Annotated in this window: 46 protein-coding genes (2 of these 46 running past the window's edge); 14 read left to right on the top strand and 32 right to left on the bottom strand. The window is 62.6% G+C overall.

Features of this window, described 5'->3' with window-relative positions:
- The 8 genes from tssG to tssA all read right to left on the bottom strand — a co-directional run.
- Positions 1-305, bottom strand: the beginning of a protein-coding gene (gene tssG, locus SB822_RS16020) for a type VI secretion system baseplate subunit TssG (RefSeq protein ID WP_410855171.1). 775 nt of this gene lie to the left of the window's left edge; the window shows 305 of its 1,080 coding nt (coding positions 1-305); the start codon lies at positions 303-305; its stop codon lies beyond the left edge, outside the window.
- On the bottom strand, positions 290-2,167 hold the full coding sequence (tssF, locus tag SB822_RS16015; protein ID WP_007580071.1) for a type VI secretion system baseplate subunit TssF: 1,878 nt from the start codon (positions 2,165-2,167) through the stop codon (positions 290-292). Before tssF ends, tssG begins: the two co-directional genes overlap by 16 nt.
- Before the next feature lie 4 nt (positions 2,168-2,171).
- Complete coding sequence (gene tssE / locus SB822_RS16010) at positions 2,172-2,684, bottom strand: type VI secretion system baseplate subunit TssE (RefSeq protein ID WP_410855170.1); 513 nt, start codon at positions 2,682-2,684, stop codon at positions 2,172-2,174.
- The gene (locus SB822_RS16005; RefSeq protein WP_007580067.1) at positions 2,677-3,516 is read right to left on the bottom strand and encodes a type VI secretion system accessory protein TagJ; all 840 of its coding nucleotides are present in this window, start codon (positions 3,514-3,516) and stop codon (positions 2,677-2,679) included. The genes tssE and SB822_RS16005 overlap by 8 nt, the downstream gene beginning before the upstream one ends.
- 118 nt (positions 3,517-3,634) lie before the next feature.
- Complete coding sequence (locus SB822_RS16000) at positions 3,635-4,129, bottom strand: Hcp family type VI secretion system effector (protein WP_007740151.1); 495 nt, start codon at positions 4,127-4,129, stop codon at positions 3,635-3,637.
- A gap of 45 nt (positions 4,130-4,174) precedes the next feature.
- Positions 4,175-5,671, bottom strand: a complete 1,497-nt coding sequence (tssC, locus tag SB822_RS15995; protein WP_007580064.1) for a type VI secretion system contractile sheath large subunit — start codon at positions 5,669-5,671, stop codon at positions 4,175-4,177.
- 25 nt (positions 5,672-5,696) lie between these two features.
- Positions 5,697-6,197, bottom strand: coding sequence for a type VI secretion system contractile sheath small subunit (gene tssB / locus SB822_RS15990; protein ID WP_007740143.1), 501 nt, complete (start codon positions 6,195-6,197; stop codon positions 5,697-5,699).
- 79 nt (positions 6,198-6,276) lie between these two features.
- Positions 6,277-7,311 (bottom strand): type VI secretion system protein TssA, encoded by a 1,035-nt coding sequence (gene tssA, locus SB822_RS15985; RefSeq protein ID WP_410855169.1) that lies wholly within the window; start codon positions 7,309-7,311, stop codon positions 6,277-6,279.
- Positions 7,312-8,077: 766 nt separating this feature from the next.
- On the opposite strand from tssA, the gene SB822_RS15980 reads away from it, so the two are divergent.
- Positions 8,078-8,809: a hypothetical protein gene (locus SB822_RS15980; protein WP_007580058.1), complete on the top strand. Its 732-nt coding sequence runs from the start codon at positions 8,078-8,080 to the stop codon at positions 8,807-8,809.
- Positions 8,785-9,579, top strand: coding sequence for a PP2C family protein-serine/threonine phosphatase (locus SB822_RS15975; RefSeq protein ID WP_410855168.1), 795 nt, complete (start codon positions 8,785-8,787; stop codon positions 9,577-9,579). Before SB822_RS15980 ends, SB822_RS15975 begins: the two co-directional genes overlap by 25 nt.
- A 33-nt stretch (positions 9,580-9,612) precedes the next feature.
- Here the strand turns inward: SB822_RS15975 and SB822_RS15970 are convergent, their stop codons facing one another.
- The 3 genes from SB822_RS15970 to SB822_RS15960 all read right to left on the bottom strand — a co-directional run bounded on the left by SB822_RS15970 (position 9,613) and on the right by SB822_RS15960 (position 17,932).
- Entirely contained in the window at positions 9,613-13,839 is a 4,227-nt protein-coding gene (locus tag SB822_RS15970) for a filamentous hemagglutinin N-terminal domain-containing protein (RefSeq protein ID WP_410855167.1), read from the bottom strand.
- Between the two features lie 122 nt (positions 13,840-13,961).
- Positions 13,962-15,674, bottom strand: coding sequence for a ShlB/FhaC/HecB family hemolysin secretion/activation protein (locus SB822_RS15965; RefSeq protein WP_086916070.1), 1,713 nt, complete (start codon positions 15,672-15,674; stop codon positions 13,962-13,964).
- Between the two features lie 8 nt (positions 15,675-15,682).
- The gene (locus SB822_RS15960) at positions 15,683-17,932 is read right to left on the bottom strand and encodes a CHAT domain-containing protein (RefSeq protein ID WP_410855166.1); all 2,250 of its coding nucleotides are present in this window, start codon (positions 17,930-17,932) and stop codon (positions 15,683-15,685) included.
- A 224-nt stretch (positions 17,933-18,156) separates the two neighbouring features.
- Between SB822_RS15960 and SB822_RS15955 the strand changes: the two genes are divergently transcribed.
- The gene (locus SB822_RS15955) at positions 18,157-20,238 is read left to right on the top strand and encodes a protein kinase domain-containing protein (protein ID WP_410855165.1); all 2,082 of its coding nucleotides are present in this window, start codon (positions 18,157-18,159) and stop codon (positions 20,236-20,238) included.
- 41 nt (positions 20,239-20,279) lie between these two features.
- The gene (locus tag SB822_RS15950; protein WP_410855164.1) at positions 20,280-22,094 is read left to right on the top strand and encodes a murein transglycosylase A; all 1,815 of its coding nucleotides are present in this window, start codon (positions 20,280-20,282) and stop codon (positions 22,092-22,094) included.
- 273 nt (positions 22,095-22,367) lie between these two features.
- Here the strand turns inward: SB822_RS15950 and SB822_RS15945 are convergent, their stop codons facing one another.
- The 6 genes from SB822_RS15945 to SB822_RS15920 all read right to left on the bottom strand — a co-directional run bounded on the left by SB822_RS15945 (position 22,368) and on the right by SB822_RS15920 (position 30,189).
- A complete protein-coding gene (locus tag SB822_RS15945; protein ID WP_410855163.1) occupies positions 22,368-23,351 on the bottom strand; it encodes a M91 family zinc metallopeptidase in 984 nt (327 codons plus the stop codon).
- Between the two features lie 427 nt (positions 23,352-23,778).
- A complete protein-coding gene (locus SB822_RS15940; RefSeq protein ID WP_410855162.1) occupies positions 23,779-25,170 on the bottom strand; it encodes an ATP-binding protein in 1,392 nt (463 codons plus the stop codon).
- A complete protein-coding gene (locus tag SB822_RS15935) occupies positions 25,167-26,828 on the bottom strand; it encodes an FAD-dependent oxidoreductase (protein ID WP_410855161.1) in 1,662 nt (553 codons plus the stop codon). Before SB822_RS15935 ends, SB822_RS15940 begins: the two co-directional genes overlap by 4 nt.
- Positions 26,829-26,992: 164 nt before the next feature.
- Entirely contained in the window at positions 26,993-28,396 is a 1,404-nt protein-coding gene (locus SB822_RS15930) for an ATP-binding protein (RefSeq protein ID WP_410855160.1), read from the bottom strand.
- A 242-nt stretch (positions 28,397-28,638) separates the two neighbouring features.
- Complete coding sequence (locus SB822_RS15925) at positions 28,639-29,010, bottom strand: hypothetical protein (protein ID WP_238554572.1); 372 nt, start codon at positions 29,008-29,010, stop codon at positions 28,639-28,641.
- Between the two features lie 534 nt (positions 29,011-29,544).
- The gene (locus tag SB822_RS15920; RefSeq protein WP_410855159.1) at positions 29,545-30,189 is read right to left on the bottom strand and encodes a glutathione S-transferase family protein; all 645 of its coding nucleotides are present in this window, start codon (positions 30,187-30,189) and stop codon (positions 29,545-29,547) included.
- Positions 30,190-30,322: 133 nt separating this feature from the next.
- Between SB822_RS15920 and SB822_RS15915 the strand changes: the two genes are divergently transcribed.
- The 3 genes from SB822_RS15915 (at position 30,323) to SB822_RS15905 (ending at position 32,199) form a co-directional block, all read left to right on the top strand.
- Complete coding sequence (locus SB822_RS15915) at positions 30,323-30,901, top strand: TetR/AcrR family transcriptional regulator (RefSeq protein WP_007580031.1); 579 nt, start codon at positions 30,323-30,325, stop codon at positions 30,899-30,901.
- A gap of 238 nt (positions 30,902-31,139) precedes the next feature.
- Positions 31,140-31,532, top strand: a complete 393-nt coding sequence (locus SB822_RS15910) for a helix-turn-helix domain-containing protein (protein WP_410855158.1) — start codon at positions 31,140-31,142, stop codon at positions 31,530-31,532.
- A 100-nt stretch (positions 31,533-31,632) separates the two neighbouring features.
- A complete protein-coding gene (locus tag SB822_RS15905) occupies positions 31,633-32,199 on the top strand; it encodes a carboxymuconolactone decarboxylase family protein (RefSeq protein WP_079502909.1) in 567 nt (188 codons plus the stop codon).
- Positions 32,200-32,487: 288 nt separating this feature from the next.
- Here the strand turns inward: SB822_RS15905 and SB822_RS15900 are convergent, their stop codons facing one another.
- The 10 genes from SB822_RS15900 to SB822_RS15855 form a co-directional block, all read right to left on the bottom strand.
- Positions 32,488-34,560 (bottom strand): family 2A encapsulin nanocompartment cargo protein cysteine desulfurase, encoded by a 2,073-nt coding sequence (locus SB822_RS15900; RefSeq protein WP_410855157.1) that lies wholly within the window; start codon positions 34,558-34,560, stop codon positions 32,488-32,490.
- Positions 34,535-35,467, bottom strand: a complete 933-nt coding sequence (locus tag SB822_RS15895; RefSeq protein WP_007580014.1) for a family 2A encapsulin nanocompartment shell protein — start codon at positions 35,465-35,467, stop codon at positions 34,535-34,537. Before SB822_RS15895 ends, SB822_RS15900 begins: the two co-directional genes overlap by 26 nt.
- Before the next feature lie 179 nt (positions 35,468-35,646).
- Positions 35,647-35,916: a helix-turn-helix domain-containing protein gene (locus SB822_RS15890; RefSeq protein ID WP_086916078.1), complete on the bottom strand. Its 270-nt coding sequence runs from the start codon at positions 35,914-35,916 to the stop codon at positions 35,647-35,649.
- The gene (gene epsC, locus SB822_RS15885; RefSeq protein ID WP_410855156.1) at positions 35,913-36,860 is read right to left on the bottom strand and encodes a serine O-acetyltransferase EpsC; all 948 of its coding nucleotides are present in this window, start codon (positions 36,858-36,860) and stop codon (positions 35,913-35,915) included. The genes SB822_RS15890 and epsC overlap by 4 nt, the downstream gene beginning before the upstream one ends.
- A gap of 98 nt (positions 36,861-36,958) precedes the next feature.
- Positions 36,959-37,426 (bottom strand): rhodanese-like domain-containing protein, encoded by a 468-nt coding sequence (locus SB822_RS15880; RefSeq protein WP_410855155.1) that lies wholly within the window; start codon positions 37,424-37,426, stop codon positions 36,959-36,961.
- A 176-nt stretch (positions 37,427-37,602) separates the two neighbouring features.
- Positions 37,603-38,727, bottom strand: a complete 1,125-nt coding sequence (gene ssuD / locus SB822_RS15875; RefSeq protein WP_410855154.1) for an FMNH2-dependent alkanesulfonate monooxygenase — start codon at positions 38,725-38,727, stop codon at positions 37,603-37,605.
- A gap of 287 nt (positions 38,728-39,014) precedes the next feature.
- On the bottom strand, positions 39,015-39,464 hold the full coding sequence (gene msrA / locus SB822_RS15870; protein ID WP_410855153.1) for a peptide-methionine (S)-S-oxide reductase MsrA: 450 nt from the start codon (positions 39,462-39,464) through the stop codon (positions 39,015-39,017).
- Between the two features lie 12 nt (positions 39,465-39,476).
- Complete coding sequence (locus SB822_RS15865) at positions 39,477-40,526, bottom strand: glycine betaine ABC transporter substrate-binding protein (RefSeq protein ID WP_007580002.1); 1,050 nt, start codon at positions 40,524-40,526, stop codon at positions 39,477-39,479.
- A 5-nt stretch (positions 40,527-40,531) separates the two neighbouring features.
- Positions 40,532-42,658, bottom strand: a complete 2,127-nt coding sequence (locus SB822_RS15860) for an ATP-binding cassette domain-containing protein (protein ID WP_410855152.1) — start codon at positions 42,656-42,658, stop codon at positions 40,532-40,534.
- Between the two features lie 384 nt (positions 42,659-43,042).
- Positions 43,043-44,326: an acyl-CoA dehydrogenase family protein gene (locus SB822_RS15855; protein WP_410855151.1), complete on the bottom strand. Its 1,284-nt coding sequence runs from the start codon at positions 44,324-44,326 to the stop codon at positions 43,043-43,045.
- 274 nt (positions 44,327-44,600) lie between these two features.
- Here SB822_RS15855 and SB822_RS15850 point away from each other — a divergent pair, with 274 nt between their 5' ends.
- Both SB822_RS15850 and groL read left to right on the top strand, forming a co-directional pair.
- A complete protein-coding gene (locus SB822_RS15850) occupies positions 44,601-44,891 on the top strand; it encodes a co-chaperone GroES (RefSeq protein WP_007579996.1) in 291 nt (96 codons plus the stop codon).
- 13 nt (positions 44,892-44,904) lie between these two features.
- Positions 44,905-46,545, top strand: a complete 1,641-nt coding sequence (groL, locus tag SB822_RS15845; protein ID WP_079493093.1) for a chaperonin GroEL — start codon at positions 44,905-44,907, stop codon at positions 46,543-46,545.
- Positions 46,546-46,668: 123 nt separating this feature from the next.
- Here groL and SB822_RS15840 read toward each other — a convergent pair whose 3' ends face one another.
- Genes SB822_RS15840 through SB822_RS15825 form a run of 4 tightly spaced genes read right to left on the bottom strand, consistent with a single transcriptional unit; the run spans position 46,669 to position 50,368 of the window.
- The gene (locus SB822_RS15840) at positions 46,669-47,487 is read right to left on the bottom strand and encodes an ABC transporter permease (RefSeq protein WP_410855150.1); all 819 of its coding nucleotides are present in this window, start codon (positions 47,485-47,487) and stop codon (positions 46,669-46,671) included.
- Positions 47,488-47,511: 24 nt separating this feature from the next.
- Positions 47,512-48,312 carry an ABC transporter ATP-binding protein gene (locus SB822_RS15835; protein ID WP_410855149.1) on the bottom strand — a complete coding sequence of 267 codons (801 nt, stop codon included), beginning with the start codon at positions 48,310-48,312 and terminating at the stop codon, positions 47,512-47,514.
- Between the two features lie 31 nt (positions 48,313-48,343).
- A complete protein-coding gene (locus SB822_RS15830; protein WP_007579987.1) occupies positions 48,344-49,372 on the bottom strand; it encodes an ABC transporter substrate-binding protein in 1,029 nt (342 codons plus the stop codon).
- Positions 49,373-49,426: 54 nt separating this feature from the next.
- A complete protein-coding gene (locus SB822_RS15825) occupies positions 49,427-50,368 on the bottom strand; it encodes a TauD/TfdA dioxygenase family protein (protein WP_007740097.1) in 942 nt (313 codons plus the stop codon).
- Positions 50,369-50,683: 315 nt separating this feature from the next.
- Between SB822_RS15825 and SB822_RS15820 the strand changes: the two genes are divergently transcribed.
- Positions 50,684-51,478, top strand: coding sequence for an N-acyl amino acid synthase FeeM domain-containing protein (locus SB822_RS15820; RefSeq protein ID WP_410855148.1), 795 nt, complete (start codon positions 50,684-50,686; stop codon positions 51,476-51,478).
- Between the two features lie 139 nt (positions 51,479-51,617).
- Positions 51,618-54,563, top strand: coding sequence for a putative bifunctional diguanylate cyclase/phosphodiesterase (locus tag SB822_RS15815; protein WP_410855147.1), 2,946 nt, complete (start codon positions 51,618-51,620; stop codon positions 54,561-54,563).
- 58 nt (positions 54,564-54,621) lie between these two features.
- Here SB822_RS15815 and SB822_RS15810 read toward each other — a convergent pair whose 3' ends face one another.
- Positions 54,622-55,569 (bottom strand): ketopantoate reductase family protein, encoded by a 948-nt coding sequence (locus SB822_RS15810; protein ID WP_410855146.1) that lies wholly within the window; start codon positions 55,567-55,569, stop codon positions 54,622-54,624.
- A 321-nt stretch (positions 55,570-55,890) separates the two neighbouring features.
- Here SB822_RS15810 and SB822_RS15805 point away from each other — a divergent pair, with 321 nt between their 5' ends.
- The 3 genes from SB822_RS15805 to SB822_RS15795 form a co-directional block, all read left to right on the top strand.
- A complete protein-coding gene (locus SB822_RS15805) occupies positions 55,891-56,538 on the top strand; it encodes a nitroreductase (protein WP_410855145.1) in 648 nt (215 codons plus the stop codon).
- 16 nt (positions 56,539-56,554) lie between these two features.
- Positions 56,555-57,034, top strand: coding sequence for a hypothetical protein (locus SB822_RS15800; RefSeq protein WP_007740082.1), 480 nt, complete (start codon positions 56,555-56,557; stop codon positions 57,032-57,034).
- Between the two features lie 175 nt (positions 57,035-57,209).
- A protein-coding gene (locus tag SB822_RS15795) for a MotA/TolQ/ExbB proton channel family protein (protein ID WP_007740081.1) crosses the window boundary here: on the top strand, positions 57,210-57,671 show its 5' portion. It continues 228 nt past the right edge of the window; 462 of the gene's 690 nt are visible here — the first part of the coding sequence; it begins with the start codon at positions 57,210-57,212; its stop codon lies beyond the right edge, outside the window.

Genomic DNA, 57,671 nt, shown 5'->3' with positions numbered 1-57,671 from the left:
CGGTCGCGCACGTACTCGGTCAGGTGCACGGGCATCGGGCCGTGCGGCCCCATGAGGCCAAAAAAATTCACCGCCAGTCGCGCCGGGTGGCCGTCGTGAGACGGCCTCAACTCACCGAGCGTGGTCGGGTGAAAGATCAGCTCCGGTTCCTGCGAAAAACGCACCGCGTCGTCGCGCGGGCGCAGCGATTCGCCGATCCGCGGCTTGTCCCGGTAGGCGTTCTCGATGAGCCTCAGGGCCTGGAAGAAATCGAAGCGGTAGGCGTGCGCTTCGAGCTCGCGCAGCAGGGTCAGAGCGTCCGGCATTGTCCGACCCTCGCTGGCCAGCGCATGATCTCGCCGCGCGACAGTGTTCTGACCACCGTCTCGGCGAACGAATTGATCGACACGTATTGCGCAAAGTAGTGCGACAGCACCGCGCCGAGCAAAAAGGCGCCGGCGCCTTCGAAAGCCGCGTCGTCGAGAGTCAGCGTGATCGCGAGCCCGCGTCCGAACACGATGGGCCCGGCACAGGGCAGACGCCGCGTGACGGGATGCGATTCGATCGAATGCAAGCCTTCGATCATCCGCTGCGCCGCAGGATCGTCGACCGGGCAATAGAGGCTCAGCAGATCGCGCATGGCGCGGGCGCCCTCTTTCGCGTCGCTATCGACGAGCGATGCATAGTTCAGCGACAGGTGACTCAAGAGCCGCCAGGCAACTGCGCCATGCGCATACGACGGCAGCGGCCGGCTCGGGCCGCTCACGCAGCGCACGCTTTCGATGGGCGCCTCCACGTCGAGTGTGAAATCACTCGCGCCAACGCCGATCGACAAGGTGAGCGGCAGGTCGCGATTCGTGCAAAGCACCTGCAACCCAAGCTGGCGCAAATCACCGCGAAACGGCGCGTTCGCCGCGTCCACGAGCGCGATGAAGGTCTCGCTGCCGAGATAGCTGGTGCGCGGTCCACGCTCGGCCTGGCGCGACGAGCGCACGCGCTTGTCGCGCCGCACCTGGTAGTACGCGCCTGCGCCATAGCCGGCGCCCAAGTCACGCGCGTGATAGAACGGCTCGAACTTCTGCTCGGCGGCGGCACCTGCGCCATAGCCCGTGACCTCCTCGATCCGGTAGATCTCGAAGTCCATCGGCCGCGTGCGGTCGGCCACCACGTGGTATTCGAACTGCTCGGCGGACAGCGCGATGCGGTCGGTGCGGCGCGGAAACAGGTTGACCGCGGGCGTGCAGTAGAGCGCGAAATTCGATGCGTCGACCGCCTGCTCCAGCATTGGGTCACCGCGCTTCAACAGCACGATCACTTCGACCTCGTTGTCGCCGCAGCGGCGCAGCGCCTGCTGCAACCCGTCGATCGAGACGAACATGAAACGCGCCGCGAACGCGAAATACTCCTGCAGCAGCCGGTAACCCTGAAACGATTGCTTGCTGATGGGCAATAGCGCTTCGTCTTCCGCGAAGCCCATCGGCGCGACGGCCGTCGCGGGCAATTGCGCGTGCCAGGTCGCGGGCCGCGACACGGGCATTACGACGACGCCCATCGCCGAGCCGACGAGGCGCTCGTAGAGGCGCGTCGGCATCGAGTCGGTGCCGCGCAGGTAGAGCGCCAGTTTGTCGAGCTTCAACTGGTTGATCTTCAGACCGCCCGTCGCGCGCAGGCGCAGCCGCAGGCCCGCTTTGACGCCGGCCGGCAACGCGATATCGGCACCGCCCAGCGACCCCGAATGGGTGAAGAACTTCGCGTCGGCGATTTCGAGCGGCCACAGCGTCAGGTCGTGCGCGCTGCGATATTCGCAACGCGTCGAGCCGTTCTTGTCGAGCAGGCTGCGCAACGCGCTGCCGCGCGCAATCTTTACCCCTTCCGCGAGGCCGGAGTTGCTCAGATCGGGCCGGATCTGCACGACGGCCATCGACGGCGTCGGTGCCAGATAATGCGGGTAGACAAGTTCAGCGAGATGCTGCGTGAAACGTGGAAACTCCGCGTCGATCTTCAGTTGCACACGCGCGGCGAGAAAGCTGAAACCTTCGAGCAGGCGCTCGACATACGGGTCCGCGCATTCGAGGCTTTCGAGCCCGAGCCGCCCGGCGATCTTCGGATATTCTTTGGCGAACTCGCCGCCCATTTCCCGCAGGTGCTGGAGTTCCGCGCTGTAGTATTTGATCAGTTCCGGGTTCATGTGTTCAGCGCGCGCCGCTTTGGTCGATCACTCTGATTTCCCCGGCCTCCAGATCCAGTTCAGTCCTGAAATAGAGTCGCTCCGGGTACGGCTGTGCCCACAGATCTCCCTCGATCAAAAACGACACGGTGTTGTGCTGGGCTGTGGTCTCTTCGACCTGGATCGCCGTCACGCGCACTGTCTCGCGCAAGATGCGCGGCTCGAATGCCCAGATCGCATCGCGCACATGTTTTTCCAGCTTCGCCGGATCGACACCCGAGGCGGTCTTGCCGGCGATGTCGGGAAAGCCGTAGTTCAACACCGACGTGCTGACATACGGATAGCCCGACACATCCTGCACCGACGAAAGGCCGTTCGCATTGAGCAGCCACGCGAGATCGCGCTGCACGCTCTGACGCAGTGCGCGTATCGACAGCACACGGCGTTCGCGCGCCTCCAGCTTGACCTCGGGCTCGTGGTCGGTCAGCCGGTCGAGCAGCGACGGTTGCAGCCGGTCACGCGAGCTCAGTTCAGCCATGATCCGGCGCGGCGCCAGCGCCGCCCTCGCTGCCTGACGGAGCCTCTACCGCCAGTTCGATCGTGCGGATATCGAGCAACGCGTAGTCGTTCGCGTCGGTTGTCAGCATTCGTTGACCGACTGGGCGCGCGTCTGCCGCATCGCTGCCAATCCATTCGGTCAGGTGCGCGAGCCACAACGCATGTTTCTTTTCGGCCAGTGTGCCGGCGTAGCGCGTCGGAATCAGTCCGACCGCCTGGCCATCGTTGGCCCAGGTGAACACCGCCGGCGTCCAGACCCGGTCGCGCAGGTCGACGGGCGCCTCGATCTCGATGCGCTTGATGCGGAAAAACGGCACCCAGTAGTAACGGCCGTTGAGCACCGTTTCGAGCGTCGGTCCGAGCCGTGTGTCGGCATCGGCGATCCACTCGAACGGTTCGCCGTTCACGCTGCCCGAGGTGGCGGGCGCATCGCCGAGCGCCTGCTCGCGTGCGGCCACGGCCGCTGCGTGGTCGCCTGCGGCATCGAGCCGCAACGCTTCGACCAGCAACGCGAGCCAGCTGGTCGGCTCGCCGAAAATCAATGGCGCACGCGCACCGTTGAAGACTGCTTCGCGCAGCGCTTCACATTGCAGCGCCTCGCGATACATTTGAACCATTGGCAATGCCGCGGCGTCGAGATCGCCGGCCACATTGAGTTGTGTCAACGCGCGGTCCCATGCGCCGAGCACTGCGAGCAACTGGAACAGGAACACGCGGTGGGCCGCCTTCGACGGATCGTTGCGAACCTGCATTTGCAACAAGCGCAGGCATTCGTCCAGATTGCCCTCGCGCAAGCTTTCTTCTGCCGTCATGTCAGTTGCTCCGTCAGGCCGGGTCAAGGCTGCCGAACCACACTGCGATACCATCGCCTGTGCCATGGCATCACAGTGCCGCCGCGCCACACGCCCCGGGCACGGCGATACGCTGCCGCTAGCCGTTGGTTGGATCGTTCTTCACGATGTTCCACTTCATCTCGACGACCCCGCCTTCCTTCGCGCCCTTTGCGTTCTGCGGCTGATATTCGACATGGAACTGTTCGAAGTTCAGCGTCACGTTTTCGGTGAAGCGGTCCTCACCACCCGAGCCGCCCGTCGAATACGAGCTGATCAGGCACGCGGTCAGCGTGACCTTGTAGTACTCGAGCGGATTGTCGCCCCCGGCCTTGCGCACGGTGAGAATGACCGAGTCTATGTGCGAGCCCTTTGCGCAGGCCAGCATGATCGTCGGTGTCGACTTGTCGACGTACTTGGTGAACGATATGTCCTGCACGTTCACCTTGCCGGCACCGCCACCCGTTCCCAGGTGCATCGTGCCGCTCTGGCTCAGCCCCCAACTCCACGCGAGCACATCGATCTCATCCTTATGAGACTTGTCCTGAGACTCACCCTTGATGTCGCCCAGCTTAATGAACATATCGACGGCCATGTTCTTCTCCAATCAAATCGGTTCACCACTGATAATGGAATTCCGTCATGCCGCCTTGGCGGACGGAAGCTTCGAGACCAGCCGCAACGACACGGTCAGGCCTTCCAACTGATAATGCGGACGCAGGAAAAACTTCGAGGTGTAGTAACCCGGATTGCCTTCGACTTCTTCGATCACGACTTCCGCTGCGGCAAGCGGCCGGCGCGCTTTCGACTCCTCGGTGGAATGGGCTGGATCGCCGTCGACATATTGCAGAATCCAGTTCTGCAGCCAGCGCTGCATGTCGTCTTTTTCCTTGAAGCTGCCGATCTTGTCGCGCACGATGCACTTCAGGTAATGCGCGAAGCGGCTGCATGCAAACAGATACGGCAGTCGCGCAGCCAGATTCGCGTTCGCGGTCGCGTCGGCATCTTCGTACTCGGCCGGCTTGTGCAATGACTGCGCACCGATAAACGCCGCAAAATCCGAGTTCTTCTTGTGTACGAGCGGCATGAAGCCGTTCTTCGCCAACTCCGCCTCGCGCCGGTCGCTGATCGCGATTTCGGTCGGGCACTTCATGTCGACGCCGCCGTCGTCGGTCGGGAACGAATGCACGGGCAAACCTTCGACCGCGCCGCCCGACTCGATGCCGCGAATCCGCGAGCACCAGCCGTACATCTTGAACGAGCGGTTGATGTTGGTCGCCATCGCATAGGCTGCGTTGGCCCACGTATACTTGCCGCTGTCCGCGCCCGCCGTATCTTCCTCGAAGTCGAATTCTTCGACCGGGTTGGTCTTCGCGCCGTACGGCGCACGCGCGAGAAAGCGCGGCATCGCAAGGCCGATATAGCGTGAGTCTTCCGATTCGCGCAGCGAGCGCCACGCCGCGTGCTCGGGTGTCTGGAAGATCTTCGTCAGGTCGCGCGGGTTCGCCAGCTCCTGCCACGAATCCATCAGCATCACCGACGGGTCCGCGGCAGCGATGAACGGCGCATGCGCGGCAGCGGATATCTTCGCCATCTGCGTCAACAGGTCGACATCCGGCCCGCTGTTGTCGAAGTAGTAATCGGCGACCAGCGATCCATAGGGCTCGCCGCCGAACTGGCCATATTCTTCCTCATAGAGCTTCTTGAAGAACGGGCTCTGGTCCCAGGCGGTGCCTTTGTATTTCTTGAGCGTCTTGTGCAGTTCGCCCTTCGAAATGTTCATCACGCGAATCTTTAGCGTTTCGTCCGTCTCGGTGTTGTTCACCAGATAGTGCAGACCGCGCCACGCGCTCTCCACTTTCTGGAACTCCTCTGAGTGGATGATCAGGTTGATCTGCTCGCTGAGCTTCTTGTCGATCTGGGCGATCAGGCTCTCGATGGTCACCAGCACGTCGTTGGAAATGACGGCGGTGTCGCGCAGCGCCTGTTCCGCTAGCGTGCGCACTGCCGTCTCGACGGCTTCCTTTGCCTTATCGCTTTTCGGCTTGAATTCCTTTTGCAGCAGATTCGCGAAGTCGCTCATCTCGAGCGTGCCCTCGGTCTGCTGGGCTTGTCCTTCAGGGGTGGGTTCGGCCATGGTCAGACTCCACTGTTAGTCGCGCTTATTCCTGTGGTTTCGGCGCGGATGCGAGCGATTGCAGCAAAGCCGGGTCGTTCAGCACCTTCGCGATCAATTCCTCGGCGCCCGTCTTGCCGTCCATGTAAGTCAAGAGGTTCTGCAACTGGCCGCGTGCCTCGAGCAGCTTCGACAGCGCGTCGACCTTGCGTGCGACTGCCGCAGGCGAGAAATCGTCCATGCTCTCGAAGGTCATGTCGACGGCCATATTGCCTTCGCCCGTCAGCATGTTCGGCACCTGGACCGCGACGCGCGGCTTCATCGACTTCAAGCGCTCATCGAAATTGTCGACGTCGATTTCCAGAAACTTGCGGTCCGCAACCGGCGCGAGCGGATCCGCTGGCTGTCCGGAGAGATCGGCCATCACGCCCATCACGAAGGGCAGATTCACCTTCTTCTCCGAGCCGTAAACCTCGACGTCATACTCGATCTGCACGCGCGGCGCGCGATTGCGTGCAATGAATTTCTGACTGCTTTCCTTGGCCACGACAGTTCCCCTGGTTGAAGCTGCACCGTCGAGAGGCGGAGCAGCGTATCAGTTACGATGCTGAGCAACTCCCCGACGACTATTCTTCGATACCGCCAACCTGCCGGGCCTGACCGAGACCTTCCGGCGCGAGGTCCTGCAATATTTCGATGAAGCTCTTATCCACCAGACGGCGCGCCCGTGTCAGCAACAACGGCACCGGACTCGACGGCTCGTGCTTTTCGTAATACGCGCAGATCTTGTCCAGCAGGCGGATGACGTCCTGCCGGCTGTTGACTTCTCCACTGGGCGCCGCACGCGTTGCCGCGCCTGGGGCGGCGGCTGCATCATCCACGCCCTCGCCGACGGGTGCTTCGCCTGCTGTCTGCTCATTGGCGTCGCTGACCCGCTCGCCAAGGAAGCCGGCCGCCTGTTGCAACAGCCGCGACAGCGGCGACAGGTCGATCGCCTGGGCTGCGCCGACGCGTTCCGTCAACAGCGTTTCGATGCGAGTGTTGCTTTGGCGCGCTGCGAGCAACGCGGCGTGCGTAGTCGCCGCTTCGTCTCGCACGTCGGCGATGGCCGCGTCGATCGAGGCGAGCGATGGCGGTTCGACGCCATCGGGTACGGGCGTTTCTCCCGTCGCATATTCGATATCGCGCAGCCTGACGATGCCGTGCGTGCGCGACGCGGCAAGCGCTGTGTCGCGCACATCGAGCAACATTCCCGACTGTTCGACAAGCACGGCGAGCGCATTGATGCGCGCGGTCGGATCGTTATCGTCGTCAGGGTCGAGTTGCGGATAGACGTGATCCCAATGCCGCTCGAGCAGGCCTTCGATCAACGCCATCCCTTCTGCGAGACCAGTGAAGCCCTGGCGGTTCAGGACCGCGCGCGCAAGATGCGCAGCGACGCGCAGGTCGCGGCTTTTGTTGAACAGTTCGAGCGCAAGGGCCTGGGCTGCTTTCCAGTCAGGCGGTGTGGCGGCGACTACGGTGTCGCCATACTGAACTTCCGGTTTGCCATGCACGACCTGTTCGAGTTCGAGAAACATCGGGTCGTACTCGACATCGTCCCCGCAGGGACTGTCAGGCGATATTTCGGCGAGCAGTACCCCGGCATCGAGCGTGGCCATTGTTGTGTCGGCTTCAGTCTGAAACGAATAGTTTTAGCGTGCCCACGCCTCGCGACGCGTCACGCCACGTTAACTTCCGAATCCGGTCTTCCTCAAACCGATTTACAACAAATCAAATTTGGAATCCCGATAAAAATACGCGATGCCGCAGTGTTCCTCTACGAACATTTCACAACAGACCGATATGAGCATAGCACGCAATATTTAAAAGAAAAGGAGCGCCGCCGTGGTCACAAACTTGAAAGGAACGACCCGCAAATCCGATTGAAATAACAGTTTCTAAACACCTGAAAAAAACGCAAGATGTACGCGGCCTGCGGTCTTCTGCTCATCGAACGGAATGCATCATCGTCCATCCATTGATAACAAATTACTCATCAATCAACGTGATTGCCATCAACAAACGTTTCAGCTTTATGAAATTGAAAAAGTCGCGCCAGGGAATGCGACAAGGTAAACCCTCATATAGGTTTTGTTGTCTGATGTGCAATACCTAGAGCATTGCCTTGCGCAGTTTCGCAGTGAATAACTGTCTCTTTGAGTCACGCTCGACAACAGTGAGCTGACAGTCGTATCCGCATTCCGGTTTCCCCTGCTCCAATCGAACAGACGCACATCGGGTACTCAAATCTGCACAGCGTGACGCTGTGCTCATCATGCGGGGTGACATGTGACACACATTGAAAGCGCACGGTCGGCCGATAGCGTCTGCGACAGTGCGTTGTCGGACCTGTGGCAGAGGCGCACCTGCCTGAATCAGGACGAGATGGCTTCGATCTATACAGTCGTGCGCCGCGCATTGCAGGGATATCACCCGTTCGAGTTGCAGGCGCTAGGCGAAGACAAGGAAGAACTCATTTCCCAGTTCATCTACTTCAAGGTCTTCCGGCTCGAAGCCGCGCATGCGCACCCGGAAGCCTTCCCACTGCATAGCGCGCCATCGAACGGTCATGCGGTGTGCGCGTACTTTCGCCGCTATCTGATCGACTGCCTGCGCAATGCCGGTCATCAACGCAACGTCTCGTTCGACGATGACGACGTGCTAGCCGAGGTCGAGCAGCAAGCGGCCGTGCAAAGCGATCCTGTCGGCTCGGTGTTGGCGCAGTACGGTCTGGACGAGCGAACCGTGCGGGAATCCGCGGCGCGTTTCATCGCGGGGATCGACGAGTTCGACCAGTTGCTGCTGGCGGGTAGTCTGGGCTGGCTGTCGAATGAAAAGGGCGGGCTGTCGCGGATCGCCGCACGCTATCGGATTGCGTCGTATCACTATCGCGCCCGCAAGCTCGGCGTAACGCTGAAAAAAAGCTCACTGCCGGCCGATTTCGCGGCGACCAGCATCGGCGAGTGGATCCAGCACACGCTCGGCATCGACATCGCCGCGGAGAATCGCGTCGCGATCCTGTTCGTTCTGGGCATCCTCTCCGAACAGTCGCGCGCCCCGGCAGTTGAACCCGATCCGAGCAGAGGCTTCCTGTGCAACTTGCCACAGCAAGCCTGAGCGACCCAGGCGGCCGAAAGCGCAACGAGGACGCGCTGGGCGACTGGTCGAGCGAGCGCCTTTACTATTGCGTGCTCGCTGACGGTGCGGGCGGACACGGCGGCGGCGATACGGCATCGGCGATCGTCGTCAATAGCGTGCTCGCGGATCTGCGCTACCTGACGGTCGCCGAGTTGCCGCCGACGGGCCAACGCCTCGTCAAAGCGATCGGCCACGCGAACGCAAACATCCTGGAAGAACAGGCACGCGGCGACGCTGCGCTGAAAGATATGCGCTCGACCGTCGTGCTGCTTGCGATCGACTGCGAACTGCGCACGGCAGCGTGGGCCCACTGCGGCGATTCACGGCTCTATTGTTTTCGTGGCGGGCACGTCAGCGTGCAAACGCGCGACCATAGCCTCGTTCAGGAGATGGTCGACGCGCGCCTGATCACGCCTGAGCAGGCGCGCCATCATCCGCGCCGCAACGTATTGATCGCCGCGCTGGGCACAGCTGGCGATCTGGATATCGTCGGCTTCGACGGCACGTTCGGCCTGCTCGATCGCGATGCTTTCCTGCTTTGCAGCGATGGGCTGTGGGAGTACGTCGACGAGACTTACATGGGCGAGACGCTTGGCGAAGCCGCGACCCCCGACGCATGGCTGGGCGCGCTCGCTGCGCGCGTGCGCAAGATCGCGCCCGCCAGCCACGATAACTTCAGCGCACTGGCCGTATGGGTCGACGATCCGGACGACACTCAGTCTACGGTGCTGCAGGTGGCGCCTTCATGAATGCGCCGCCTGCCTGAATCGCGCACGATAACGCTAGAAGTCTCCGCATCCATGTTGACCGTTCAGCAACATGCAGCTGTTCAGGTTGGGTTGCGATCGCACGCGCTTCCATTCGACAGCGAGGATGTCCTGAGTGTCTCCCGGCGGCGCGGTGGTGAAGAGCGGCTGATTCGAACCGATACAGATGTTGGTGCCCTGCAGGTTGTTCTCGTAGACGAAGGTTTGCTCCTGGTTGCTGAAGAACTGCTGCAAGCCGGCTTGCGAAACAGGATCGATCAACTGCGTCACCGTCAGCGTGCCTGGCACCTCGATCACGATATAGCCGACGCTCGACCCGAGGTTTGAAAGGATTGGATACTTCCCAGGCGGTGAATTCTGGTTGGCGGGCGACGTGAGCGTGCCCGTCAGCGCGCCTGCAGCTGTGTCGCCGTTGAGCAGACCGCTGGCGGTAAACGTGAACACCGGATTGGGTGCACCGGCAATACGCGTCTTGCCATCGGCGGTCACCGTCACGGTCGGTCTTGCGATATAGACGTAATGATTGCCCGTGGTCGGCACCGTACCGCCCCAACTGCAACCAGCACCGAATACGCAGCCATAGAAATTGGGCTGCGCGGTATTGGGCTGAACGTTGCCGCGCGTCTCGCCCACCCATGTGCTCGCCCAGATCCGCCAGCCGTTGTCGGCAACGATCGTGCCGGAACCCGCCGCGTTGAACAGACCGCTTTCCATGACCAGATCGATCGTGCCGCCCGCGCTCAGGCTGGTGCCCGGACCGCCCAGCCCGATATTGCCCGTCGTGGCCTGAGCGATGAGGTTGCCCGTCAACGTTGAGTTGGTGCCATCAAGCGTAATCAACTGGCCGGTGTCGGAATTGAAGGTCCGGCTGACCACCGGACCGATGACGAAGCCGTGCGAGTTCGTAAAGTTCACGTTGCCGGCGTTGACCATCGCCAGCACGCCGACGTCGTTTTGCGGATCGGTCAGCGTGAAGGTGCCGGGCCCCGAAAGCAGCAGGCTCGCCGCCTGGATGCCGCCCGGGTCGGTGACGGGACCGCCGGAAACGAGCGTGAGCGTTTGGCCGGGCGTCGAAAGGCCAAATGGAAGCGTAATGCCCTGGCTGCCCGATCCCGGATTGGACAGCGTCAGATTGTTCAAGAGGCCCGGGCGTGTCAGCACGCAGACCGAGCTGTCCGATGCGCAAACGCCGTTCACTGTGATGAGCCCCGTTTGCGTGGTCGAACCCAGCACGATGTTCGGGATCGAAGAGAACGTCGAGAACGTCGCCGCGTCGATGCTCAGACCGCCTGTGCCGAACAGCGTAATCGGTGTCGCGTTCTGCGCGACGATCGCGAACGTGTTCGGATCGACCGTCGCGGGCATGATCGACAACGTGCCGCCGGGCGACGACAACGTCGAGTTACTGATGAACAGACTGCTGGTGGTGCCGTCATTCGACGCGCGCAACACGATGGAGCCAGGGTGCGCCGTCGAGACGGTGGGGTCGGCCAGCAGCGCGGCGCCGACGAGCGCCGTGCCGCCTCCCGAGAATGGCGGCACGCCGATCGCGAGGCCAGGATCGGCCGTGTTGGTCGTACCGGCGATCTGGATCGTGCCCGTTTGCCCCGTTGCCTTGATGTCGCCATTGGCGATCAGCACGCCGACATCGCCCGGCAGGTTCGCGCTGCTGCCGCCCGACGGTCCGCTCACGGTGCCGCGAATATCAATGAGACCGCCATTGTTCGAAACGATCTGCGTTCCGTCAGTGATCTGCACGCCATTGGTCAACGGACCCGTGCCGTTGCCGTAGATGCTCATGGTGCCGCTGCCCGTAGTGACGGACGAGACCGCACCCGTGCATTCGCAAATGCTGTTTTCGAAAATGACGCCAAGCACCGACGCATTGGACGGGACCCCGACACTTTGCCCGATCAACTGGATATTGCCGCTCGTCGACTGGACCGACGTACTGTGCAGGTCGAGCGCGAAGCTGTTGCTGAGCGCCGACGATACCGTGCCCGTGATGCCGATATTGCCGCTGGTCGTGCTTACGTTCGCGTTGAATAGCTGAACGCCGTCGACAAATGTCACGGTATCGCCGGTGACACTGCCGGACAGGTTGATCGAACCTGTCGTGTTCGACACCGACGTGTCGGACACAAAAAGCCCCAGCGCCCCATTCGCGGGTGCGTTGCCCGTAATCCCAATCGCACCGCCCGAGCTGCTGACGGCAGGACCGGCCACGGTGCCGCCGGCAGGTGTGAAGCCGCCCGAGATCCGGACGCCATTGCCGAAGTCGCCGGGCGCGTTCCCGTTGATGCTGATACTGCCCGTCGTGGTAGTGACCGAGCTGTTCGATAGACTAACGCCTTCACTGCCTCCGCCGCCGGTGGCGTTGCCCGTTACCGTCGTCGCACCGGCACCGCTGGTGAGCAGACTGCCGAAGATATTGACGCCCGTGTCTTCCGCCTGCGTCGTCGTACCGATGAGCGTGAGCGCGCCGCCGCCGGTATCGACCGTCGAGTTGTTGATGATGACGGGGCTTGACCCGGCCGCGTTGACTGTGAAGCTGCCGCCATTGGTCGTCACCGTCGTGTTGTTGATCGCGACGGATCTGAAGGTATTCGTTCCGCCCACGTTCCCATTGAGCGCGATACTGAGCGGCCCCAAGGTCGACATGATGGCTTGGCCGTTGTCGACGATCGAACCGAGCGCGTTCAGCGTCAGGGTTGGGATGGTGGTCGGACTTGCCGGTGTCGCCGCAATGATCGGCGCCTGAATGTTGATGTCGCCCAATGAAAAGTTGGTGGGTGTCGAGCCGACCGTCGTGATCGTCACGGAAACGCCCTGATTCAGCTGGTCGGTGATCAGGGAATTGACCACCTCGCTGTCCGTGCCCGCAGGCGTGAAAATGGCCGGTGATCCATTACTCGGCGGCGTCTCGGTCGCCGGTGTTCCCGATGCCGCCGCCACGATGGCGATATTGTCGGGATCGATCTTCCACGTCCCGCCTTTCCCCTTGGGTGCCGAAGCATCGATGGTCGCGCGGGTGACATCGAGATAGTGACCTGATGTTTCGATCAAGCCGCCGTTGCCGCCCTGCGCCCCGCCCCTCGCAGAAAGCGTGCCGTAGATCCGGCTCGCCGTTTCGCTGAACGCGACCACATTTCCGCCATTTCCATTGGTCAGCGCATCGGCATGAATGCTTGCGGTTGGCGCCATCCACAGTGCGTTGGCATTGCGAATGGTCGGGTCCTGCCCGGCCGCACCGCCGCCGAAGCGCACCGTGCCGCCGCCCGCCGCACCGCTCGCATCGACGCGCGCGCCGTCCACGAGCGCAAGGTTGTAGCCTGTCACGTCGATCCGGCCACCTGTCAGGCCCGCGCCACCCGTCGCATCGAGCGTGCCGCCGACCGTCGCGACACCGCTCGTGCCACCATCGAGCACGATGTGCCCGTTACGCTCGGCGACGCTTTGCGCACGTACGATTCCCTGCTGGTTGATCACGGTGCCCGCCAGCGCATCGGCCGTCTGCGCGCTCATCACCACCATCCCGCCATCGGCGGCGAGCGTGCCTGTGTTGCCGATCAGCGCGTTGGCCGCCCCCTGGTTTATTTTCAGCGTGGTGAGCCCGTCGCCCGCAAAGTCCAGCGTGATGTCGTTGCCCGCGCCCAGCGCGACCGTACCGAGGCGTGCGCTCACAGTACCCGAATTGCTCACGCTGCCGCCGAGCAGCGCGATCGTGCCGCCCGTCCCGGCCGTCAGCGTCCCGGCGTTGCTGACGGGCGCGCCGGAGGTGCCGACGAAGCGATAGTTGCCAGCGAGAAAATCGGCGTTCGAAATATTCAGCGTCGACGCGACCATCGAGCCGACATTCACCGATGAACCGGGAGCGAAGATCACGCCAGCAGGGTTGACGAGAAACACCTTGCCGTTGGCCTGCAGCCGCCCAGCGATCACGCTGGGATCGTTGCCCATCACGCGGTTGAGCAGCGCCGCCCCGGCCGACGGCTGGGCAATCGTCACGCCTTCGTTCGCGCCGATCGAGAAGGTGTTCCAGTTGACGATCGCCTTGGGCGTTTTCTGCGTGATATTCATCTGCCCGGCTGCGGGCGCATTGACGCTCACCGTACCCGACACCACCTGCGCCCCCGTCGGGTTCGCAAGCAGCGACGACATGTATGACCCGGCAAGCAGCGTAGCCGCAGCACAAACGATCGTGCCGGCAACCCGCAACGGCACACTGCATGGTTTGTTCATGGCAAACCTCCGCGCCGGACAGAGCCCGGCTCAACCACCACTCAGCCATCCCGCTTGCGCCACCCTTGCTGCTTGCGCAACGTCTGCGAACTGAAGCAGGAAGTCGGGCGTCTTCAGAACAACTAGAACGTCTTGGTCAACTGCACATAAAAACGCGGCACCTTGTCGTCGCCGCTGGTGTCCGAGCCGGTCGTGCGCCAGGCGACCGTGCCTTGCAGCGCGATGCCGCCCGGCGCCACCCAGTACGCGCCAAAGCCGACGCCGCTGCGCGTGATCATGTTCGGCCCCTGCTCCGGCCGCGAGTTGGCGTTGTACCAGCCGGTGCCGAAGTCGACGAAGCCGAACACCGTCGCTTTCGCATTGATGGCGTACCGTCCTTCGACCGTCGCAACGAAGCCCTCGTCGACGAGCCCCTCGGACGGCGAGTAGGCGCGCACCGCATGCGGCCCGCCTAGCAGGAATCGCGACGAGTTGTCGAGTGTCGTGCCGGCCCACTGGCCCGATATGCCCGCGAACATGCTGAAGCGTTCCGTCACCGCATTCAGGCGGTTTGCGAAGAACGTCGCGCGCACCTCGGTGCCATGCGTGTTGCGCCCAAACGCCGACGCATCGAGTTCCTCGGCCGCCGCGTTCCTGAAATGCAGGCTGCCGATCAGGAACTCCACGTCCGCGCTATTGAAGCCGCCGCCCAGAAACGCGTCACGGCTTTCATAGCTGAGACCGACGCTGCCCTCGATCAGCGAGCGCGGATTGTGCAGGTCCACCACGCCGATGTTGTCGATGAGGTCGCGATACTCGAGGTTCGCGCGGGCCAGCAGGTTCTGGTTGCGGGTACGCAGCAGCGGATGGGTCACCGTCAGATCGACGACGGTTGCCTCGCCCTGCGCATCGAGCGACGCGAAATCCTTGCCGAGCGCATAGTTGAGCCGCGACAACGCGACACCCACGCGCGTGCCATATGCATTCACGGGCGCCTCATAGCCGATGCGGCCATACACGGTATCGAGCCGCTCGCTGGCCAGAATCCGCAAGTCGAGGTTGTCGCCGATCATGAACGGCGAATTGAGCCGCGCCAGCGCGCCCAGACGCCAGGTGCCGCTCGAAGGCGCGCCGTAGTTGTCGAGGTCGACGGCAAACGTCCAGCGTTTGGCGGGCGCGACGCTGATGGTCAGATCGACCGTGCCCGGCTCGTCGCCCGTTTCGATTGCCGAGGTCACGACGATGCCCGGCAGGTCCGACAGCAGCAGCATCGTGCGTTCGAGATCGTGCTGCTGCAGCGGCTGGCCCGTCGGAATCTGCGCGACGCGTGCACGCACCACGTCTTCGCGGATCGGCGTGCCCGCCGCGATATCGAGCCGCACATGGCCGACGCGTCCTTCGAGCACGGTGAATTCGACCGTGCCCGCGCTCACGTCCTGCTGCGGAATCACCACCTGGGCGAGCAGATAGCCACGCGCGCGATAGACCTGCGTCACCTTGGCGGCAATCGTTTCGAGATCCGCAAAGCCGATCTGCTTGCCCAACTGGTCACGCACAGGCGCAAGCAGCTCGTCGGACGGAATGGTGTCGTTGCCCTTGAATGTGATGCCCTTGAGCACGAACGTCGGACCGGGTGCTGTGACAGGCGGTGCGCCCGCCTGCGGCACGGCGGGCAACGCTTGCGCACCACCTGGCGGCGCCGGGCGCGTGTCGCGCGGCGCGGTTTGCTGAAGGATGCTGCCGGCATTCGGCAGCGTCTGGCCGCCCGGCAGCGTCTGGCCGCCAGGCAACGTCTGGCCCCACGCGATCGTCCCGCTGCACGCCATCGCCGCGGCAATCAGTCGGAGTTTGTTCATTGTTCTTCTTAGCGCGCAATGCTCAGGCGCCAGCCTCCCATCAGGTCGAATGGTGCCCAGAAGAACGGATGTGCAAATTGTGAGTTCTGCATCACCGCGAGTTGCGCGGTCCGCATCGCGTCGATGGCTTCATGACCGTCGGCGAGCTGCGAGTAAAACGTGCGCATGGTCAGCGCACTCGATTCGTCGGCCACAGGCCACATCGACACGATCAGGCTCGTCGCGCCCGCATAGAAGAAGGCGCGCGTGAAGCCGAGAATCTCGTCGCCGCGCGCGATCCGCCCAAGCCCCGTCTCGCACGCCGACAGCGTGACGAGCGACACGTTGTTCAGCTTCAGGTTGTAGATGTCTTTCGCGAGCAGCGAGTCGGGACCGTCGGCAGGCTGCGTCGCGGGCGCAAGCAGGATGCGCGAATGCAACGGGTCGATCGTGTCGGCCTCCGCGTGGGTGGCGACATGCAGCACCCGGCCCGTAGGCGCATTGTCGCGGAAGCTCACGCGCGTCGCGCTGGATTGCAGAAACACTTCCTGGCGCGCAAACAGCGGCGCGATGCCGCGAACCTCCGCCTCGGCGCCGGGCAGCGCATAGGCGGGCGCGATCGTCGGATTGCCGAATGCGACCAGATTGCTCGCCACCTTCAGCTCCCGCGTGGCGAGCTGCACTGCGACGCTCGCCGAAGGCTCCAGGGCGATTGCGTGGCGCTGGATCAGGAAGCCATCCGGGCCGTGCAACGCCTGGAACGGCAGATAGTGCAGCGCGCCGTGCGGGACGATGATCAGCCGGTCGTCGGCGCGTAATCCGAGGGGCGCGATCAGCAGCGCGTAGAGCTTGTCGCCATAAGTGATCGCGGTTGCCCGGCGGCGCACGATGGCATTGCGGAAATCGGTGACGGCGGCATCCATGTCGGCGCGCGCGATGGGCAGCGTATAACCCTTGAGCCCTTCGTTGCGGATCACCCACACGATGATCGACTTCTCGAGGTTGTGATATTCGACGAGCGTCTCGTTTGGCTTCAATCCGTTACGCACCACGTCGAGACCCGGCACATCGCCGTTCAGTTGACGGTCGTTCACGCCGGCGTCGACGCGGTTGCGCACGACATCGAGCAGCGCGCGCGCCCGGCTGCGCTCGGACAGGCTCCACGCCGATGCATAGTCGCCCACTTCGACCGTCAGCGTGATCGCCATTTCGAACACGGACTGCGTATCGCCGAAGAGGCCCGTCTTGAACTCTTCGCTGCGAAAGCGCGCGCGGATTTTCTCCGAATCGTCCACGGCCTGCAGATAGGCTTCGCGCGCCCTCGCCCTCTGGCCGAGCGCAAGGTCGGCGCGGCCAATGCCTTCGTGTGCCCAAAGGCGGTCGTAGTTCGCGTCGCTGCCGCCGCTTTCTGACAGCAGCGTGGTGAACGCGAGCAGCGCGTCCTGGGGCTTGCCTTCGGCAAGCAGCAGGTTGCCTTCGATGCGCCGGTACTCCGGCGCGAGGTCCGCGCTCGGCGCGGGACTGGCGGCGTCAAAGGTCTTGCGCGCGCCGGCCGTGTCGCCCGCGGCGATCTGCGCGTTCGTGATCGACAGCAGCACCAGCGGACGGTAGCGCGGCGACGCCGTTTCGAGCGCGCGGTTGTAGGCGTCGATGGCATCCTGCGGATGGCCGCGGCGCAGCGCGATGTCGCCCAGCACCTTGTTGGCGGGCGCAAACACCTGTTCGGGCGCTTTCGGGGTCGACGCCAGCGCTTCCTGTGCGTATTTCTCGGCGTCGTCGAGATCGCCGGCGTAGCTGTACGCGATCGCGAGGTCGCGTTTCGACAGCGCGACCAGATCGGCGTTGTCGGTACGCTGCGCCATCACCAGCGCGCGGGCGGCCGCCTCGACGCTGTCGCGGAAGTCACCGCGCTCGGCCGCCGATACCGCCATGCTGCAATAGTCGTACGCGGGCAGCGTGACGCGATCACGCGAGAGCAGCAGACGCCCTTCGGCCGTCAACGACTGCAGCGTTTCGGCATCGCGTTCGCGCTCGGTCGCCTGTCGAAAGCCTTGGGATTCGGGCGCGAGGCCCGGCGCGGCGCCGCTGGCAGGCGTGGCTGGCGCGGCCGCGAACGCGCTGCCCCATACGCCCGATGTTGCACAGACGACGAGCGCAGCGATGCCCATCATGCGCGACCCGGCATGCGCCCTGACACGCAAGCGCGTAGTGCCGCCTTGCACTGCACGCCTCGCGATGCGCGCTACGCAGGACATCGGGATTCTTATGAGTTCGTTCACATCGTCTTCCTGCTGGAAGGTCCATGGACGCGACCGGAGAGCCGTTGTGACTGCGAGGGTGTGCGGGCCAGAGCGAGCGCCGCCAGAAATGCCTGCAACTCTTTCTAAAGAAACGATTGTGTACGCGCATTTTGAAAACGGCCTGGGACGCCGGAGGCCGTCGCTTCAAAAACGGCCGCGTGATTCGTCTTGTAGATACACGCACGTGCGCGTGGGGATGGCGCATGCTCGTTCGCAGCGCCGCGCGACTGGACTTTCCTGTGAATCCCGTCCCGATGAACAGCCCCGATGACAAGACGGTAATCGTGCCACACCCACCCGAGCCCGACAGCCAGCCGGTGGGCGTCGATCCAGCGGGCTCGGATAGCGCGACCATCATGCCGCCGTCGACGTTCGCGGGCGCAGAGTCGCATCACGCGCTGTCCGTCGGCACGCGGGTCGCGGAGTTCGAAATCAAGGGGTTGATCGGTGAAGGCGGCTTCGGCATCGTCTATCTGGCTCACGACACCCAATTGGGCCGCAACGTCGCGCTCAAGGAATACATGCCATCCTCACTGGCTTCGCGCGGCAGCAACGCCGAAGTCACGGTGCGCTCCGAGCGCCACAAGGAAACCTTTCTCGCGGGCCTGAAAAGCTTCGTCAACGAAGCGCGCCTGCTCGCGCAGTTCGATCATCATTCGCTCGTCAAGGTCTACCGGTTCTGGGAAGCGAACAGCACCGCCTATATGGTGATGCCGTACTACGAAGGCGTCACGCTGCGCGACGCGCTGCGAGCGAAGAATGGGCCGCCCGACGAAGCGTGGCTGCGCGCGTTACTGACGTCGCTCGTCAGCGCGCTCGACGTGATGCATCGCGCGCAGTGCTACCACCGCGACATTGCGCCGGACAACATCCTGCTGCTGAAGGACAGCGGGCGTCCGCTGCTGCTCGACTTCGGCGCGGCGCGGCGCGTGATCGGCGATATGACACAGGCGCTGACCGTGATCCTGAAGCCCGGCTATGCCCCCGTCGAACAGTATGCGGAAATCCCGTCGCTGAAACAGGGGCCGTGGACCGACATCTATGCGCTCGCCGCGGTCGTCTACTTTGCGATCGTCGGCAAGACGCCGCCGCCCTCGGTAGGCCGGATGATGAGTGACAGTTACGTGCCGCTCGAGACGCAAGCGTCAGGCCGCTATTCTCCCGCCTTCCTGCGCGCTATCGATCACGCGCTCGCAGTGCGGCCCGAAGAGCGGCCGCAGAGCGTGCAGGTGTTTGCAACGGAGTTGGGTCTTGCATTGAGCGGTCAGGACGGAAACCATGACGAGCCCAGCGCGTTGGCTTCGCCGCGTACGGCAGCGCCTGCCGCGAGCAGTGGCGTGCCGGCCCGCGAGGCGAGCGGCGCGCTTCGATCGGGCACGGCAAGCCGTGACAGCCCGGGGGCTTCCGGCTCCGGTGCCACGGCGGCCGACGCGTCGCGCACGACAAGCCGGCGCTCCACGGCAATAGCGGTTGGCGCGGTCGTCGTCGTCGGGCTGGCGGGACTTGGAGGCTGGTTCGCGATGCGGCCCTCAACGATCGCCCGGCTGCCCTCCACCACCGTGGCTGCAGGCAGCAGCCATCCGACGGCGTCGGGAGCGGAGCACGCGCAGACCGTGACCCCGCCCGTTCCGTCCACTCCACAGGTGGCGAGCACCGGCATGCAGGCGCCGTCGGCAAGCGGGTCTGCAAGCGCCCCCGTCAGCACTGCCGCAAATACGACCACGAACCCGATACCAAGCGCCGCGCCCGCGCTACCGCCTTACACGCCCGGCGGCGAACTCGACCGGATCGTCTCCCTTGCCGACCCGTCGATCAGTGTCAAGGCCAACACGCGCAGCACCACCGCGCGCATCAGCAAGGATCATCTGCAATTCAGGGTCGGCAGCAATCGCGCGGGCTACGTGTACGTCTTCATGGTCGACCCCGCCGGGCAATATCTGATGCTGTTTCCGAACGAACTCGACAAGAACAATGCAATCGCCGCCGGCCAGACGCTTTCGTTGCCGCGCGCAAGCTGGCCGATGATGGCGGGCGCGCCGGCTGGCCCGAACCACTTTCTCGTGCTGGTCTCATCCGCGCCGCGCGACTTTGCAGACGGCGGGCTGCAACGCGAATCGGTGTTCGCGGATTTTCCCGCGGAAGCGCAGCGCGCCGCCGCGATACGCCGCACAGTCAGCTATTCGCCGTTCGCCGGCAAGCCGCGCTGCACAGCGAGCGCGACCCAGTGTCCAGACACGTTCGGCGCGGCAACTTTCACGATCGACGTCGTCGGGTCATCGACGTAGCGGACAAGGTAGACGTCCACGCATGGGGCGCAGGAGGCAGCATGCACAACGTACGTTGGATGCTCTGTGTGGTTGCGGCGCTCGCGGGTTGTGCTGGCAACCAGCCCGCCTCGACGACGACCTTCGGACCGGCGGGCACGCCGTCACCCCAACCAGCGGCGCAAGTGTCGTCACCAATGCCGTCGCCCGCACCTGCAACGCCGCTTCCGTCCACGCAGACGCAAGCGGTACCCGTCACGCCGGTTACGGTGGCGACCACGTCCGCCGCGCCTGCGACATCCGCTGCCGCGCCTGCGCCGGATGCAAACGCGAGCGGCAGCATCGCCTTCTCCACCCGTCACGCGTACTACGCATCGGCCCGCTTCGCTGATCTGCCCGGCTGGAACACCGACGACCTCAGCAGCTCATGGGACGCTTTCAAACGCAGTTGTGCGGTTCTGGGCTCGCGTGCCGGCTGGTCAGAGCCGTGCGCGGCGTCACGCTCGGTCGATGCGCGCAACGTCGCCGCGATCCGCCAGTTCTTCGAGACGTATTTCAACGCTTACCAGATCCGCAATACAGACAAGAGCGGCGACGGCACGCTGACCGGCTACTACGAGCCGCTGCTCAATGGCAGCCGGCAGTACGGCGGCGCCTTCCTCTACCCGGTCTACGGCACACCCGACGATATGCTGTACCTCGATGCCCGTCGCCTGCCGGATAGCGCGCGCGGTACGGCGAGCACCGCGCGCATCGATGGCCGCATGGTCATCCCCGTCACCGACACCACGCCGGGGAGCACCAGGGGCGTCTACGTGCTCGATCTGAGCGACAGTGTTCCAGACATACGGGACAAGAAGATCCGTCTGCGGCTCGATCGCGACCGCATCGTGCCGTACTACACGCGTGCCGAGATCGAGCGCGGTGCGCTCAAGGCGCCGATTCTCGCTTACGTCGACGACCCCGTGATGCTGTACTCGATGCAGGTGCAAGGAGCAGGCAAGGTGCGCATGAGTGACGGCACGGTGCGCCGCTTCGCATACGCGGAGCAGAACGGCCGCCCGTTCCTGCCGCCCGTCGCGCGCAAGAACAGCGGCAGCGGGCAGCGGATCACCGTGCGTGGCATCGACGTTGAGATAGACGTCGAGGACGAGTCGCCAACGGGTGGCGCCGGCAACGCTAGTCCACCGACGCCTGGCGATGCGACGGGCGGCGTGCCTGCCACCCGCACGCAGGACGATGACGAACCGGTGTCGCCGCTGCTGCGCGGTTTCAAGCTGGCGGCAGCGACACCACAAGGATCGGCGCCCGCCGCGCGTCCCGCTGCCAGCGACAACATGGCAGGCGCAATGTCGAAAGGCTCCGTTGCTTCGAAGACGGGCGACGGCGCCGCGGGAGCATCGGCGAACAACGCCCCCGTCAAGCGCGTGTTCGCCATCTCGGACCCGAGCTACGTGTTCTTCCGACTCATTCCCGATTCGCCGAATGGGCCCGTCGGCGCACTGGGCGTCGCGTTGTCGGCGGGCCGTTCCATTGCCGTCGATCCGCGCACGACGCCGCTCGGCGCGCCGGTGTTCGTCTCGACGCGCGACGATCCGCAAGCACCCGGCGCAATCGACCGCCTGATGATGGCGCAGGACTCAGGCGGCGCCATTCAGGGCGCAGTGAGAGCGGACTATTTTTATGGCTTTGGCCAAAGCGCGCAGGCCCAGGCGAGCCGAACGAAGGAACGCATCCGCATGTGGGTGCTGTTGCCGAAAGGGCTGCCCATCGCCGCGCGGGACGCGACGCTGAAAACGCGAGGCGGCGGCGCGCCGACTTCGAGTACCGATTGCCTGGTCAGCGATCCCGAATTGTGCGTCGACGATACGCCTTGAGGGCTTGTCACTCCAATGATCCGGGGCGCGACATGACAGGCCATATGGAACGCCGCCCTGTCTGATCGATAAGGCATCCTTTCCATATGAAACTCCTCAACCGGATTACCTGTTTGCACCAGAGCCGACCGCTTCATTCGGAGTAGTAGTAGCACAGCGTCCCGGGCTTCTGATGAAAGTTGACAGCGAAGGTCTGCATTGGATCGCCGGGGTGCTTGCCCACGTATTGGTTCGGGTCACGGACCTTGTGACGAAGGACGTCCGGCCTGCCAGTTAAACAAGCCGCTCGGCAACGGACTTGTGCTTTCGCTGCGCGTCCTCGCTGATGATTTTTGTCTTCTGGCCGTAGAACGTCCGCAGCGCTTCTCCACCGACCTGGCGAAACCGGTTCTCGGTGAATTTGCAACCGTCGTACGGCGGCAGCCCGACTGTCATAGCCTCTTCGTAATACTCCTCGATGAGTGGTTCGGGCCGAAACACGCATCGTCCCGTCACAAGTCGCCAGCCGTGTATCAACTCGTGCACCAGTGCGATCCAACTGGGCCGCGTCATCCATGCCGCACGCTCGGACGGGGGCAGGTCCGCACCCGCGTCGGCCTGGTCGGGATCCCATACAACGAAGGCTCCCGTGCCCGCCCCGGGCGTCAGATGAGACATGATGTGATAACCGATAAGGCCGTTCTGGAGAGATCGGACAAAGTCGACGCCCTGCTCAATTTTCTTCAGGGAATCAAACTCGTCAATGCGGTTGCGCAGGATTCTGTCCGTGCCGTGGGCGGCCTGCCTTTCTGCCGTTGGTGACTTATGCGCTATTGGATAGTCTCCCGCTCTTGATCCTGTGCCCATCGTTTTCGTGAACTGCTCCTTTTTTCCTCCCTGTGCCTGCGTGACATAGAATTTGAGGAACTTCGCCACGGCTGGGTGGGCAGCCGTGATGACCTTTGCGTTGATCAACGCCTGAATCTTCTGGGACAGAAGTTCCGCGGCGAGTACCTCTGTGTAGCAGGCCTGGTTCATATCCTGGGCGCTTTGCCGTTCCATCACGCATTTGTTGGCTTGCCCCAGGCCAGCCTTGATCACGAGGAGATCGCAATCGGCGCTGTTGATCTCCCTTCCATGTTCCACCCCGATATTGAACGTGAGAATTTTTTCGAATGCCTTTTTCACGGCTTTCTTGAATTTTTCGGCCTCGAAATCCGGCATCGTCTCGCGGCGTCTGTTTCCATGGTACGTCTCCGCCACAATTCTCATCGTCATGTCATGCCTCCTGCGCCGTCCGCCTCGCCGTACCCGCGGACCGCTGCGCTCGCGACCTGTCATCTCGCACTTCCCGCTGACCGATACTTGCTGCATGGCAGCGTCTTGTGGGCCACAAAAAGAAAACGCCCGCGTATTAACACAGGCGTTTCCGTGGCCCCGCTACCGCGCCCCATTGAACGACTTGATCGTCCGTTATGCATCAGGGGCCGGCTTCCGCGCGGCTCACTATCAGTATAGGACGCGCTGAGGAATATCCAAGTCGACGATACTGGCGTTTCGACGATCCAGTATGCCGATGTGTTTCGCGCACGAAAGCTTCACATAATTAAAGCAATGGCTATTTAGCGTGACCGTACTATTTGGCTGCGCCCGTTCCGGCTATCTTGACGAAGATCCGACACCTGCAATAAGCGCCGCCGTGGCTTCAATGACGCGCCGCCAGCGGCAGGCACACCTTGAATTTTGTCTCGCCGGGGCATGAAGCGACGCTGATCGTGCCGTTATGCCGCTGCACAACGGTCCGGTACGCGATGTGAAGCCCCAGGCCATTGCCCTTGCCTAAAGGCTTGGTAGTAAAGAAAGGCTCAAAAAGCCGCGCGACGATATCGGTCGGAATGCCGGACCCCGTGTCCATGATTTCGATGACCGCAAAACTGCCTTCCTGGCGCGAGCGTATCGTGAGTTCGCCGTTGCCATCCATCGCGTCGACGGCATTGTCGATCAGATTCGTCCACACCTGATTCAACTCGCTGCCGTAGACGGGTACAAGCGGCAGCATGCGATCGTAGTCGCGCTTGACGGACACGCCTTGCCTGAGCTTATGACGCATGATCGTCAGCGTATCCTCGATGCCGCTATGTATATCGACCTCCTGCAATGGCGCCTGGTCCATATATGAATAGTCCTTCATCGCCTTCACGATCTCGGAAATACGACCCGCACCGATCCAGGCCTGGTTTCCCAAAGACCGCAGCTCCAGCGTCGCAGCCAGCCAGCGGACGCCCGCGCCGAATTGTTCTGGTGTCACGCGCGCGGCGACGGGTTCGAGATCGTCCGGCGAGAACCCGGCCACCGCGAGTTGCGGCGCGATCAACCACGGTTTGGCAAGCCCGCGTGCGGCGAGCCAATCGGCGAGCACGCTTTCGGCTTCGCTTTGCCGCAATGCAGCTTGAGGCGTCGTATCGGCGGTAAGCACGGCACGGCTTGCCCAGCCGTCCAGCATATCGACGACTTCGGCGGGCATCGCGCTCACGACCAGCACTCGCGTCGCCTCGCGCATGTTGTCGAGCGATTCGCGCAGACAATCGGCAGCGCGCGCCACGGCGGCGGCGGGATTGTTCAGTTCATGTGCGAGGCCGGCCGACAGGCGGCCCAGCGCGGCGAGCTTCTCGCCATTGAGGATGAACGCGTCATAAGCGGTGATGCGTGCGTAGATCGACCGGAAGATGTGACGGCTGAAGGACTCGCATTCGTTCAGCAGCGTGCGGACCACTGACTCGGGAAGCGCGACCAGAAAACAATCTGTCGCGGCCGTGAAGGTCAATGGCAGCGGCATGTCCGCGAGCAGCGAGGTCTCTGCAATCGAGGTCGGCGCGGGCCGCCGGTCATCGAACACTTGCCGCCCGCCCACCATTTTTTCCGTCACGATTTCGCCGTCGAGCAGCACGAACTGATGCGTGACTCGCTGCCCCTCTCGCATAAGGATCTCGCCCGTCTTCAGATGGTATTCGTCCAGATTCGCGCGCAGCCATGTGCGTCGCTCTTCGGGCAATCCAGAGAAGAGAGGCATCTCAAACAGCGTAGACAGATCGCTCATGGACTCGCCAGATACTGGTGGATGAAATGCACGGCAATCGATCCTTCGCCGACGGCGGCCGCAACGCGCTTGACGGAATCGGCGCGCACGTCGCCCGCCGCGAAGATGCCCGGGACACTCGTTTCGAGCAGATACGGATCGCGTCCAACCTGCCATCCCGAAGGCCTCCGGCTGCCCTTGACCAGCACGCGGCCCGTCAGCAGAAAACCATGCTCGTCCCGCTCGACGACCCCGCGCAGCCACTCCGTGCAAGGCGCAGCGCCGATGAAAACGAACAGGCCGCTTGCTTCAACCGTTTCGACTCGCCCAGTCTGCACGTCACGCAACGTGATCGCATCGAGATGTCCGTCGCCGCTCACGCTTTCGACCTCGGTATGGGGCCGCACGCGAATATTGCCGGTTTCGTGTATTTGCTGGACCAGATAGTGCGACATGCCTGCGCTCAGCGACGGTCCCCGGCACAGCAACGTGACCGATCGCGCGTACCTGGAAAGGAACATCGCGCCCTGTCCCGCCGAATTCGCGGCACCCACGATATACAAATCCTGATTGGCGCAAGCGACGGCCTCGACGAGCGCCGCGCCGTAATAGACGCCCGCGCCCGTCAGCGCCTGCACGCCGCGCGCTTCCAGTTTGCGATACGCCACGCCGCTCGCGACCATCAGCGCAAGACAGCTGACCTCGGAGCCATCGGAGAGCCTGACGAACTTGTACGGCGCTTCGATTCGTAAGCCCACCGCATGTTGCGTCAGTATCATTTCGGCGCCGAAGCGCCTTGCCTGCATCAGCGCGCGCCGCGACAGTTCCGCGCCGCTCACGCCCGCCGGAAAGCCAAGATAGTTGTCGATGTGCGAACTGGTGCCTGCCTGACCGCCGGGCGCATCACATTCGATGATCGCCACCTGCAGTCCTTCCGACGCGCCATACACTGCGGCAGCGAGCCCCGCCGGCCCGCCGCCCACGATCACGAGGTCAAAGAAAGGTGTGGTCGAGCGCGTGCGCAGTCCTACTTGCTCGGCGATCTGCGCGGTGGTCGGACGGCTCATCACGGTGCCATCCTCGAATATCAGCACGGGCAACTGACGCATGCCTGGATGAAGCGCGTTGATCAGCGGATCGGCCTCGTCGTGCCGCTCCACATCGAGCCATCGGAACGGAATGTGATTGCGCGCCATGAAGTCGCGCAGCAAATGCCCTTGCGGCGACCAGCGGTGGTCGAGCAGACGGAGGCCTTGCGATGCGGGACGAAACGATGCGTGCCAGTCTGCGAGCAGGTCATCGAGTGCCGGATAGAAGTTCTGTTCCGGCGGATGCCACGGCTTGAGCAGATACTGATCGAGATGCACCGTATTGATCGCGCGGATGGCGGCATCGGTATCCGCGTACGCCGTCAACAGCACGCGCTTGGCCTCTGGGAACAGTTCGATTGCCTGTTCGAGGAACTCGATCCCGCTCATCTGCGGCATGCGCTGATCCGCGATGAAAAGCGCAATGAAGCGGTTTTGCAGACGCAATTGCTGCGCGGCTTCCAGCGCAGCCGACCCCGACTCCATGCGCACGATCTGGTAATGCTCGCCGTACGCAACCTGAAGATCGCGCGCGACCGCACCGGCCACGATCGGGTCGTCATCGACAGCGAGGATTACGGGTTTTTCCATGACAGCGTCAGCGGCTCACGCCAGTTCAAACGCTGGCTACGCGCTGTTTGTGCATCTGCGTCAGCGATGAATCGCGGCGTCTGTTGCAAGCATTGTAGGCGCTGCTGCGCCAAGGTCGTGATTGCTATATCGATCGGGAAATGGGGCCGGTTCGACATGACTTGCTATGCGGCGGGCGGCACGTTGAAGCTCAACGGCAGTGTCACGCGGAAAGTCGTCCAGCCCGGACCAGACTGCGCCTGTATCGTGCCGCCGTGCCGGTTGACCACGATGCGGTACGCAATATGCAGACCGAGCCCCAAGCCATGGTCGTGCGCCCCGGCGACGTGCTTTGAAGTGAAGAAAGGCTCGAAGAGATGTGTCAATGCCTCTGGCGGAATGCCCGGCCCATTGTCGGCGATCTCGACGACAGCGTAGTCGGCATCGCGCCGCGTGCGGATCGTGATAGTGCCCTGCCCGTTCATCGCCTCGATCGCGTTCTCGATGATCCGCGTCCAGACCTGGTTCAATTCGCTCCCATACACCTGAAGTCGCGGCAAGCTGTGGTCGTAGTCGCGTATCACGTCGATGCCGCGCTTCATCTCATGCATCATCACGGTCAGCGTGTCGTCGATGCCTTCGTGAATGTCGATCTCCTGCTGCGGGCCCTGATCCATGAACGAATACGACTTCATCGCGGCCACAATATCGGAGATGCGCAGTGCGCCTTGCATCGCTTCGTCCATCATCGAGCGAAGGTCCAGCACGCGTGCAATCCAGCCGATGGCGGAATCGAACTGCCGTGTGTCCAGGCTCCCGGCCAACGGGCCGAGGTCCTCCACGGTGACCCCGTGTGCAACGAGAACGGGTGCCGCGAGCCAAGGCTTCGTGACGCCATGCGTGGCCAGCCAGTCGCCGAGCCGCACTTCTGCTTCGCTTCGCTGCAACGAATTCATCGCGGCGTCAGGCGCCTTGCCGTTTGCCAGGGCGCTGAGTCGAGCAACAACCTCGCGCGGCACGGCATTGCAGCCGAGCGCCAACGCCGCGTCTTCGAGCGCCGCAAACTCGCGGCGCATGTGGTCGAGCGCACGCGTCAACGCGGCAGCGGGATTGTTCAGCTCGTGCGCGAGCCCCGCCGCGAGTTTGCCCAGGGCGGCGAGTTTCGCGCGATTGAGGTCCGCTGTTTCCAGCGCAGTCAGCCAGTCCGTCATTACGCGCGCGACGACACGCCCAAACGGACCGCTCGACATGAACAGTTCGCGGAAAGCCGCCTCAGGCAGCCGGGCAAGCCGGCAATCGCGCATGGCCGTCAGCGTGGCCGGGAAAGGTATTGAAGCGATCACGCACGGCGTGCCGAACACATCCGGCGCAGGAAAGCGCTCGCCGTAGTCCCGTCCGTCTTCGCGTCTCGTCGTCGTAACTTCGCCTTCGAGCAGGATCAGCAGGCTCGTGGTCATTTCGCCTTCGTGCAGCAGCACCTCGCCAGCACTGACGGAGAACTCGATCAGGTTCTCACGCAGCCATTGCAGCCGATCCTCCGTGAGGTCCGCGAACACGGGTACCTTGCTCAACGTGTGGAGTTCGATCATGGCTCGCTCTCGCTGCTCGGGCAGAAGTCCTGCGCTACAAACAGGCTGCAGGCCCCGGCGACGGCGAATGTCGCCGGGTTCGAACGCGTTGATTCAGTTTAGGTGATCGGCGGGTCGACGGGGAGCGCTGGCGCAGGATAGAGCAAGCCGAACTCAACACATACAACGTTGGTATCGGTTCGCTGCGACGACGCGAAAAGAAGCAGTCAACGGCGACGGTGACGTATCAAGCCACAGCGTGATTACTGCGATGGTGGTGGCGGCCGAAACCAGTCCGATCTGAAATGGCACCCGGACACGGCGGTGCCGATACCAGACGAAAGTCGATCACGGTCCGCCACATCGATGTGCTGCACGGCCACCGAGTCCGCCCGTTGCTGACGCTCGAAGTCGGCCATCAGTTTCTCGATTTCGCGCTTGAGATGGACCCTCCCCCGCTCCGCGCGATCCGCGTCATCCCGCAGCTGTGCGATTTCGAGATCGAGCTGTTTCCGGTCCAGGGCCGCACGGCGACTGAAGAGCCATGCAATAACGAAGCGCACAGTAGCGGCCAGAACAAGCGGCAACGGCCACATATCCTTGACCCATTCGGTCAATGCGCTGAATGTGCTCATGGCCGTTGTCCATCCCATGGTGTGCTTCCTTTCCAGACAGACTCCAGGCTACATACCGATCGCATGGTGATTCGCCGGTCAGTGGCCGAAATAGAGCCGCTTCGGATCGGCGTCGGCTCGATCGATCACAGGCGCACCAGATACCGACAACGGACTTCCGATTCCACCATAACCGCTGGCGCCTCATGCTCAGTGGCAATACGCGCTTCGGCTGTCTGGATCGCTTCGGGATAGTGGGCGTCGTCGCCCACGTGCTTCCACTTCTAGCTTTGCAAAAATGAGAGAACGCGCGGACGCGGCGCTGGCTCAAAGCGTCGCGCCCGCATGTTGCCCGTGCCATTGCGAAACGCTGGAATGAATTCTTCGGCATCTCGACGCAGCGCACATGAGGCGCGAGTCCCGATGTGCGTCACTAGCGTGCACGCAACGCGAAAAAAACCGGGAAACGCCGGGACTGGCGAGCCGGCCTTGCCGCCGGAAACGTCCCCGAAGTATTTAAGCGTTCGCCGTCCGCCGATGAGAACCTACCAGCTTCTACGCCGGATTCACAACCGACGCACGCCCATCGACCCTTTCTTTCCATGCACGAAGCGCGTTGCAATCGGCCGGCACGTCGATCCTGGCGAAGTGCGCAAACAGCAGCCCAGCCCAGACGGTGATATCAGCCATCGAAAACGCATCGCCCGCTACATAAGGCTGGCCTTCGAGCACGCTATCGAAATATCGCATCCCCGCGACGGCCTTTTCGCCCTGGATCTTTCCCCACTCGGCGCGAGCCGTCCACTGCGGATGCTTGTATTCGCGCAGCGCATCGCCCAATCCCGCCGTCGCATGATGAAAATAAATGCCTACAGGATCGATGAGCTCCGACTCGGCGCGCTTTTGCATCATGTGGATCACACCTTTGTCGCGCGCGGTCTTGCCCGTGAGGATCGGGTCGCCGTCCAGATTGTCGAGATACTCGGTAATCGCCGTACATTCAGCGATGCGGGTTCCATCGTCGAGTTCGAGCACGGGCACGGTGCCTGTCGGATTGATCTTCAAAAACGCGGCTTGCTTGTGTTCCGCCGCAGGCAGGTCGACCTTGACGAACTCGACCTGCGAAGCGAGCTGCTTCTCGGCCAGCACGATGCGAATGCGCAATGGGTTCGGGAACCCGGGGATGTCATAGATTTTCATATCTGGTCCTTGATCGAAGTGAACTTACCAACCGCTAAGTAAGTGCGATCGAATCGTAGAGATGGTTGAGCTGTTGTGTCAAGACTTACTTATCGATAAGTAAGCTTACGAACCAGTTGGTAAGTCATCTGCTATGATTGCGCGCATGAATACTCCCGACACGAAAAGCCGCATCCTCGCGGTGGCGCGCTACATGGTGCAGGCCCACGGATACAACGCGCTCAGCATTCGCGAGGTCGCGAACGAAGTCGGCATCAAGGGCCCAGCCGTTCACCATCACTATCCGACCAAGGGCGACCTCGGCGCGGCGCTCGCACGGCAATACAGCGACGATGCCGTCGTATTTCTGGAGGGATTGCTCGAGCAGCACAGGAGCGAGCGCGCGACCTTCGACCACTACATCAAGGTGTTTCGAGCAGCCCTCGAAAACGACAACCGCATGTGCTTGAGCGGCATCATGGCTGCCGAGCATCACGATCTTCCCGCGGAGGTCAAAGTCGAGGTACAGCGATTCATGGATATCAACGTCGAATGGCTGACTCGCCTGCTTTCGCTCGATGCTGAGCGAAAGGACAAGAAAGCAAACAAGGCTCGTGCGATGGCGATCTTCGCGGCCCTGGAAGGGGCGCAGCTCATTGCGCGCGGCCGGTCCGACATTCGGGTTTTCGATGAGACGCTGCGCGCGTATCGAACGCACGGACTGATTCCCTGAGGCTCAAGGAATGCCGGCTATCGGCGATGAAACTGGCCACTCACGAATGCGTCTCCGTGAGTGACGCGCAGGCATTCCAGACGCAATCGCTGTCGATATAAATCAGAGGAAAACAGCACGCCAGCCATATGTCGTTCAAGAATAAGCTTTGAAGCATCGCTTGGTTGCGAGTTGACGGAGAAGCGGTAACGTAGAAAGTCGTTCACCGGCAACCCTGCCCTAATCTTTGCGATCCGCGATGTTGACTACCGCCGAAAAAGCCGCCGACTGGCTGCTCTCCGGGCTCGAACTGCGCAGCACGCTGTTTCATGTCGGCCAGTATTGCGGTGACTATCGTGCATCGACGGCCGGCCATCAGCGCGCCAGGTTCTGCAGGCAATTCGCTGAAGTCAGCGGACAACCGCCTGCCCAGTTTCTGGCCATGCTGCGGATGAAGGTCGCGGCCGAAATGCTTCGGCAGGGTGCGAGCGCGCTCGATGCTGCGGAACAGGTGGGATATCAATCCGACTCGGCTTTTGCGCAGACCTTCAGACGTGTCACCGGCCTGCATCCCGGTGCGTGCCGAAAAGAACGAAGCGCTTCGGCTGCCCACATCGCGACATCCATCGAGAATCGCACGTCGGCGCACTGATTACCTCACCGTGAGACGAATTAGCAGAAAGTTGAGACAGGCGCGCATTGCTGGTTGCCACACGAGCGCCAACAATGAGGCTTTACCAGAGAGGTAGCCCATGAGCCGTCTGCAACTGCACACCGTCGAAAGCGCGCCCGAAGCGAGCCGCCCCTATCTTCAGAAATCGCTCGATAACAACGGCTTTCTGCCGAATCTGGTCGCCTCGCTCGCGAACGCACCTGTCGCGCTCGAAACCTATATGAAGGTCGGAGAAATCAACGGGCGCAGCGGTCTTACGCTCGCAGAGCGCGAAGTCGTGCAGATTACGGCGGCGGGCATACACGGCTGTGGTTTCTGCGTTGCAGGACACACTGCCGTTGCACTGAAGAAGGCGCAATTGCCCCAGGCTTTGGTCGAGGATGTGCGGAGCCAGCAACCGCTTTCCGACTCGCGACTCGATGCTGTCGCCGTGTTCACGCGCGCTGTCATCGCGACTCGTGGCGCAGTCTCCGACGGCGAACTGTCGGCGTTCCGCGCCGCGGGCTTTACTGACGCCAATGCACTCGAGGTCATACTCGGCGTCAGCCTCGCAACGCTCTGCAACTTCGCGAACAATCTCTCGCATAACGAGTTGAATCCGCAACTCGCGGCCTATCGCTGGGAACCGAAGGCGACAGTCGCATGAGTTCTATCGATTCCATCGAAATCCATAGCGACGCGCTGCAAGGCGAACTGGCGCGATGGCACGACGCCGGCGTCGACGCGCTGGATATCGAACCTTGAATCGCCGCTCTCTGCGTGCATCGGCTGCACGAAGTCGAAGCGGAGCTGGCGGCTGCCGACGACGCGACCGCAGCGTCGGCGGACGATCGTGTCGAGACGCGCGCAGGCGACGCATCGGCTGCGTCACTTCGCGACGCATAACGTGGCGAGGCATGGCGCCATCCGGCGCCATGCCTCGCACTAGCGAACGTCAGGCCCGTCGCGTGGCTAGACGGCGAACCACCGAGATCATCGCGTCGACCTCGTCGCATGTGTTGTAGAACGCAAGCGATGGACGCACAGTGGCCTCCAACCCGAAGCGGCGCAAGATCGGCTGTGCGCAGTGATGCCCGGCGCGCACGGCGATCCCCTCCTGGCTGAGCGCCTGCCCGACCTCTTCCGTCGTATAGCCCTTCAGCACGAACGACAGCACGCTAGCCTTGTCGTGCGCAGTACCGATGAGCCGCACACCCGGCACCGGCGCAAGCACGCTCGTCGCGTAGCCGAGCAGATCGTGCTCATAACGCGCGATATTCTCGATGCCGATGCGCGTCACGTACTCGAGCGCGGCCGCAAGGCCCACGGCATCCGCGATATTGCCCGTGCCCGCCTCGAAGCGCGACGGCGGCGGCTGGAACACCGTTCGTTCGAACGTCACATCCGAGATCATGTTGCCGCCGCCCTGCCACGGCGGCATGTCCTCGAGCAGCGCCCGCTTGCCGTAGACGACACCGATGCCCGTCGGTCCAAAGATCTTGTGACCCGAGAACACGAAAAAATCCGCATCGAGCGCCTGCACGTCGACACGCATGTGCGACACCGACTGTGCGCCGTCGACAAGCGCCTTCGCACCGACCCGATGCGCCATGTCGACGATCTCCGCGACGGGCACCACGGTGCCGAGCGCATTCGACACCTGAGTGACCGATACGATTTTCGTGCGATCGTTGAGCAGTTTGCGGTATTCGTCGAGCAGCACCTGGCCCGAATCGTCGACGGGTATCACGCGCAGTTTCGCGCCCTTTTGCGACGCAAGCTGCTGCCACGGGACGATGTTCGCGTGATGCTCCAGATGCGACACGACGATCTCGTCGCCCGCGCCAACGTTCTGCTCGCCCCACGACTTTGCGATCAGGTTGATCGCCTCCGTCGTGCCACGCACGAACACGATCTCATCCGGCGATGAAGCACCGATGAAGCGCTGCACGGTTTCACGCGCATGTTCGTAGGCATCCGTGGCGCGACCCGCAAGCGTGTGCGCGGCGCGATGGATGTTCGAGTTCTCGTGCTGGTAGAAGTACGAAAGCCGGTCGATCACCGACTGCGGCTTTTGCGTCGTCGCCGCGTTGTCGAACCAGATCAGCTGCTTGCCGTTGACCCGCTCCTGCAGGATCGGGAAGTCGCGGCGAATCGCGTTGACGTCGAACGGCGGGTGGCCGGCCGGCACAGCGGCTCCGCTCGCGCGCGGGTCAGTCCCGGCATGCGCGCCTTCGGCAAAGTACGGCGCGCCGCCGCGCGGTACGCCATAGGGATCGGCGGCAGGCGCGAAGCGATGAATCGACAGCAGCTCGCGCAGATCCTGCTCGCCCGGCAAGCCGAACGACGCGGGCGCGGCCGTGCCATTTCCCGGCATAGTGAAGTCTTCGCCGGAACGCGACCAGCCACGTCCTGGCGTATCCATGAAATAGAACGGCGACGCGGACGCTGCATCCGTAGCCGCATGTGAAGACGATGCGGCCGACCGTGTCGCGCTTCCCGCCGAAACCGGTCCGCCGCCCTGCACGGGCGGCACCCCGAGCGCCGCGCCACCCGCACGCGGTTCGAGCGCCGGCGCAATCGTCACGACGTTATCGGGAAGTCCATTCTGCGCGGCGGCATGAGGCGCAAGCGCGGGCGCGCGATTGCCGAGCGACAGGATATGCGTCGGCGCACCCGGCAGCAGGTTGGCGCCCAACACCTTGCCTTGCGGCAGCGAAAGCCCCGGCACGCCCGTCCCGGTGCCGCCCGGTCCGGCAAGCGGCGAGCCGGGCGGAGCGGGATTGCTGATCGACGACAGGATCGGTGCGGCAGCCGGCAACGCCGAAGGCACACCACCGACCGCGCCGCTGCCTGCCGAAATGTCCGGCGTGGCAACGCCGCCCGGCAATGCGCTGAAGAACTCCGTCGCGAGCCGCGCAAGCTGTGCCGGATCGGGCAGTCCTGCCGGCAATACGGGCGCCGGCACCTGCACGTCGGGCAACGGGCTTGCGCCCAGCGGACTACCGGTAGGTGTCTGCATAGTCATGGTATTTGCCGATCTCTACGTCGTCGAGCACTGCGAGCGCGTCGGGGGAATGCACCGCGAGCGAGCAATAAAGCGAGATCAGATACGACGCGATCGCCTGGTTGTTGATGCCCATGAAGCGCACCGACAACCCCGGCCCCTGCTCTCCCGCGACGCCAGGCTGATAGAGACCCACCACGCCCTGACGTTTGTCGCCGACACGCAACAGCAGAACCTTGGTCTTGCCGTCGGCAACGGGCACCTTGTCCGACGGAATCAGCGGAATGCCGCGCCACGTGATGAACTGCGAGCCGAACAGGCTGACTGTCGGCGGCGGCACACCACGGCGGGTGCATTCACGCCCAAACGCAGCGATGGCCAACGGATGCGTCAGGAAAAAGGCAGGTTCCTTCCACACCTTCGTCAGCAGTTCGTCGAAATCGTCCGGCGTCGGAGCACCTGTCAGCGGAAACACGCGCTGCTCTTCATCGACGTTCGCCAGCAGGCCGTAGTCGGGATTGTTGATGAGCTGACTTTCCTGGATCTCCTTGATCGTTTCGATCGTCAGACGCAACTGTTCCTTGATCTGGTCGTGCGGGCTGCTATAGAGATCGGAGATTCGAGTGTGGACATCGAGCACCGTGCTGACGGCATTCAGGAAATACTCGCGCGGCTGTTCTTCGTACGGCACGTATGTCGTGGGGAGCGTGCTTTCGTCTTCCCGCGCCGTGCACAGCGCCTGAACCGCTTCCGGGTCTTTGACGCGGTTGAGCCGGTAGATGCCCGCCTCGACAGGGACCCACTGAAGCAAATGGGTCAGCCAGCGCGGCGTGATGATCGAAAGCTGAGGGACGGTTTTGGTGGCATTGGCTAGTTGCCGTGCTGCGTTATCGCCGAGCGCGGTCTGGCCGCTCGCTAACGTCGACATACGATGGCTCCAGGTCGTTAGAAGAAAAACGGGAATGCTTATGACGGCACGGAATTATCGGGAGCCCGAAAAAGCGGCTCAACATGCTATAGCCATCATTGCGCTGCATCCCGCCTGCTGCGATCGCCCGCGCGCGTTGCTCTGTTGCGTTTAGTTCGCCCGGCGCGAGCGTCGATTGATCAGACGGGAAGCTGAGTCGGCGTCGCGCCCCGCTCCTGCTGCGGCGGCTCGCCTCGCGGTGACGCGCACAAAAGTGTTGCGATGGGTACGTTGAAAGCGCGTGCGAGCTTGTCTGCCGTGACGATCGATGCAATCGCACTGCCACGCTCGATCTCGCCGACGTATGAACGGTTCAGCCCCGCGTACTCGGCAAGCTGCTCCTGCGACCACGCATGCGCTTCACGCAGGGCGCGCACGGTCGCGCCAAAGTCGTGAACGAGCCCCGTCATCCGAGTGCTCCCGCCGATACGCCGTTGGCGACAGACGCAGGCCGTCCCGTCTCACTGCGCAGCACCGCCTGCGTGACATGCGAGCCCGCCGCGACGTCGTGCGTGATCCAGACGTTGCCGCCGATCGTCGCACCGCGCCCGATCGTCACCCTGCCGAGAATCGTCGCGCCCGCATAGATGACGACGTCGTCCTCGACGATGGGATGCCGCGCGAGCCCCTTCTCGAGATGACCATTCTCGTTGAGCGGAAAGCGCTTCGCGCCAAGCGTCACCGCCTGATAGACCCGCACGCGCTCGCCGATGACGGAGGTCTCGCCGATCACGACGCCCGTGCCGTGATCGATGAAAAAGCCCGAGCCGATCCGCGCGCCCGGATGAATGTCGATACCCGTTTGCGCGTGCGCCAGCTCGGCAACGATCCGCGCGAGCAGCGGCAAGCCGAGACCGTACAGTTCGTGCGCGAGACGGTGATGAATCATCGCGAGGATGCCGGGATAGCACAGCAGCACTTCGTCCACGCTGCCTGCCGCCGGATCGCCGTGATAGGCCGCGATCACGTCGCTGTCGAGCAGCGAGCGAATCTCGGGCAAGCGCTCCGCGAACGCACGGACAGCGGCAAGCGCGCGTGTCTCGATGGCTTCGCCATCCGCCCTCTCGCGCCGCGCGGCGTAATGCAATTCGAGGCGCGCCTGAGCGAGAAGACCGTGCAATGCCGCGTCCAGCGCGTGAGCGACGTAAAAGTTTTCGCTTTCCTGACGCAGATCGGGTGGCCCGAGGCGCATTGGAAAAAGCGCGCCTTTCAGTGCGTCGATCGCTGCCGCGAGCGCGTCGCGCGAAGGCAGATCGCGCCCGCCGGGTTCCAGCGCGCGCCGCTGTCCGTCGCGCCATTGTTGCCGGACCGCCTGCAGCGATCCGGCGATGCTGTCGATATCGAATGCGCCCACTGCCATGCTCCTTATGCTTCGAAAACCGACAAGCGGCGAGTCACGCTGCGCGTCACGCGCAGCGCTCACGCATTCCCCAAAGAGCCGGACAGAACGCGCTAGTCCTGCACCCAAGGCAGGCCGACAAAGCGCCAGCCATTCAGTGTGCCGCGATGCTGTCCGTCGTTGAGGTCCCCTTCGAATCCTTCCAGTACGTTGAACACCTGCGTGAAGCCCGCCTTGGACGCAGCTTCGGCAGCCAGCGCCGAGCGATTGCCGCTACGGCACAGCAGCAGAACCACGGCATCCTTGCCCGTCTTCGACTCGAGTTCCCTTACGAAACGCGGATTACGCGTAAGGCTCGTACCTGTTGCCCACGGTACATGTATCGCGCCCGGCACGTAGCCGACGAACTTGCGCTCCTCGGCCGTCCGAACGTCGACCAGCACGGCGTCGCCGCTGGAAAAACGCGTCCACGCATCCTGTGGCGAAACGCCGCCCGGATACGTCAAACCTGCCGATGCCGCCTTCTCGCGTGCCGTCGCAAGCACTGCGTTGGTCGGTCGTTCTTCGAGTACTGCTGCCATGTCGCCTCCTTGCTGATGGAAAGTGCCGCAACAGCGCGGCAAACCGTCTATAGCCATCAAGGGAGATGATGTTGCAACTGGGACCCGAAACAGAACCAATCAAATTTCATTTCTAAAGACGGGGGCGTGGATTGGCATCGTCCGCATTTCGCTGATGAATCGGTTGAACCTTGGGGTTAAGCCTTGCTTGCCCGCACGTCGAACGCACCGCCCGTGAGCACCTGATCGCGCAAGGTCACCGGCTTCTTGCCGGGCAATAGCGGAAACACCAGTTCCGCAAAACGGATCGATTCTTCGAGATGCGGATAGCCCGACAGCACAAAACTATCGGCGCCCGCATCGACATATTCCTGCAGCCGCGCGGCCACGGTCTGCGCGTCGCCCACCAGCGCAGTGCCTGCGCCGCCGCGCACGAGACCGACGCCCGCCCAAAGGTTCGGGCTGATCTCCAGCTGGTCGCGGCGTCCGCCGTGCAACTCGGCCATGCGGCGCTGACCCACCGAGTCCATCCGTGCGTAGTTTTCCTGGGCGCGGCGGATGTCTTCGTCGTCGAGCTTGCTGATCAGGCGGTCCGCTTCCGCCCACGCTTCTTCATTCGTTTCGCGCACGATCACATGCAGCCGCACGCCCAGACGCAGCTTGCGGCCATGCGCGGCCGCGCGACGCTGCACATCGGCGAACTTTTCGGCCACCGCGGCGGGCGGCTCGCCCCAGGTCAGATACGCATCGACGTGTTTTGCCGCGAGTTCGTGCGCGGCCGGCGACGAACCGCCGAAATACAGCGGCGGATGCGGTTGCTGCACAGGCGGATGAAAATTGCGCGCCCCCTCGACGTGCACGTACTTGCCCTTGAAGTCCACCGTGTCGCCGGCCAGCAGATCGCGCCAGACGCCGAGAAACTCGTCGGCGGCGGCGTAGCGTTCGTCGTGGGTGTAGAACACGCCATCGGCAGCGAGTTCGGTTGCATCGCCGCCCGGCACGACGTTGAGCAGCAGACGCCCGTGCAAGGCCTGGTCGAGCGTCGCCGCCTGGCGTGCGGCCGCCGTCGGGCCGCTGGTCGACGTACGCAGCGCGACCAGCAGCTTGATGCGCTGCGTGACAGGAATCAGGCTTGCGGCCGTGACCCAGGGGTCCTGGCAACTGCTGCCCGTGGGAATCAACAGGCCGTCATAGCCCAGATCTTCCGCCGTGACGGCAATCTGGCGCATGTATTCGTTGGTCGGCGGCCGGCCGAAATCGGATTTGCCGAGATAACGGGTATCGCCCGAGGTCGGCAGAAACCAGAAGATGTCCAGACTCATGAATGCTCCTTCGGCAGGCACGCGTAACCGCTAGATCGTGCGTATGGTCACACCCCGCGCGATGCAGGCAGAGACGGCCCGCGTCGGTCACGTAGCGCGCATCGCCAGGGTAATCGCATATTGGATCAGTACAGGCGAGCCAGGCCTACTATCGAATCTGGAATTGCTTATGAGGAGACGTGCTTTTGGGAAGGGCGCGGCGAAGAATGGGTCACGCTTGCCCATCTTCGCGGCGCCGTCACAAGGAAAACGACGATTGCACCGCACACAGTGCGTGCGGCTTACGGTTACAGGCTGCAAGCCCCCGCGCCATGCTTTTCGACATAGCGTTGATCTTCTTCCGACGCCAGTTCGAAGTGCTGCAACGTGACGATCTCGGTCACCACCGGTGCGGCGAAGCGTGCCGATTCATTGAGCGCGCGCTTTGCGGCATTCGCTTCTTCCGCCTGCTCGTCCGAGTTCACGAAAATCACCGAGCGATATTTCGCGCCGCTATGCGGCCCTTGACGATCGACGGAAGTCGGATCATGCAAGTCCCAGAACTGCTCGATCACTTCCGACAACGCGACGATCGACGGATCGAAATCGACTTGAACGACTTCCACTTTCGGAGCGTCCGGCTGCGTACCTGTTGCGAAACCCACGCGCGTATCGACTACACCGGGCATCGCCCGAAAGCCCGCTTCGGCACCCCAGAAACATCCCGCGCCAAGCGTCACCTGATTATGCTCACTCATCTACACACTCCTTTATTTCGCGTTGCCGGGTTTTGCATCGCCCGCGAGCCATGCATCGACTGTCGAACGATGCGCCGCGACCCACGCTTTGGCGGCCGCATCGGCCGGTTCATGGTTCTTCTGGATCTTCAGAATCAGCTCATTGAGCGCCACAGGATCGAACGAGACATTCGAAAGAAACGCAGCGATCTTCGGCGAGCGCGTCTGCAACGAACGCGCAGCCAGCACATAGACTTTCGCATCCGGATAGGCACACGTGATGTGACTCTTGTTCAGCCAGTCCGAATCCGTCGTCGGATTGATGAACTTCCAGCAACCGTCTGCCTTGTATTGCGGATCGCCCTTCTTGTCGTCCTGCGCATAGCCGTCGAATGCCGGTTCGTCGAGACGGCGCAGATCGAATGCGGAGAAAATCCAGTCCGGTGTGTACGCATAGAAAACGATACCGCGATTCTGCCGGTACGCGGCTTCGAGCCGCGCGTAGGTCGCGGCGGCTTCCGTCGAGACGGAGTCGAAGCTGTTCGCGAAGCCGTAGTCCTTCGCCTTGACCTCGCCGATATAGGTCGAGCCCCAGCCGGCCGGTCCGACCAGCAACTGCGCCTTGCCGCCGCCAACGGGAACGAAGAGCTTCGCAATCTCCGGCTTGCGCAGGTCGTAGACCGACTTCACGCCGTACTTGTCCTGAATGTAGCCCGGAATATAGAAGCCCTGCACGCCGACGTACGGATGCACGTTCGGCACGAGCGAGCGCGTACCGCCCGATACATACTTCGCCCACGGGGCCGACTCGTTCGGCAGCCAGACGTCCGGCACGACGTCGACCGCGCCGTCGTTCTTCGCCGCAGCGGCAAGCAGAACGGGTAGATCGCCTGCCAGGTAGGACACGTCGCCGCCAAGGCGCGTGGAGATGACTTCGCCGAGAACATGCTCGATGGCAACCGCGCCTGGCCAGTTGAGTTCGCCGATGACGACCTTGTCCTTGGCCGTCGCCGACAAAGCGGGAAAGAGAAGACCCAGCGCTACCGCGATGCCCGCAAACCGGGCTGTACGTTTCTTCAACATGCTTTCTATCTGATGGAAGTGGATCGATTCCGGCGCTTGAGCGCCGACTGGAGGATGCGATCGGGAATGACGGCACACAGTACGATGGCGATGCCGGCGAGCACGCCGTCACCGCTTCGCACATTGCGCAGTGCCGTCATCACGTCATAGCCGAGGCCATCTGCGCCGATCAACGCAGCGACCACCACCATCGACAGGCTCATGACGATGGTCTGATTGATGCCCAGCAGCAGCGACTCGCGCGCCAGGGGAAGCTCGACTTTGGTGAGCGTTTGCCACCACGTCGCGCCATGCGCTTCAGCGGCTTCCACTGCTGCTTTCGGCACCTCATGAATGCCGAGCACCGTCAGCCGGATCACAGGCGCGAGCGCGAAGACAACGGTTGCGATGACAGCGGGCGTTTTGCCGACCGAGAAGAATGCGACGGCGGGAATCAGATAGACGAACGACGGAAGCGTCTGCATCACGTCGAGCAGCGGCGCCACGACTCTTCGCAACTTCGGATGTTTCGCTAGAACGATGCCCGCCGGCACGCCAATCATCAGCGTGACGAACACCGAGGAGCCCACCAGCGCGACCGTTGCAATCGTGCGAGCCCAGAAGCCGAAGAGGCCGAGATAAGCGAGCGCCGCAGCGCTGGTGAGCGCCAGCGCCACGCCTGCCGCGCGCCACGCGGCGAACACCACCAGCGTAGCGGGGACGATCCACGGCAGCCAGCCGAGCGCAAACTGAATGCCGTCGACCACGGTGCGCACCAGCACGACGATGCAGGCGAAGATCGCTTCGAACGACACCTGGGCCCATGCGATCGCCTGTTCGATCGCGTCCGATACGGCTGTTGCAAGCGTGACACTCGAAGGAAAGTTGGCGAGAACGCCAAGATTCGCACCGAGCGCGTGAGCGACGACGAGTGCTTCCGCGATCAGCAGCACCAGCAGCGGCGGCCACGCGCTGCGTTGTTGCACGGGGCCGGCGCGCATCGCATGCCGCGCGGCCACCGCCCGGTTTGCCGCCCACAGCAACGCAGCAACGAAAGCGAACGGGAATGCGCCCTCACGCCACTCGACGCCCAGCCATCCTGCCGAAAACACTTCGACGATCATGCTGGTCCAAAAGGCGCCCGCATAACCTTGCACGGCAAGCGCAGCGGGCCCCAGCAAAGCCGAGGTGATGGCGGACAGCCCGACGCTTCGCGGGTGGACCGGCGCAGCGGCAGCATCGTCTTGAATCGCGGCCTTGTTTGGCGCATCGGTCGGAACCGAGATCGGGGCTGAACCCGCACCCGCATGCTCGATGAAAAAATCGGCGACACCGGCGTCGGCGGGATGAGCGAGCAGTTCTTCCGGCGTGCCGACCTGAATCAGACGTCCGTCGCGCAGCACCGCGATACGGTCAGCGAGGCGCAACGCTTCGCCGGGATCATGCGTGACGAGCAGCGTCGTGATGCCCCGCTCGCGCGCGATGCGCAAGAAGCTCGCTTGCAGATCCCGGCGAATAGTCGGATCGAGCGCGCTGAACGGTTCGTCCATCAACAGAATGTCGGGATCGTTCGCGAGCGCACGGGCGAATCCCACCCGCTGCTGCATCCCGCCCGACAACTCGGATGGATAGTGGTCGCCCCACTCAAGAAGCCCCACGGTCGCCAGCAAGCGATCAGCCGCGGACCGTCGCGCTTCGACATGTTCTCCGCGCAATTCGAGCGGCAAAGCGACGTTGTCACGCACCGTGCGATGCGGCAGCAAACCGAAGTGCTGAAACACCATGCCGATGCATCGGGCGCGCAGCGCACGCAACTCACTCGCGGACAGCGCCCCGACGTCGATGCCGTCGATCAGTACCTGACCGCTGTCAGGTTCGACGAGGCGGTTGACATGCCGCAGCAGTGTCGACTTGCCGCTGCCGGACGTGCCCATCAGGCAAAGCACTTCTCCACGCTGAAGCGTCAGATTGACGCCGCGCACGGCGAACACGGGTTCACCGCCCCGCGCGCTGCGATAGGCCTTGCTGACGTCGCGCAATTCGAGCACGGCCTCGGCGGCGCGGGCAGGTGCCTCTATCCCGGGGACAGGGACCGAAAAATCGGCTGCCTCCTCCAGGCTGGAACCGGCCGGCTCTAATACGTCAACTTGCATTGCACTACTCTTTTGGAAAGGACAGTCAATCGATCACGTCGCACGCGCAACGATCGCTGTGTCGTGAGCTGATGGGTGGTTGCGTCGTCAGCGCTGTTCGCGGCTGCGCTTACGCAGAATTTCTTGTGGATGAGGGATCGCTCATCGGCGCGCCAACGTACGCCAATGGCGGCGCGACTGCGCATGCCATGGTTCTCGAAGCCCGATCATGGCAAGCAGTGCGCCGTATTCAACCTTGCGAATGTATCTGGCGTGTTTCTGAAAGTAGCGCTTTTGTATCTCTATGTAGCAACGTGTCGGCGCGCTATCGCTTGTATTGATTCACGATAACGATAGCTCTGAACGTTATTTGCGCCGCCGCAAGCGACGCTCTACGATCTCGCGTTATCCATTGACGGCAACCGCACTGTCCGTCGCAACACGTCCCAGTTCGCTGGGCGAATGCGTGAGACTGAAGCGTTCGTTGGACGCCGCGCCGTTCAGATGAAAGTTGCCCACGGCCGCTTCGCGCTGGATCGCGGGATTGTGCGAAGCGAGCACACGCGCATTGCGCCAGTGACGATCGAGCCGCCGTGTCTCACTCGTCGCTGAGGCTCCGCCCACTTCGAATACGAGCGTGGCCGCCTCCAGCACCTGTTCGATCACGATCTGCTGCGCCTGATAGGCTTCGATATCGAGTGCGATATACGTATCTGTATTCGCGCGACCCGCGAGTCTCGCCTGATACGCATTTTCGAGCGAACGTGCCACCGATGCAGTAATGCTCTCAGCCGAATACGCGAGACTGGCCAGCCGCCCCACCACACGATGCACGAGCGGGTTGTCGCGCGGGCTCGAACGACCGGGCACGCCGAACGTGCGGGTGTGCGCCTGCGCGAAGGCAATACCGTCGCGCAGCACCGCGCGCGCGATGCCCGTCAGCGTCGCGAGATGGACGGTCTGATAGAAGGCCGTGAGCGAGGTATTGCGGCGCGGCTCCGAGGCCTTGTAGCGCACCAGTAGCTGATCGTCGCTCACATGGACAGAGTCGAAGCGCGTCGTTCCGCTCGCAGTCAAACGCTGTCCGAAGCCGTCCCAATCGTCGATGCGCGCGACACCGGGCGCATCGGCGCGCACCACCACGCGCACGTCGTCGGCGCCGTCGTGCGCGGCGACGTCGATCCAGTCCGCGTAGAGCGTGCCCGTGCTGTAGTACTTCTCGCCATTCAACCACCAGCCGTTGCCGCTTTTGTCGGCCACCAGCGTGACGCTATTGTGCGTGCTCGCGGTGCGCTCGGATATCGCGGCACCCACGGACTCACCCGCCGCGATCTTCGGGAGCCAACGCTCGCGCAGCGCTTCGTCATCGCTTTCGAGCCGGCTTTCGATAAACCCCGAATTCAGCCGCAAGATCTGCGGCAGATTCGAATCGGCCTCACCCAGGCGCGTCAAAAGACGAAAGAACTGCGGCAACGTCGCGCCGCTACCGCCATAGCGCTTTGGCACTCGTAACGCGGTGAACCCTGCTTCCTTCAGCCATTGCACTGCATCGTAGGCGAGTTCCCGATTCTGCTCGCGCTCGATGCTGCCAGCTGCAATCCGCTCGAAAATGGGCGCGAAGCGCGCGTCAAGCTCCGCGTCGTCTGCACCGCTGACGGCATCGTGCTGGGCGGTGGGAATCGTACTCATCGACAGTCTCCGGACAGGTTCACAGCATTCCAGATTAAGCGTCGCACACGCGCCGTTGCAACCAACAAAAGCCGATAACGATATCTGTCGATGCGCGTACCGCGTGCTTACGCACGCTACGTGCATTGCAAATCTCGCGCGGCCCGTTAAGTTTGTGCAAATCGATTATTGGAGCGCGCATACAGCGCTTTTTATACTCGGCTCTCAGTCAGCACTCTTCGCGTGAGAGTGCCAATGAGAAAACCAGTCGTCATCCGTCAAGAAGGAAGAACAGATGAGTTTGCGTCCGTTACATGATCGCGTGATCGTGAAGCGTCTCGATCAGGAAACCCGTACGGCGTCGGGCATCGTGATTCCCGATAGCGCTGCTGAAAAACCGGATCAGGGCGAAATCCTCGCAGTCGGTCCAGGCCGTCGCAGTGACGACGGCAAGCGTATCGAGCCTGACCTGAAAGTCGGCGAACGCGTGCTGTTCGGCAAATATGCGGGGCAGCCGGTGAAGGTCAACGGCACCGAACTGCTCGTGCTGCGCGAAGAAGATATCGTCGCAGTCGTTCAATCCTGAGGAGAGTCCCATCATGGCAGCCAAAGAAATCGCTTTCAGCGATAACGCGCGGTCCAAACTGGTTGAAGGCGTCAACCTGCTCGCCAATGCGGTGAAGGTGACGCTCGGCCCGAAAGGCCGCAATGTCGTGCTCGAACGTAGTTTCGGCAGCCCCATCGTCACGAAGGACGGCGTGTCCGTGGCGAAAGAAATCGAGCTCGCGGACAGATTGCAGAACATCGGCGCGCAGCTCGTGAAGGAAGTCGCATCGAAAACGAGCGACGCCGCCGGCGACGGCACGACGACGGCCACCGTGCTCGCTCAGGCCATCGTCCGCGAAGGGCAGAAATATGTGGCGGCAGGGCTCAATCCGCTCGACCTGAAGCGCGGCATCGACAAGGCCGTGATCGCCGCCGTCGAAGAACTGAAGAAGATCAGCAAGCCGACGACGACCAGCAAAGAGATTGCCCAGGTCGCAACCATCTCGGCCAACGGTGAAGAGTCGATCGGGCAACGCATCGCGGAAGCGATCGACCGCGTCGGCAAGGAAGGCGTCATCACGGTCGAAGACGGCAAGTCGCTCGCCGACGAACTCGATGTCGTGGAAGGCCTGCAATTCGATCGTGGCTATCTGTCGCCCTACTTCATCAACAATCAGGACCGGCAACTCGCCGTGCTCGAAGAGCCGTTCGTGCTGCTGCACGACAAGAAGATCTCGAACATCCGCGATCTGCTGCCCGTGCTCGAGCAGGTCGCGAAGTCGGGGCGGCCGCTGCTGATCATCGCGGAAGACGTCGAAGGCGAAGCGCTCGCGACGCTGGTCGTGAACAACATTCGCGGCATTCTGAAGACTGTGGCTGTCAAGGCGCCGGGCTTCGGCGACCGCCGCAAGGCGCTGCTCGAAGACATCGCGATTCTGACGGGCGGTCAGGTCATCGCCGAGGAAACGGGTTTGACGCTCGAAAAAGCGACGCTGGCCGAACTCGGCCACGCCAAGCGCATCGAGGTCGGCAAGGAGAACACCACGGTCATCGACGGAGCCGGCGAGAAGACGAATATCGAGGCGCGTGTGAAGCAGATTCGCGCGCAGATCGCAGAGGCGACGTCCGACTACGACCGCGAGAAGCTGCAGGAGCGCGTCGCGAAGCTCGCCGGCGGTGTGGCTGTCATCAAGGTAGGCGGCGCGACCGAAATCGAAGTGAAGGAGAAGAAGGACCGCGTCGACGATGCGCTGCACGCCACGCGCGCGGCAGTCGAGGAAGGCATTGTGCCGGGCGGCGGCGTGGCGCTGATTCGCGTCAAGCAGGCGATCGCCGAGCTGAAAGGCGTGAACGCCGATCAGAACGCCGGCATCAACATCGTGCGGCGCGCACTCGAAGAACCGCTGCGCCAGATCGTTGCGAATGCGGGCGAGGAAGCGAGCGTGATCGTCGCCAAGGTCGCGGAAGGTTCGGGCAATTACGGGTACAACGCGGCAACGGGTGAATACGCTGATCTCGTCGAAACCGGCGTCGTGGATCCGACGAAGGTCACGCGCACCGCTCTGCAAAATGCGGCATCTGTGGCAAGTCTGCTGTTGACCACGGATGCCACCGTGCATGAAGCGCCCAAGGATGCAGCGGCCGCGGCTTCACCGGTGGGTCCGGGCGCGGGTGGTCCGGGCTTCGACTTCTAGCATGCTTGATTGAACTCACCGATGCTGTAGAAAAGCTCAGTGCAAAAACGCCGCACGTATCGACAAGATACGCGCGGCGTTTGCATTTGATAAAGTGCGCAAGCCTTTCTGTTACGCGCTGCGTCAGTCTTCGCCCCGCCATGCCGTCAGACGCCGCTCGGCAACAACCACGCCTTGATTGAACGCGAGTCCCAGCACCGCGAGCGTGACGATACCCGCATACATTTTCGGGATTTCGAACGTGAACTGCGAGTAGTTCACGAGATAGCCAAGCCCCGCCTTTGCGCCCACCATTTCTGCCGCAATCAGCACCAGAATCGAATAGGCGCCCGCCACGCGGATACCCGTAAACACGGCGGGTACAGACGCAGGCAGCACGACTTTCAGAAACAGTTGCACGGGTTTGAGCCCCATCGACCGCGCGGAGCGGATCAGCAGCGGATCGACGTTGCGTACGCCTGTGACGGTATTGAGGAGCACGGGCCAGATGCACGAATAAATGACCATCGAGACCTTCGACGTCTCGCCCATCCCAAGCACGAGCACGAACACGGGCAGCAGTGCGAGCGGCGCGGTGTTGCGAAAGAGTTCCAGCAATGGGTTCAGCACATCGGCAAGCGTGCGATACCAGCCGATAAACAGTCCCAGCGGCACGCCGACTGCAACTGCAATCGCGAACCCCGTCGTCGCCCGCGCCGCGCTGGCAAGCAGATGTACGCCCAGTTCGCCCGAAACGACCATATCGAACAACGCGCGCAAGACCGTCGAGAACGGCGGCAAGAACGTCGCGTCGACCCATCCGGCGCGCGGCAACACTTCCCAAAGCGCAATGAACGCGACGATGGCGATACTGCCACGCAACGCGCGAGGCGCCGCCGCCGAAGCATACTCGCCGATTGCATGCCACGCGCCGCGCTTCGACTCGACAGACAAAGTACTCATGGTTCCCCCCTATCGAGACTGTTATCAGGCCGCGTGGGCCACCTGCAGATGCGACCCGCTGCGGCGTTGCCGGATCAACTGCCAGATCTCGTGACGCAGACGCACGAACTCTGGCGTCGCGCGCACGTCTTCGGAAAGGTCTTCGCGCGGCACGTGCACAGGCAGCGTATGCGTGATACGTCCCGGCGCCGCCGCCATGACGAGCACGCGCTGACCGAGATAGATGGCTTCGTCGATCGAGTGGGTGATGAACACCACCGTCGTGCCCGTGCGTTTCCAGATCCGCAGCAACTCGTCCTGCAGCGTTTCGCGCGTTTGCGCATCGAGCGCGGCAAACGGCTCGTCCATTAGCAGCACGTCCGGCTCGTACGACAGTGCGCGGGCAATCGAAACGCGCTGCTTCATGCCACCCGACAACTGATGCGGGTAATGGTCGGCGAAAGCACTCAATCCCACGAGGTCCAGAAAACGCTGCGCAGTCGCCCTGCGCTCGCGTTTGCCGATGCCCTTCGCTTCCAGGCCGAACTCGACATTGCCGAGTGCCGTCTTCCACGGAAAGAGCGCGTACTGCTGAAACACGATGCCGCGATCGAGTCCGGGCCCGTCGATTTCCCGACCGCCGACGAGTATCTGTCCGCGATCGGGCAGCGTCAGGCCGCCGATCAGATCGAGCAAGGTCGTCTTGCCGCATCCGCTCGGTCCGACCAGCGCGACGAACTCGCCCGGCGCGACATCGAAGGACACGTCTTCCAGCACCACGAAGTGGCCACGCCGGTTCAGATGAAAACCCTTGCCGACGTTGCGCACGCTGATTGACGCACTCATCCTGATTGCCTCGCGTTGACTGGCCGATAGCTCATTTGCTCGCCACCGACTGGTTGAACGGATTGAACTGGTTCGAATAGACTGCATCCGGCTTCACCTGCCCTGCTTTCAGCACGCCGTTGTTGACGTACCAGTCGATGTACGTCGTAAAGTCCTCCGCCGCGATCAGACCGCCCTTGCCGCCCACGCCCGCCGACTTCCAGTAGTTGACGATCGAGGTGTCCTCGTTGCGATGCCGCGCCTCGACGATCTTCTTGAGTCTCGCGACGACCTCGGCGCGCGGCGTATTGCGTGCCCACTCGATCGCCCGAGCCGTGCCGTCGACGAACTTGCGCACGGTGTTCGGGTTCTGCGCGATGAACTTGTCCGTGAACAGGTAGCTCGCGTAGCCGAACGAGCCGAGCAACTGGTAGTCCGTGGTGAGCAGTCTTGCGCCGCCATCCGCGAGCAGTTTGTCCTTGATGATGTCTTCGAGGAACACGGCATCGAGTTGTTTCTGTTTGAGCAACTGCGCAAGATTCACAGGCGGCGCGGCGACGAACACGACTTTCTCGATTTCCTCTTTCGACAAGCCCGACTTCTGCAGGTAGGCCGTCACCAGATACTGCGCGTACGCGCCCGGCGTATTGACGCCGATCTTGCGTCCGATCAGGTCACGCGCCCCTTTGACAGGACTGTCCTGCAACACGAAAAGACCGCCGTTGGTCTCCTTGTCGGTGCCGACGTAAGAGATCACCGCTTTCACTGGCGCGTGCGCGGCAACGAGCTTGACGATCGAACCATTGAAGGCCCCGCCGAAATCGACATCGCCCGTGACGGCCGCCTGAATGTCCTGCGGGCCGCTGATCGTGTTGCCGACCCAGTTGAGCTTGATCGGCGCCAGATAACCGAGATCCTCGGCAAGCTCCGGATACAGCACCTTGCTGGCCCAGCCCTGATACCGCAACTCGAGTTTCTCGGGCGTCTGCGCACGCGCAGGGATGGACGCTGCGGCTGCGATCAGGCTCGCGCCGAGGAGCGCCGCGACGCGGCGTCCAATGTGAAAGACACGACGCTTCATTGAGTAAGTTCCGTAGTGAACAGTACGAAAAGATCGGTGCGCGGCATATCGCGCTCAAAACACGCCATCGTGTTCCAGCGTGATGCGGTGAATGCGCCGCTTTGCCGATCCGTAATCGCGTGCCGCGTAGTGCTGCACCTGCCGGTTGTCCCAGATCGCGACATCGCCCGCGCGCCATTCGAAACGCGCCTGCACTTCAGGCGTCTTGATCAGGTCGTACAGGTAATTGAGCAGACTCTGGCTGGCCGTCTTCGAGACGCCCAGCAAATGGCTCGTATGTCCTTCGTTGACGAACACGAGCTTGCGGCCGTTCTCGGGATGCGTCTTGATGACGGGCACTTCGATGGGCGGATATTTCTGCGCGGCGTCGCGCACGCGCGCCAGCCCTGCTTCGACGCTGTCTTCCTGCGTGCCCTCTGGAATGTCATAGCCGCTCAGCAGTTCCGACAACGCGCTCTTTTTCGGCGATGCGATGAACGTGTTCACGGCCGTCAGCTTTTCGAAGTAGCGTGCCAGATCGGGATCCAGCAAGTCGTAGACGGCCGCCGACGAGGACCAGATCGTATCGCCGCCGCCCCCTTCGGGAATTTCCTGTGCATGAAGGACAGTGGCCTTGGGCGGCTGAGGTTGCCACGATACGTCGACATGCCAGTTGTCCGTGCCGCCCGAACGCGTCTTGTCGCTATGAGCGATGACTTCGATTTCCGGAAAACCCGCGACGGCAGGCAAATAGATGTTCTTGCGGATCGGACTACCGAAGATGCGCGCAAGCGCAAGGTGTTGCTCAGGCGTGAGCGTCTGTTCACGAAAAAAGATCACACCGTGATCGACAAGCGCCTGACGCAGCGCCTGATGGTTATCGTCGGAAAGCGGCTTCGACAGATCGACGTTCTCGATGACTGCACCAATCAACGGCTTGTAGCGGCGCACCCGCAATTCCTGGTGGGTATCGGTGTTACCGGCGTGTGATTGCGGCTGATCCAGCACTGTGCTCATGACGTTCTCCGTTGACGAAAGTGGAAAGTGACCGTCATCAGAGCATCGTGGCGTGGCGCAGTACAACCAACCAATTCGAACACCTTGTTCATCGATGCCGTGCGTAGCTTCGATGAAACGCTCATTTTCTATGTTGCGCGCGGCTGCCTATATTCAAAGGTTTTGCCGGCACTTGCTCAAACTCCGCTCTCCGAATTGAATGGGCTTTGCATATCACCGTATCTGCGTTCATGAGACTCTAGTTTGTCGCGTTCAGCGCGGTTCTGCCGTTTTGAACGCGACGCACTTTTTTCTCACTCACTTACGGGGTTGGATATGGACCGCATCGATTCAGTCGTTTTGAAGCAAAATACGGGTTACACGTTGCTCGGAGAGGGCTTTAATCCGGGCACGGTAAAGAAAACGGAAAGGCTGCCGTTTACGATAAAGGTGGTAAGTAACCACTCGGAACTCGACAAGGCGGTCGAGATGCGCCGCGCGGCGTATCGGCGGCACTTGCCGGAATTCGCGGAGACCATGGGCGTCGAAGCGCTGGATGGCGCGCCTGGCACGGTCGTGCTGCTCGCGCAATCGCGGCTGGACGGTGGCCCGCTCGGCACCATGCGGGTCCAGACGAACGTATTCGATCCGCTTGCCGTCGAACAATCGGTCCAACTGCCGGACTGGTTGGGTCAGGCGCGCCTCGCCGAGGCAACGCGGCTCGGCGTGGCGCGCGGCGCGATCGGCCGGATGGTCAAGGTGGCGCTGTGCAAGGCGTATTACATGTTTTGCGCGCAGAACGGGGTCGACTGGATGCTAATTACCGCGCGTTCGCCGCTCGATCGGGAATACGAGGCGATGCTGTTCGAAGATGTATACGGGCAGAATGAATTCCTGCCGATGTCGCACGTCGGCGGGTTGCCGCATCGGGTGATGGCGAAACCGGTTGCACTGGTCCGTCAGCGCTGGGCGAAGGTCAACCATCCGTTCTATGGGTTCTTCTTCGAAACGGATCACGTCGACATCGACGTCAGCGTCGCATCATCGCAGGGCGAAGCCCGCCACGGCATCGAGCGCGGCAGCCTGCCGGACAGCGCCTCGGATTATCTGAGGTCGTTGAGCGAAGCGTAAGGCAGGTAGGGTAAGGTGTCCGCCCGAAGCAATTCGGGCGGACAAAAGATGGGGAGCGTCGGCGCAGTCGCGCCTTCGCTGCCAACCGTCGCAGCATTGCAATGAGATCGGGAATGAAGTCACTGGGGAAATGCAGCAGATGACAAGCGTTAAGTGGGCGTTTCGGGACCGACTGACCGGCTGGGCTTTCCTGCGCTTCTCCGTATACGTAGCGCCGTTTGTGATTGCGCTTGGCACCATTGCAGTCCTGCTCTGGGGGCCGCGCCAGTTCGATACCACGGGGACGGTTCCACTCAGCTTTCCTGTGATTGCGGATCCGTCGGCGACGCTGTCGCCCGCCGCCGCCATCGAACGCCTGCGCAATACCGCGCACACCGCCCGTTTCAGTACCCATCTCGCGGAAACGCCATTCTGGTTCATGCTCACCGCCCCTGCCATGGGTAGCGGAGACGCCACGTTCGTCGATCTTCCTTCCCGGCACGCGCAAACGATTTCCTGCTGGCGGACGGGCCCCGTCCTCACGCTGCTCGGCGCGGGCGACCGCCACGGCACGAGTGGCGCGATGCGCGACAACAAGGCCGGCTTTGCGCTGAAGCTCGACGGGCACACGCCCGATGCACAGATCCTGTGCCGGGGCACGTTCTCCGGACCCGCCTATATCAGCGCCTCGGCATCGAGCCTCGACAAGCTCGAGGAGACAACACTCGATTTCTACCAGAGTGCAGCGCTGATCACGGGCGGCCTGCTGACGCTCGCCATCTTCGTGTTCGTGACGGCAATCATCAATCGCGAATGGACTTATGTCATTTTTGCCGCATGGCTCGTCGGCAACCTGCGGCTGAGCGCCAATGCGATGGGCTTCGACACTGAGTGGCTGGGCCGGACCATCCCGCCTGACCATATCGAGTTTTTGCGGGAATTCACGTTCGCGGCCTACTACGTGCTGACCACGACACTCTTCGTGGAGCTGTTTCGCCGCGAGCTGAAAGCAATCGGTCTGCGCTGGAGCCTGCAGGCCGTGCGGTATGGCGGCTGCGTGCTGATGGCCGCTGCGTTCTTGCTGAGTTACGCGCACTTCATCCCCGTGCTGTGGGCAACCGCCAGTTTCTGCATCCTGGTGCTGACCTATTTCCTCGTGCAGCTGTTCTTCAAGGCGCGCTCGCGCACCGTGCTCTGGTATGTCGCGTCAATGGCCATCGTGCTGGTCGCGACGCTGTCGGAAGTGCTCGCCGCCGCGTTCGGCGTGAAAGCGCTGGCGGGCACGCATAGCCCCGTCGTGACGGCGCTGTCGTCGAGCATGCTGTGTGCGTTCGCGATTGCGGAACGGATGCGCGAAGAACGCGAGCGCCGCCGGCAGATGCAGGTCGAGCTGCGCAACACTTATGACGTCACGCCGATCGGCCTCTTCACGCTGAACGGCGAAAGCTGCTTCGTCCGCGCCAATCCGGCGCTGCACTCGATGCTGGGCCTGAATGATGAACAGGACGGCACGCGTCGCTGGGCCGATTATTTCGCGCCGGGCGCCGAGCGCGCGCTGGGTGAACTGCTGGAGCGGGACGACTCGGCGTCGATCGAAATCGACGGCACAGGGGGCACGGAGACAGAGTCGCGGCGCTACTCGCTGCGCGCGATTCGCGCGAACGGCTTTATCGAAGGCTCGCTCGAGGACGTGACGGACCGCTCGAAAGCGGTCGAGCGGTTGCACTTCCTGGCCGAGCATGATCCCCTCACCGGTCTGCTGAACCGTCGCGGCATCGAGCATGCAATCGACCGGCAATGCGGCGAAAGCGCCCCGTGGGCACTCGCGTATCTCGATCTCGACCGCTTCAAGGTGTTCAACGATTTGTTCGGTCACGGAACCGGCGACGAAATACTGCGGCATGTCGCGGCGCGACTCGTCGAGCGTCTCGGCGCCCATATTCCGATCGGGCGTATCGGCGGTGACGAGTTCGTGTGCGTGCTCGCGAACATGCCGATCGACGATGCCATCGTGCGCTGTCGCGAACTCGTCACCGCGTTGAACTCCGCGCCGTTTCATGTCGACACGCGGGCGTTCCAGGTCAGGGGATCGATCGGGGTCGTCGAGTGCTCGCAAGGCGAACGGGCGCTGGACGCCCTCGCCTATGCCGACCGCGCGTGCCGCGCCGCAAAGCGCGGCGGCAATGCGCGGCTCGTGGCACTGCGCAAGGGCGCGCCGGCGTTCGAGGAACGTGCCGCCGAGATCACTCTGATCGAGGCGCTGGGACAGAGCCGGCTGCCCGACGGGCTGTTCCTTGTGATGCAACCGATCATGTCGATGCACACACCGACCGAGTCGCTCGACTTCGAGATACTGCTGCGCATGCGCACGCCGGACGGCGCGGTGGCGACGGCCGCCAAGCTGATCGCCGCCGCCGAGGACTCCGGCACGATCGTGGAGATCGACCGCTGGGTGCTCACTACGACACTCGCATGGCTCAGCGAGAATCGTGCGTCGCTCTCCACTACTCGCTTCGTGTGCGTGAACCTGAGCGGTGGTTCGCTCAACGACGAACACTTCCTCGACGAGCTGTTCGCGCTGTTCTCGCGTCACGAGGACATCGTCCATTACCTGTGCATCGAAATTACCGAAAGCGTCGCGCTGCACGATCTCGAACATACGGAACGCTTCATCGCGCGCGTGCACGACATGGGTGCAAAGATCGCCATCGACGATTTCGGCGCGGGTCAGACATCGTTGCGTTACCTGAAGAAGCTGTCGGCCGATGCATTGAAGATCGACGGCGAGTTCGTGCGCACGATGTGCAACCATCCCGCCGATATCGCGATCGTCGAGGCGATCATTAACCTCGCGCGCAATCTGGGCATGCGCAGCATCGCCGAGTGGGTCGAAGACTTCCAGACCTTGCGCGCGCTGGAGGAACTGGGCGTCGACTACGTGCAGGGCTTCGGAATCGCGAAACCGCAAGAGGCCGGGGATATTCTCGCGGCCTCTTCAGCCGCGAGCTTCGTGACTAATGCCGAGCTTGCGCGGTATCTGAAAGAGCAGCGGACGGTACATCGGGGCGCGGACGATCAGCGAATGGAGCGTGAAAACGCGGTATGAGGCGGTTACGGACGGGTGTCGCTTCGCGGCATCGGTTGGCTGCCTGGACATGCCAGCATCAAATCAGCACCCCATCTGCCGAAGCCGCTTTCAACGAAGGTTTATCAGCCCGCTGATTGTCGAGGACCCGAACCATCATCATCAAAAGATGATTGACGGGTGTGGCGATGCCGAGCGCTGCGCCGCGGCCCACAATATGTCCATTCAGATGGTCGATTTCGCTGGGCCGGTGCGTTGCCACGTCATGGGCAGTCGATGAATATTGCCCCGCAGGAATCGTCGCCATGATCCTTGCTACCGCGTCGTCGACGTCCCTGGAGATGTTCACACCGTCCGCGCTCGCCACCGCGATGCATTCCGCCACGATATCGCGCATTGCCCTGTTCACGGCCGTCCCGCCGCGCTGACAAAGCTCGCCGAAAGGCAATTGAACAAGCGCCGAGATCGCGTTGTATGCACAGTTCAACACCAGCTTTTCCCAAAGCGCACCGCGTACATTCGCTGATACCGAAGTCGATACCCCTGCGTCATTCAGGATTCGAGCCACACGCTCGCTGGACGTGCCTGGCTCGATGATCAGTTCGCCTCTTCCGTGGTGCCGGACGTGGCCGGGTCCGCCCATCTCGCTTCCGACGTAGACCACGGCAGCCAATACTTCGCGCTCGACAAGGGCACGTACCCTTTCAGCGTTATCGACGCCGTTTTGCAGTGTGACGATAACGGCAGACTCCGAGAGGTACGGCTTCATCGCATCCACTGCGGCTTCCGTATCGGGCGACTTCACGCAAAGCAGGATTGCGTCTGCGCCTGCCACGCCCGAAGCATCCGTGCACGCCGCGATCTCGATGAACTCATCGAAAGCGAGCGACTCGAGCCGCAGTCCGTCTCGCCTGATGGCTGAAACATGATTCTGCCTTCCGATCAACGTCACTTCATGCCCGGCTCTGGCAAGCATACCGCCATAGAAACAGCCCACTGCCCCAGCGCCCATCACTGCAACTTTCATTTAGCCCTCTAACTTTCGAAACCGTCGGTCAACGCGCGCCTGATGTGCCGAACCATCAAGGGACGCTATCTATCGATAACACCTTGCCGCGTCGGCTATTCCCTGTGCCGGCGCGTGCATCGGTGGCTTCGACGTAGCAGCGCATTTCCCGCGCTCGATGCCATTAGAAGGGCAGAACTTGTCTTCCATATTTCGTCGAGGTGTCGAAATGTATCCGTGGCTTTTGCCCGAACACATTTTCTAAATGAGAATCGTTTGCATTTAGACTGAAACCGTAGCATCATGTGCCTATCGAAGACACTGCACCAACGAACCCGCCACATGACCTCAACCCTGATAGCAGACCGCGCCGATCACACAGCGCAAACCGCGATCGACCTGCTGCTGTCGCGCCGATCGCACTGGCCGCTATCGGCACCCGCACCCACCCAACAGCAACTGCAACACATCTTCGATGCCGCGATGCGCGCGCCGGATCACGGCCGTCTGCGTCCGTGGCGATTCATCACCATCCGAGATGAAGCGCGCCACGCATTCGGCGACGTACTGGTCGATCTCGCCGCCGCACGCGCACCGGACGAGCCTCGCAGCGCGCACGAGCATCGTCGGCAGCGCGCGATGGCGGCGCCGCTGATCATCGCGCTTGTAGTTGCTGTCGATCGGTCTTCGTCGGTGCCGGAACTGGAGCAACTCCTGTGCGTCGGAGCCGCCGCGATGAACATGCTCAATGCCATTCATCTGTACGGCTACGGCGGCTTCTGGGCGACGGGAATCGATACCTATGAGCCGGCCATGCATCGCGCGCTTGGACTCGACGCGTCCGAACGTCTGCTTGGCTTTCTGTTCGTCGGGACGCCGCAGAAGGAGAAGGAAGGACAACTGACGCGCCGGCCTTCCAGCGATGCCTACGTCCGCGAATGGCAACCCATTCAGTGTGACGCTGCCCGCGCCCGATCCGCGCAGCCATGATTCTGTCGAGGATACGATGAACTATCCGGCCTTTGCCTTGCGTGAAGCTTCGCTCAGCGAGGACGCCCTCTCGCACTATCCCGATGCGAGCGAGCAACTGGTATTGAACGCCGTTCGCACGTGGTTCCGGCCGCGCTGCGACGCTGTGCGCCAGGGGCAACACTGGCGCGACGTGCTCGGCGACGCGGGGCTGGCGCTCGCGGGCATCGACTGCTTCGACATGATGATGCACGCACTGCTGCACGCTTCTCATCGGCCGCTGGATACGCGTTGCCGCTGCGCGTCGGACATCGCCAGCGACGAGGCGTCGCTGCTGCAGACGCTGGCTTATCTGCAATCGACGGATTCCTCCGCTGCAACCGATCTGCTGAATCAATGGCTTCCGTCCGCGTCCGTCGGACACACGCTCAAAGTCATGCGCTGGTTCGCGCTGAATCTGTTGAATGCGGGCATCATGGTCCGCTCGCGACCGAGGCGCGTCGCTTACATGCATTGATGCGCGCAGCGGGTCTTCCTCTGCACGCTGGCTGAATAACGCCGGCCTTTCCTCCATTGCGTCCCCGCCTGCCTGTCGACGACCGCAACCATCGAACCTCACAGCGCCTGCGCTGAATACTCGCGTCCTTCGCGCTACGATATAGCCCGCAACAGCGCAATCACGGAGAACAGGCATGCAGCACTACGGCTTGGAAAACGTCTGGCAGCAAGGCGATTTCGTGACCCGCGCCATTCTCGTCGCGTTGTTGCTGATGTCGTTGCTCTCGTGGACCGTCATCGTGCTCAAGCTCTGGAACGTGATGCGGCTCAGACGGATCGCGCGCGCGACGGAACGCGCGTTCTGGCACGCCGGCAACCTCGAAGCGGGCTTGCACCAGCTCGGTATCGACGATTCGCCGTACTCAGGCAATGTGCTGCTCGCGCTGGCGCTGTCGGGCAAGGAAGCCGTCGAACATCACCAGGTCACGCAGTCGAATCTGCAACATTCGATGGACATCTCCGACTGGGTCACACGCTGCCTGAAAGACACGATGGACGACATCATCACGCATCTGCAGGCGGGTCTGACGATACTCGCGTCGATCGGCAGCACGGCGCCGTTCGTCGGCCTGTTCGGCACGGTGTGGGGCATTTAT

This window comes from Paraburkholderia sp. SIMBA_054, from assembly GCF_046534875.1.
Lineage (GTDB): Bacteria > Pseudomonadota > Gammaproteobacteria > Burkholderiales > Burkholderiaceae > Paraburkholderia > Paraburkholderia hospita.
This window is presented reverse-complemented; position numbering and strand designations above follow the sequence as displayed.

Bases quoted from the DNA above. Each gene is read 5' to 3' on its own strand.
- tssF (WP_007580071.1), bottom strand. From the start codon at position 2,167: ATGAACCCGGAACTGATCAAATACTACAGCGCGGAACTCCAGCACCTG.
- tssE (WP_410855170.1), bottom strand. From the start codon at position 2,684: ATGGCTGAACTGAGCTCGCGTGACCGGCTGCAACCGTCGCTGCTCGAC.
- SB822_RS16005 (WP_007580067.1), bottom strand. From the start codon at position 3,516: ATGACGGCAGAAGAAAGCTTGCGCGAGGGCAATCTGGACGAATGCCTG.
- SB822_RS16000 (WP_007740151.1), bottom strand. From the start codon at position 4,129: ATGGCCGTCGATATGTTCATTAAGCTGGGCGACATCAAGGGTGAGTCT.
- tssC (WP_007580064.1), bottom strand. From the start codon at position 5,671: ATGGCCGAACCCACCCCTGAAGGACAAGCCCAGCAGACCGAGGGCACG.
- tssA (WP_410855169.1), bottom strand. From the start codon at position 7,311: ATGGCCACGCTCGATGCCGGGGTACTGCTCGCCGAAATATCGCCTGAC.
- SB822_RS15980 (WP_007580058.1), top strand. From the start codon at position 8,078: ATGGCTTCGATCTATACAGTCGTGCGCCGCGCATTGCAGGGATATCAC.
- SB822_RS15970 (WP_410855167.1), bottom strand. From the start codon at position 13,839: ATGAACAAACCATGCAGTGTGCCGTTGCGGGTTGCCGGCACGATCGTT.
- SB822_RS15965 (WP_086916070.1), bottom strand. From the start codon at position 15,674: ATGAACAAACTCCGACTGATTGCCGCGGCGATGGCGTGCAGCGGGACG.
- SB822_RS15955 (WP_410855165.1), top strand. From the start codon at position 18,157: ATGCTCGTTCGCAGCGCCGCGCGACTGGACTTTCCTGTGAATCCCGTC.
- SB822_RS15950 (WP_410855164.1), top strand. From the start codon at position 20,280: ATGCACAACGTACGTTGGATGCTCTGTGTGGTTGCGGCGCTCGCGGGT.
- SB822_RS15945 (WP_410855163.1), bottom strand. From the start codon at position 23,351: ATGACGATGAGAATTGTGGCGGAGACGTACCATGGAAACAGACGCCGC.
- SB822_RS15940 (WP_410855162.1), bottom strand. From the start codon at position 25,170: ATGAGCGATCTGTCTACGCTGTTTGAGATGCCTCTCTTCTCTGGATTG.
- SB822_RS15935 (WP_410855161.1), bottom strand. From the start codon at position 26,828: ATGGAAAAACCCGTAATCCTCGCTGTCGATGACGACCCGATCGTGGCC.
- SB822_RS15930 (WP_410855160.1), bottom strand. From the start codon at position 28,396: ATGATCGAACTCCACACGTTGAGCAAGGTACCCGTGTTCGCGGACCTC.
- SB822_RS15925 (WP_238554572.1), bottom strand. From the start codon at position 29,010: ATGAGCACATTCAGCGCATTGACCGAATGGGTCAAGGATATGTGGCCG.
- SB822_RS15920 (WP_410855159.1), bottom strand. From the start codon at position 30,189: ATGAAAATCTATGACATCCCCGGGTTCCCGAACCCATTGCGCATTCGC.
- SB822_RS15915 (WP_007580031.1), top strand. From the start codon at position 30,323: ATGATTGCGCGCATGAATACTCCCGACACGAAAAGCCGCATCCTCGCG.
- SB822_RS15910 (WP_410855158.1), top strand. From the start codon at position 31,140: ATGTTGACTACCGCCGAAAAAGCCGCCGACTGGCTGCTCTCCGGGCTC.
- SB822_RS15905 (WP_079502909.1), top strand. From the start codon at position 31,633: ATGAGCCGTCTGCAACTGCACACCGTCGAAAGCGCGCCCGAAGCGAGC.
- SB822_RS15900 (WP_410855157.1), bottom strand. From the start codon at position 34,560: ATGACTATGCAGACACCTACCGGTAGTCCGCTGGGCGCAAGCCCGTTG.
- SB822_RS15895 (WP_007580014.1), bottom strand. From the start codon at position 35,467: ATGTCGACGTTAGCGAGCGGCCAGACCGCGCTCGGCGATAACGCAGCA.
- SB822_RS15890 (WP_086916078.1), bottom strand. From the start codon at position 35,916: ATGACGGGGCTCGTTCACGACTTTGGCGCGACCGTGCGCGCCCTGCGT.
- SB822_RS15880 (WP_410855155.1), bottom strand. From the start codon at position 37,426: ATGGCAGCAGTACTCGAAGAACGACCGACCAACGCAGTGCTTGCGACG.
- ssuD (WP_410855154.1), bottom strand. From the start codon at position 38,727: ATGAGTCTGGACATCTTCTGGTTTCTGCCGACCTCGGGCGATACCCGT.
- msrA (WP_410855153.1), bottom strand. From the start codon at position 39,464: ATGAGTGAGCATAATCAGGTGACGCTTGGCGCGGGATGTTTCTGGGGT.
- SB822_RS15865 (WP_007580002.1), bottom strand. From the start codon at position 40,526: ATGTTGAAGAAACGTACAGCCCGGTTTGCGGGCATCGCGGTAGCGCTG.
- SB822_RS15860 (WP_410855152.1), bottom strand. From the start codon at position 42,658: ATGCAAGTTGACGTATTAGAGCCGGCCGGTTCCAGCCTGGAGGAGGCA.
- SB822_RS15855 (WP_410855151.1), bottom strand. From the start codon at position 44,326: ATGAGTACGATTCCCACCGCCCAGCACGATGCCGTCAGCGGTGCAGAC.
- SB822_RS15850 (WP_007579996.1), top strand. From the start codon at position 44,601: ATGAGTTTGCGTCCGTTACATGATCGCGTGATCGTGAAGCGTCTCGAT.
- groL (WP_079493093.1), top strand. From the start codon at position 44,905: ATGGCAGCCAAAGAAATCGCTTTCAGCGATAACGCGCGGTCCAAACTG.
- SB822_RS15840 (WP_410855150.1), bottom strand. From the start codon at position 47,487: ATGAGTACTTTGTCTGTCGAGTCGAAGCGCGGCGCGTGGCATGCAATC.
- SB822_RS15835 (WP_410855149.1), bottom strand. From the start codon at position 48,312: ATGAGTGCGTCAATCAGCGTGCGCAACGTCGGCAAGGGTTTTCATCTG.
- SB822_RS15830 (WP_007579987.1), bottom strand. From the start codon at position 49,372: ATGAAGCGTCGTGTCTTTCACATTGGACGCCGCGTCGCGGCGCTCCTC.
- SB822_RS15825 (WP_007740097.1), bottom strand. From the start codon at position 50,368: ATGAGCACAGTGCTGGATCAGCCGCAATCACACGCCGGTAACACCGAT.
- SB822_RS15820 (WP_410855148.1), top strand. From the start codon at position 50,684: ATGGACCGCATCGATTCAGTCGTTTTGAAGCAAAATACGGGTTACACG.
- SB822_RS15815 (WP_410855147.1), top strand. From the start codon at position 51,618: ATGACAAGCGTTAAGTGGGCGTTTCGGGACCGACTGACCGGCTGGGCT.
- SB822_RS15810 (WP_410855146.1), bottom strand. From the start codon at position 55,569: ATGAAAGTTGCAGTGATGGGCGCTGGGGCAGTGGGCTGTTTCTATGGC.
- SB822_RS15805 (WP_410855145.1), top strand. From the start codon at position 55,891: ATGACCTCAACCCTGATAGCAGACCGCGCCGATCACACAGCGCAAACC.
- SB822_RS15800 (WP_007740082.1), top strand. From the start codon at position 56,555: ATGAACTATCCGGCCTTTGCCTTGCGTGAAGCTTCGCTCAGCGAGGAC.